We start from the raw sequence: 57671 nt of genomic DNA on the forward strand, positions 1-57671 counted from the left end.
GCCGCTCGGCTACGTGCTCGCCGCCACCGGGCCGCTGGCCGCCGGGGCCCTGCTCGACGCCACCGGCTCCGTGGCCGCGCTGCTGCTGCTCATGGCCGCCAGCGGCGTCGTGCTCACCGTCGCCGGATACCTCGCCGGGCGCAACCGTATCGTCGACGACGAACTCGCCCGCTGAGGCCCACCGGGAGCCGCGGACCCCGGGCGTCGCCGCGCCCGACATGGCAGGATTCCCCCATGAGCATCGGCATCCTGGGGGCGCTGGGGGTCCTGGCGTCCCAGACCCCCACCCGGCCCTCCCGCGCCGTCGCCCGGCCCTCCCGGGTGCGGCGCGTCCGCCACGCCCACATCCCCGTCACCTGGATCGACCAGGACAAGGCCCGCACCGCCACCGTGGTGCACCTGCACGGGGGCTCCTACCTGCGCGGGGAGCAGCCCCGGCACTGGACCTGGCTGGAGGAGCTGGGGCGCCGCGCCGACGTGGCCACCGCGATGGTCCACTACCGGATGCCACCCCGCCATCCCTTCCCGCAGGGTCTGGACGACGTGCTCGCCGTGCTCGACGCGATGGAGCGGGAGAACCTGCTGCCGCCCGGACGCTGGGTGCTCTCCGGCGACGAGGCGGGAGCGGCCCTCGCCCTCGGTGCCGCCCAGACCCTCGCGGACCGCGGCGACCTGCCGCCCGCCCTGCTGCTGCTCGCCGAGCCCTGGGGCGACCTGCGCCGCGCCGACTCCCTGGACTCCGAGCGCCGCCAGGCCGCCCGCATGTACGTCGACGGGCTGCCGCAGGAGGACCCGCGCCTCAGCCCCGCCCTGGCCCCGCCGACCGCTCTGCCCCCGGTGCACCTCAGCGTCGGCGGCCGCTCCCCGCTGCTGCCCGAGGCCCGGGCCGTCGCCTCCCGGATCGAGGAGGGCGGCGGCGAGGTCACCCTGCACGAGGAGGCCGCCGGCGGCGAGGACTTCCCCGTGGTCGCGCCCGACGCCACCGCGCAGCGCGTCTGGCGCTCCCAGATCGCGGCCGTCCGCGCCGCCGTCGGCCAGGACCGGGAGACCTCGGTCGGCGCCTGAGGGCTCGTGAGCGCCTCCCCGGCGCTCTCCAGGCTCGGCGCGCGCTCGCCCGCGGGGGCCTGCGATGATCCACCCGGGCTGCACGGATTCGCCCGTGCGCAGGGATGATCGGCGACACGGCGGTCCCGGTCGTGCCGCTAGCATGTGCCCATGACCGGTGCCGAGCACGCACAGGAGGAGAGCCTCCCCGTGGAGGCGAACTCCGCCGCCCTCAACCAGCTGGCCCGCCTGTTCGAGGACCTCACCCCCGCCGGCACGCTGCGCGTGATCCTGCAGCAGATCCCCCTGCGCGAGGATGACCGCGAGGCCGGCGTGCACGAGGTGCTCGAAGCCGTCGCCGACGTCGGCGGGAACCTGGTGGTGATCCCGCTGCGGGAGCAGGTGCGCGGCCACGCCGAGCACTCCCGCACGCTCGACCTGGCTCTCTCCCGGCTGCGGGCGGACCTCGTGACCGTCGGTGCGCCGACCGCCGAGACCCTCGAGCTCTGGATCGACGCCGACGGGGAGCGGCGTGTGCTCGTCACCCGCGGCCTCGCCCTGACTCCGCAGCAGCTGTGCGAGCTGCCGTCCCCCGAAGCCCTGCACGACGGGGCACACCACGTCACCTACGACGCCCCGGCGCTCGACGAGCTGCGCGACCGGATGCGGCCTCCCGGCCCCGGGCCGATGGGCCGCGCCGTCGACTGGTTCCGCGGCCTCTGGAACAGCTGAGCTCGCGACCGTCTGCGGCTCAGCCCGCGCGCGCGGCCGCCTGGCGCATCCCGGCGGCGCACGCCCCGGGCAGGCGCAGGCCCATCGCCGCCGCGAGGCTCACCCCGAGGTCTGCCCAGCTCCCCTCGGCGCCGTCCGGGAGGCCGGCCCCGAGGGCGCGGACCAGGGTCGTCGCCTGCGGGTCGGCCACGGCGAGCGGCCCCGCCGAGTAGGGGTCGTCGCCCTCCACCAGCGGGCGGTGTGCGACGGGCAGGTCGAAGCGGGTGCCCGGGGCCCCGTCGAGCACCGCGATCACGTCGGTGCCGGCCGTGGCTCCGGCACCGTCCTCGACCGGGCGGAGGGTGATCTCTCGTCGCTCGGTGAGGGGCCGCAGCGCATCCACGGCGAGCCGCCGCACGGCCTCTCCCTCGCCGCGGCGCACGTGGAGGGCACCGTGCGGTCCGTCGGGCCAGACCACCGCGCGGTAGTCGGCCAGGCGCGGCCCGTCGGTGCGGATCAGGGAGCGGGCGGCGAGCAGGGCGTTGGGGTGGGCCAGCAGCGTGGTGGGGACCAGGGGCCTCCCGGGCACCAGCAGCAGGCGGTCCTGCGGTCCCGGATCCAGCGCCGCCAGGATCCGCTCCAGCGCGCCGGCGAGGTCCTCCCGGGCACGCCGCACCGCGGTCGAACCGGCGGGCGCCTCCCGGCGGGCACGGCCCAGCCCGGTCAGGTGCACGGCCGTCAGCGCCGGCGGCTCCGGGCCGGTCAGCAGGGCGGCGGCGATCTCGGCGACCAGGTCGTCGGGGGCGATCCGGGAGAGCTGCACCCCGGCCTGCCGGCGCGGGGCGAGGTGCTCGCGCATCATCCGCGGCGAGGAGGTGGCCTCGGCCATGGCCCAGCGGGTGCCGTAGCGGCGCAGATCCTCCACCAGCGGCAGGTTCCAGCTCAGCGCGCTGCCGGCGGTGGCGGGCCACTGCAGGGCGGCGACGGGCAGGCCCGCGGCCTCGGCGGCCTCGAACAGGGTGGGCACCCGCAGCGCGGTCGCGTCCCAGGCGGCCGGGCCGTCCTGCTCACGGGGGCGGAAGGGGAGCTGCGTGGGCACCCCGGTGTGGGCGACGGTGGTGCCGGTGACCAGGCCGGTGAGGCTCGGCGCGGGCTCGGAAGGACCGCCGGGCAGGATCCGCAGGGTGGCCGGCAAGCTCCCGAGCGTCGCGCGTAGCGCCGGGTGGAGGCCCGTGACCAGGGCGCGGTGCTCGGCCTCGTCCAGGCCGTCGACGGCCAGCAGCAGGGTGCGTGGGGGCATCCCGGCCTCCTTCCCTCCGGCTCCGGGACGACCGTCACGCTAGGGGCGGGCGGTGGCCGCGGCGGGGTGGGGCGGTGAGCATCCGGACACCGCCCGGTGAACACGCGATGGCCGCGCCCGGCGGCCGGACGCCGTCCGGGGGACCCCAGGGGACGGTCCCCGCCCCTGTGACCGGGGCGACACCCCGCGCTGATCGGCGGATATGCTGGCCCGGCTATGGCAGACGTGATCGTGGGACGCTTCGCTCTGATCGACCTCATCGCCAAGGGGGGATCCGGGTCGGTCTGGCGCGCCTGGGACGCGAAGGCGCAGCAGGTGTGCGCGGCGAAGGTGCTGCGTCAGCGCGATTCCGCGGACCTGATGCGCTTCGTGCGGGAGAAAGGCGTGAGCTTCGATCACCCGCACCTGCTGACGCCCTACGGCTGGGGCGCCGAGGACGAGCACGTGGTGATCGCGATGCCCCTGGTCAGCGGCGGCACCGTGGAGTCGGTGGTCAAGCGCCACGGCAAGCTCGCCGAACCGGCCGTGGTGGTGATCCTGGACCAGCTGCTCAGCGGGCTCGCCCACGTCCACGCCGAGGGCTGGATCCACCGCGACGTGAAGCCCGCCAACATCATGTTCGAGCCGCGGGGCGCGGCCCGGCCCCACACCCGCCTGGCCGACTTCGGCATCGCCGTGCACGAGACCGACGTGCGCTTCACCCACGTCGGCATGGTCAACGGCACCCCCGGCTACATGGCGCCGGAGCTGTTCTCGATGGCCGAGCCGGTGCCCTCCCACGACCTCTACGCCGCCGGGGTGGTGGCGATGGTGGCGCTGAACGGCCCGCTGAAGCTGCACGACGGCGCCTTCCGCCCCGACGAGCTGGCCCACCACCTGCGCGGGGTCACCCCGAAGTTCTCGGCGGTGATCCGGAAGCTGGTGGCCGCCCAGCCGGAGGAGCGCTACCAGGACGCCGAGAGCGTGCGCCGCGACCTGCCGCGCGTGCCGGAGGGCTACCCCCTCACCCATGCCGATGGCGCCTTGCTGACCCTGTCGGACACCCTGCCCCCGCTGCCCGAGAACGCCCCTGGTGCCAAGCGGCCGGAGCGCCCCGCCGGGGAGCAGGCCGGCGCGATGGAGGCGATCCGCGCTGGTGAGGTGCAGCGCGGCTACGCCCCCACCTCCGCGATCCCGCAGGTCCCGAACGCTCCCGGACCGGGCACCGCCGGGTCCCCGGCGGTCACCTCGGCCACCTCCTCGGGCAGTCCCGGCACGGGTCCCCGTGCCGCGGGCGCCCCGCAGCCCTCCTGGGGCGGCGCGCCTTCCCCGACGACGAGCACCGGCTCGCCCGGCGCCCGCCCCGCGGCCCGCGGCGGCTTCCCCTGGGCGGCGGCGGGCATCGGCGGCGGCGCGGCGGTGGTGCTGGGCTCCGCGGTGGCCGTGGCCGTGGTGATGCTGATGGGCTGAGCCGCCCGTGCTCAGCGGGCGCGGGGCGTCACGTCCAGGCCCTGGATGCGGGCCTCGCGGCGCGGGTCCATCAGCAGGTCGATCTGCACGCCGGCCTCGAGGCCGGCGGCCGGCGCCAGGTGCCAGCGCAGCTGGGCGGGGCTGAGCACCTGCGCCTGCTCCGGGGCGACCCTGGTCAGGTTCTCCCGGGTGAGGCCCGCCCCGGCCAGGGCGGTGTCGAGGCGGCGCAGCCGCTCCTCGCGGGAGGTGTCCAGGTCCATGTTGTCGGCGAACCAGGCCCCGGGGACCTCCGCGGCGGCCGGGTCGCCGCGCAGCCAGGCCAGGGCCGCCTCCGCCGCCTGCAGGGTGCGGGGATCGGCCACCTCGGCGCGGGGTGCCAGCAGCCCGGGGACCTGTTCGCGCAGCAGGCGCAGGGCCTGCATGGACAGCGCCGTGGCGGGGGCGTACTTGGAGTTGGCGAGCGCCACGACGCCCACGCCGCTGTCGCGGTGCCACACCATGTAGGAGCCGTAGCCGGGGTAGCCGCCCGAGTGGGAGACGACGTCGCCGAGGTCGGGGAAGCGCTCGACGACCAGGCCGAAGCCGTAGCCCCGCACCCGGTCGAAGCCGGGGGAGCGGCCCCCGGCGTCCGGAGGCAGCGGCGGGGTGCGCTGGATGCGGTGGATCTGCTGCATCTCGCGCCGCGCGGCCGCCGGCAGCAGCGCCCCGTGCGGGTCCTGGGCGGGCGTCTCGGCGGCGGCGAGGAAGCGCACCCAGCGGGCCACGTCGGCGGTGGTGGAGAACAGACCGGCCATCGCTCCGTACACGCCGGGGGAGTCCAGCGGGACTGTCTCGAAGCGGGTGGCGTCCTCCCGGTCGGCGAGGCGGTGCCCGGTGGCCAGGCGCTGCCGGTCGATATCCTCGGCGGCGAAGCCGGTGTCCGTCATGCCGAGTGGCTCCAGGAAGCGGCGGCGGATCTCCTCGCGGTAGTCCGAGCCGGTGACCTCGTCGATCACCCGTCCCAGCAGGGCGTAGCCGGTGTTGGAGTACTCGAATCCGCTGTCCACGGGGTGCACCCGGCCGAGGCCCTGCCGCAGCAGCTCCGCGAAGGCCTCCCGGGTCATGGCCTCCTGCCGGTCGCCCCAGGGGTTGTCGGTGACCAGGCCGCTGCTCATCGTCAGCAGGTGGCGCAGGGTCACCTCCGCCTCCCCGGCCTCGCGGGCGAAGGCACCGGCGGCCTCGGGCAGCTGCGCGGCGACGGGATCGTCCAGCCGCAGGGCGCCCTCCTCGCGCAGCGCCAGCACGGTGGCGGCGGTGAAGGACTTGGTCATCGAGGCGATGCGGGAGACGGTGCCGGGGTCCATCGGGGCGGAGCCGGGGGCCGGGGCGCCGTCCACGAGGTGCCGGTGCCCGGCCGCGCCGGCGGCCAGCAGGGTCTCGCCGTGGGCGTGACCGCCGACGACGGCCCAGGTGATCCCGGCCGTGCGGTGCTCGGCCACGGCGGCGGCGAAGAGCTCGGTGAGGGCGGCGAAGGTCTCCGCGGGCAGCGGGGAGGTCGCGGGGGCAGGATCGGTCACGGGGTCACTCTCGCTCGGGGGTGGGGGAGGAAGGATCCGCGGCGGCGAAGAAGGCGGCGAGCAGAGCGGCGGCCTCCTCGCCGACGACGGCGGCCAGCGGCGCCGGGTCCAGCTTGGTGGGGTCCACCTCGCCGCTCTCGGGGCGCCGCGGAGTCTCGTCCGGCGTCACCGTCCCGGCCGCGGCATCCTCGGCCTCGGCCTCGGGGGGCGGCGCGGCGGCGGGGACCAGCTCGGCCAGGTCCACCCCGCGCAGGCTCAGCAGCTGCAGGGGCTGCTCGTCGACGGCCTCGACCAGCACGTAGGCCAGCGCCGCGACGTGGCGGCAGGGGCCCGGCCAGTCCAGGCAGGTGCAGTCGTGGGAGAGCTCGGCGGCGCCGCGGGGCAGGAGGGACAGCTCGGCGCGGGCCAGCTCCCGCTCGAACTCCTCGGGGTACTCCCCGGCGCTGAAGCGGGCAGGAAGCTCCGGGCGGGCGCGGGCGATCCGCAGGAAGGCCTCGTGGTCCGCGGCGGCGAAGGCGGGCAGGTCCAGACGCGCCTCGTGCACGTCGCCGCGGGCGTCCAGCACGGCTCCGCGCACCACGCCGGTGTCCAGGTCGATCCACTGCACCTTCCCCGAGCGGGCATCGGCCTTGCCGCCGCTCGCGCGGCCGACGCCCAGGATCGCCTCCAGGGCGCCGCGCAGGGCGACCGCCCACCAGGAGGACCCGATCGCGCCGCGGCGGGAGCGCAGGGTGATGCTCATGCCTGGTCCCCGATCGCCGTGGGGTCCAGGGCCAGCAGGGAGCGCAGCGAGGAGTCGTCGAGGTCCGCCAGCCAGTCCTCCCCGGGGGCGATGGTGAGGTCGGCGAGCTCCTGCTTCTCCTGCAGCACGGTGTCGATGCGCTCCTCCACGGTGCCGGCGCTGACCAGCTTGTGCACCATCACGTCGCGGCGCTGGCCGATGCGGAAGGCGCGGTCGGTGGCCTGGTTCTCCACCGCCGGGTTCCACCAGCGGTCCAGGTGGACGACGTGGTTGGCGGCGGTGAGGGTGAGTCCGGTGCCGCCCGCGCGCAGGCTCAGCAGCATCAGCCCGGGCTCCTCGGGGCGGGCCTGGAAGTCGGCCACCATCGCGTCCCGCTCGGGCTTGGCGACGCCGCCGTGCAGGAAGGGCACGGGCAGGCCGAAGCGCTCGGCCCAGTGCGGCACCAGCAGGTGCCCGAAGGTCGTGAACTGGGTGAACAGCAGCACCTTGCCGCCCTCGGCGAAGGCCGTCTCCAGCAGGTCGTCCACCAGCTCCAGCTTCCCGGAGCGGTGGGCGCCGTCCCGCAGCAGCGCGGAGCCGTCGCCGAGGTAATGGGCGGGATGGTTGCAGACCTGCTTGAGGCGGGTGATCGTCGAGACCACCATGCTGCGGCGCTGGTTCTCCTCGGCGCCGTCGACGGAGGCCATCAGCTCGTCGACCAGGGCCTCGTACAGCCCGGCCTGCTCGGGGGTCAGGTTCACCACCCGCGTCAGCTCGGTCTTCTCCGGCAGGTCCGCGACGATGGAGCGGTCCGTCTTCACCCGGCGCAGCACGAAGAAGCTGGTCACGTACTTCAGGCGGGACAGGGCGCCGGTGTCGCCCTCCTGCTCGACGGGCTCGGCGATGCGGCTGCGGAACTCCGCGGCGGTGCCCAGCAGGCCCGGGTTGGCGATCTCCATCAGGGAGTGCAGGTCCCCGAGCCGGTTCTCGACGGGGGTGCCGGTCAGGGCCAGCCGGTGCGTGGCCCGCAGGGATCGCGCGGCCTTCGCGACCTGCGTGTCCGGGGTCTTGAGGTACTGGGCCTCGTCGGCCACCAGACGATGCCAGGGCACGCGGGTCAGCAGCGGCAGGTCCCGGGCGAGTAGGGCGTAGGTCGTGATCACGAGGTCGTGCCCGGCGGCGAGGTCCGCGAAACCCGCGTCCCGGCGGCGGCCCGCCCCGTGGTGGACGTGCACCCGCAGGTGGGGGGCGAAGCGGGCGGCCTCCCGCTGCCAGGCCCCGACCACGGACATCGGGCAGACCAGCAGGGTGGGCCCGACCCCCGTGTTCGCGGTCGTCTCGGGCCGCTCCCGTTCCCGGCACAGCAGCGCCAGCACCTGCATGGTCTTTCCCAGCCCCATGTCGTCGGCGAGGATCCCGCCGAGGCCCAGCTCGGCGAGCGCCCACATCCAGTCCAGGCCCTGCTGCTGGTAGGGGCGCAGGGTGGCCCGCAGACCGGCGGGGCTGCTGCCGGGGGCGGCGCCCGGGCCGCCGGGCAGCAGCCGGGCCAGGCCCTCGCCGCCGCCCATCCGGGAGACGGTCTCGGTGGCCAGCGCCAGGTCCGCGGCCTCGGGGGAGAGCAGCAGGGCGAACACCTCGGCCCAGCTCGCCCGGCCGCTGATCTCCGCCGGTATGGCGCTGTCCTCGCTGCCGCTTTCGCCGGCCCCGGAGTCCGTGTCCGGGGTTTCGGCCTGCGGCGTGTCGGTCCCGGCCGTCCCGACCGCGGTCGCCCCCTGCGCGGGCGGTGCCGGACGTCGCACCCCGGTGAAGCGGTCCAGGAAGCGTTCGGCGGCGCGCAGGGTCTGCGGGTCCAGTCGCACCCACTGCCCGCGCAGCCGCACGATCTCCGACTGGGTCTCGCGGATCTGGGCGATCTCGTCCTCGGTGAGCTCCACGTCGCCGACGGCCACCCGCCAGCGGAAGCTCGCCATCGCCGCGAGGCCCACCCCGCCGCCGGTCTTCTGCTGCTCGCCCTCACCCTCGGCGGCCTGGGGGCGGACGGTGGTGCGCTGGGTGGTCCACTCGCGCGGCAGCATCACGGTCACCCCGGCCCGCTCCAGCGCTCCCGCATCCTCCGCGAGCAGGCGGCTGACCTGCAGCGTCGTCAGCATCCAGTCGACGCCGGTGGCCTCCACGGCGGCCTCGCGTACCACGGGGGCCAGGCGCAGCACGGCCCCGGCGGCCTCGGCGGCACCGGCCGGGGTGAGGTCGCCGACGGCGCGCAACGCGTCGACGGGATGGACGGTGCCGTCCTCCTCGCGCAGGCAGGACTGCAGCAGCCAGCCGGTGGTGCCGGGCTCGGGCTGGTGCAGCCGCAGCAGCAGTTCGTCGTCGGTGGCGGCCAGGGCCACCGCGCGGCCGGAGTCGCGGAAGGCGTCCAGGGCTTCCTCGAGGCGACGCCGGCCGGGCAGGTCCAGCTCCAGCTCGCCGTCCCCCGCCAGGGCTTCGAGCACCCCGTGCGGGTCCTCGGCCGGCCGGCCGGAGCGGAAGTCGGTCAGCGCGGCGCGGGAGCGGGCGTCGACCAGGGCGTGCAGGATCGCGGGCCGATCGGGGTCGGGTCCGGACCAGGTCAGGGTGGTGCGCTCGAAGCGCTCGGCCACCCCGATACGCAGCCGCCTCCGGGCCACCAGCTCCCGTGCCTGCTCGTCGAGCACCACGGCGGCCAGCAGGTCCGGCATCGCCACCAGTCCCGGGTCGAGCCGCACCGGGGTGCCGGCGGCGGCGAGCTCCGCCAGCCGCGCGGCGGTCTCCTCCCCGAAGCGGGCGGCGAGCAGCCCCGCGCAGGCCTCGACCAGGTCGGTCAGCGCCTCGGGGGCCAGCGGTGCGGCGGGCACCCGCCGGTCGGCGGCGCCGGCGCGGCCGGGCAGGCGGATGCGGTGGCGCAGCTGGGACGGCAGCTCGCCCAGCACGGCGGCGAGCGCCGGCGGCGCGTCCTGCCGCAGGCCCGTCAGCTCGGCGGCCGCCCGGGAGCGGCCCTCGGCCACCTGCTCCCGCACCCACAGGGCGGGGCCGAGGTCGTCGTCGACGACCAGGTGCAGGGAGCGGGCGGGCATGGTCTCCAGGGTAGGGGCGGGCCCCGACGGACGAGCCCCGACGGGGCCGGTCGCGGCGGGGGCAGGACGGTCAGAGCCCGTCGACGATCTCCGCGGTCGCGTCGAGCCAGGCCTGCCTGGTCTCCTTGGAGACGCGGGAGAAGTCCAGGTGGGAGCCGTCGACGAACTGCTTCTCGAAGGGCACCTCCACGACCGCGCGGGTGTGGGAGCCGAAGTGGGTGAGCAGCCGCTCGCGCAGCCGCGGGTCCACCTTCGACTTCGCCGAGTGGGAGAGCACGGTGACGGCGTGGTCCACCTGGGTGCCCAGGCCCGTGGCGCGCAGCTCGTCGATCATCCAGGCGGCCGCGTTGAAGGTGTCCTCGCGGATGGTGGAGACGATCACGAGCTGGTCGGCGTGGCGCACGGCGGCCAGCCAGTTGGAGGCGCGCACGTTGTTGCCGGTGTCGATGACCTTGAGCCGGTAGACCCGGGAGAGCGTCTCGTCGAGCTCGGCGAAGGCGTGCTCGTCGATCGAGGCCATCGACCCGGCGTCCTCGTCGGAGGCGAGGATGTCGAATCGCATCTCGCCCTGGGGGCGGACGTAGGCGTCGAGGTCCGCGGCGCTGGTGGAGCCGGCCCGCAGCTGCTCGATGTCGTGCAGCAGGTCCACGGCGGTGCGGTGGTTGTCGCCGGGCACGCCGCGCCAGCCGAGGGTGCCCCGGGTCTCGTTGTTGTCCCAGGCCAGCACGTTGCCGCCGCGGACGGTGCCGAGGGTCGCGGCGATCATCAGCGAGGCGGTGGTCTTGTGGGCGCCGCCCTTGAGGTTCACCACGGCGATGTTCCGCGGTCCGTCCAGCGAGCGGCGGATGCGCTCGAGGCGCCGGTTCGCCTCGCGCTCGGCGCGGCCGGGGCGGGGGGAGACGGCGCCGCCGGTGAGCTTGGTCAGGGCGCCGCGCCAGCCGCGGGTGGCGCGGGCGCGGTGGGAGCGGGCGGTGGAGGACTGCAGGTCCTGCAGGGTGGGCCGCGCCGGGGCGGCGGCGTCCGCGGCCCGCCCGGGGGTGGGCTCCGCGACCGGCTCGGGGGTGGGGAGGGCTTCGCCGGGTTCCTCCCGTGGGGCCGGGTCCAGGCCGGGGCCGGCGTCCGCGGTCCCGGTCGGGGACCAGGCCGCCGCTGCCTGCTCCCCGTCCTCCCGGTGATGGGTCGGCACGGGGCCGGTGGGGTCCGGGGACTCGGCGGGCGCGGTCGCGGGCAGCTCGGGGGAGGAGGGCGCGGCCGCGGGGGTCTCCTCCTCCGGGGACGGCGAGGAGAGCGGGTCGGTCTCGGCGGCGCCGGCGACGCTCGGCGGGCCGGCGGGGGCGGCGGCGCGACGACGGTGGCCGCCGCGGCGGGGACCGGAGTCGGCGGGTGCCGCCGCCGGGGTCTCGGGCTCCGGCTCAGGGGTCGGGGCGGGCGGCGTGGGTCCGTACAGCGGGCGGTCGTCGGCCGCGCGGCCACTGATCCGGCCGGAGGGCTCCACGCGCAGGTGGTGGTGCACGTCGGGCTCGACGATGACGACGTCCAGGGGGCCCTCGGCCTCCCGGGCGGCGGCGATCATGACGTCCTTGACCTGCGCCCGGATCGCGGGCAGGTCGTCCCCGCGGAGGTCGAGCGTCCCTGCGGCGAGGTGCACGGTCGCCGTGGTGTCGGAGGTGATGCGCGCCTGCGCGATCATCGCGGGCTCCCTTCCCTGGTCGTGACGTCGGAGCGGCCCGCGGGCAGGCAGGGACCCCGGGCCGCTCCACTGTACGGGCGTGGGAGGGTCCGGTCCCTGTCCGGAGGCCCTGGCGTGGACAATGCCGCACCGGACGGGGCCCGGACGTCCCCGATGTCCGGTTCCTGCGTGGCCGCCGCGCCGGGAGGCCGGTCGTGCCCGACCCGGGGTCCTCACTAGGCTGGAGCCATGGCCGACGCCTCCGCCCCGCCCACGCCGTCCGTCTCGCTCGTCATGGAGCCGGCCGTCCCCGGCGCCGACGAGGACGCCGCCGGGTCGCTCGGCTCCGCAGCCGTCCTCGTGGACGGGGCGGGGCTGTCGGCCTCGTTGCGCGCCGGCTGTGCGCACTCCGTCGCCTGGTACTCGCACCTGCTCGCGGCCCGCCTGCTGGGCGCGCTGCAGGATCCCGCGCTGTCGCTCCGGGGGGCGCTGCGGCTCGCGATCGCCGAGGTGGCCGCGGCGCACGGCCCCGACTGCCGTCTGGAGGACGGGAGCCCCTCGGCCACGGTGGTGGCCGTGCGCTGGGGCGCGGAGCGTCTCGAGCACCTGGTGCTGGCCGACTCCTCCCTGCTGTTGGACCACGCCGACGGGCGGGTGGAGCGCCGCACGGACCCCCGGGTGGACGAGGTGGTCGCCGCCCACCGCACGGTCGCCGCCGTCGAGGCCCGGCGCAACGCCCCCGGAGGTTTCTGGGTGGCCCGGCACGAGCCGGCCGCGGCGGAGGAGGCCCGGGTGGGCTCGGTGCCGCTGACCGGGCTGCGAGCCGTGCACCTGGTCTCCGACGGGGTGACGCGGGCCGTGGACCTGCTGGGGCTGCACCGCGAGGAGGGGCTGGCGTGGGCGCTGCGGGAGCAGCCCCGGGCGCTGCTGGCGGCCATCCGGGAGGGCGAGCGCGCCCTGCCCCCCGAGCGCCGGCCCCGGAAGGTCCACGACGACGCGACGGCGCTCACGGTGCGCTGGGACTGACCGCAGCGGGTCGACGTCGCGCACCGGCTCCCGGGACCCACGGGACACGCCGAGGACACGCCGGGCGACGGTCCGGTCGGGACCACGGCCCCGACGTGCGATACGCCACTGACCGGGGACGGCCGCACTGCGGGGCGCATCTCCTGCATGAGCATGCGTGCGGCGTGAAGTGTGCACGCCAGCGCCCGGTTCCGATCCCGTAACCGGGGGCGTGCCGGTCTGATCACAATTTCAACGGAAGCGGCATTCTTGGACGCGACCTGCACGGATGGCCCGAGGTGCCGCGTTTACACCGGCAACGAAGGGGCATAGACTCTTTCCGCGACCCCGGAGTAGTGTCATGTCGGCCCTCGCGGCACGGAGCACCGCCCCGGCGATCGCAGCGATGACAACTCCATAGATGTGCCGTTCCCCAGACCCCCCTCAGGGGAGCGGCCGGACGGGCACTATGCCAGGTTCCCCCACCTGTGGCAGCCCGTCCCGCCTGTTCGCCCGCACCCACCCCTGACGGACGACAGGCTTGACGAGCGGTCCGTGAGCCCCCGAGCAATCGGTTGAGAGCTCCGGGCCGCTCGTCGCGTCCCGGGCCGGTCGCCGCGCGACCGGCCCGGTGACGAGGGGATCTCCTCCGGCGGGTCAGCCGAGGATCGACACGTCGCTGCCCGGGTCCAGGCGGTACCCGGCGCCCCGCACCGTCGAGATGAGCCGACGGTAGCGGGCCAGCTTGCTGCGCACCCGGCGCACGTGCACGTCCACGGTGCGCTCACCGGTCTCGGCCGGGGACTCCGACCACACCGACTCCATGAGCTGCTCGCGGGAGACGGTGCTGCGCGCGTGGCGGGCGAGGTGGGCCAGCAGCTCGAACTCCTTGTAGGTGAAGTCGACGTCGGCGCCGTCGATCCGCACCCGCCGGCCGTAGAGGTCGATCACCAGGGCGCTGTCCGCCCCGGCGGCCGAGGGGCTGGCGGGGCTCACCGCGGTCGCGGCCAGTGCGCGGCGGCGGGCGGCCTCGATGTCCCGTCGGGCCGGGGAGTTGGGGGAGACGACGCCGGTGCGTCGCGGTCGCAGCGGACTCACCGGGGCGGAGGCCTGCGCCCGCGGCGGCAGGGAGCGGGCGGAGCCCGGGGTGGTCGCGCGGAAGGCCTGCGGGCTGGAGACGGCCACGGCGGTGCGGCCCTGGCGGCTGACGGCCCGGCGCTGGGCGTGGGTGCGCAGCTCGTCGGCGATGAGGGCGGCCTCGACGTCGCCGGTGCCCGGGGGCAGGGTGACGGTGAGCGTGATGGTCACGCCTTCCTCGGCGGCGGAACGGGGGACGGCCCGCAGGGCGGGGCCTCCGGCGCGGGCGGTGGCGGATCGGGCGGTGGTGGGGCGATCGAGGGTGATGGTCATGATGCGGACTCTCCGAGGGGCGGCGCCTGCGGCGCGGCGGGTGGTGGGCCCGGGATCCCTGGTGATCGACGCCCGTGGGCGGATCGGGGGTGTGCTCCCGGTGGCACCTGGAGCCCGCGCCTTCCGGCCGGCTCCTGTCAGCCGACCCCGGAGGATTCTCGAGCGCTCAGAGGCTCGGCTGACGGCGCATCATGCGCATCATCATCATCATCGAGGACATCATGGAGCGGACCACCCGGTGGGCGGTCTCGCGGCGCACGATGATCGACGGCATGGCAGGAAGCATGCCGCGCGCCGCCGCCCGCGGCAAGCGGCTGTTCACATTCCGGGACGACGGCGCGGACGGAGTCATCCTGACCTGCGCTGCCCGGCGCGGCACGGATCGTGGCCGAGTGTGACCGCCGGCGTCGCGAGAGCCCTGCCCGCCCTCCCTGCCGGACGCATGAACGCCCGCCCACCGGCCGGGGCCGGGGAGCGGGCGCGTGAGCATCGGCCGGGGTGGAGTCAGCGCTGCTGGTAGGAGAGGCAGTCGGCGGCGTCGTCGCCTGCCCCCATGCGCACCGAGCTGGCGGTGCACTCGAGGTCCTGGTTGAAGGCGCAGTCGGCGCGCTGGCAGGCGCCGACCTGGGTGACGACCTTGGACAGGCCGCCCTTCACGTCCAGGGGGATGAAGGTGGCGCAGCTGGCGTCCTGCGCGACGGTCACCGCGAAGGCGTTGCAGGCCTCGTGGTGGTTGTACGAGCACCCGGTGACGGTGCACTCGGAGACGCGGGGCATGTCGACGGCGGTCATGGGGTCCTCCTCGGGTCGGGAGCCCCGAACAATGGGGCCGAACACCTCGAGTATGAACTCCTTTTCACATTCCTGCCAGCAAGGAATGGCACGCCTATTCGCTTTAGAAAACACTCTTATTTTCTATGTGTCGATGTTCTCGAAAACCCCGTGCACGGTTATTCGTCGCGATGAGTGGTCCGTGCAGGTGGGGGGTGCGGGGTGCTCAGCGGCGGCGCAGCACCAGCAGCGAATCCTCGAGCATTCCTGTACGGCCGTCGGGCGCGTTCGCGGGGCGCTCCCGCTGCTCGGCCACGACCACCGTGAAGCGCCCGGGGTCCAGGTCGAGCTGCGCTGCCTCTTCGGCGGCGGAGAGCATCCGTGCGGCGTGGTCGTGGTGGCCGGAGGCCCAGGGCGGCGGGGCCGCGTGGGAGAGGACCACCAGGTGCCCGCCCGGGGCCAGCGCTCCCGCGGCGCGGCGCAGGATCTCCACGCGCTGCAGGGCGACCTCGGAGTGGAAGAAAGAGGCGGTCACCAGGTCGACGCCGCCGGGCTCCGGCTCCCAGGTCTCCAGGTCGCGGGCCTCGAAGCGGGCGCTGCCGCGGGCGGCCGCGGCGTCGGTCCCGGCAACTCCTTCGGCGCCGCTTTCCGTGGGGGCGAGCCCGCGGGCGGCGGCCTCGGTGCGGGCGCGCTCGATCGCGCGGGTGGAGAAATCCTGGCCGGTGGCCTGCCATCCCTGCTCGGCGAGCCACAGCACGTCACCGCCCTCTCAGCAGCCCTGGTCGAGGCTGCGGCCGGGGGTCAGCTGGGCGACGGCCGCAGCGAGGGTCGCGTTGACCTTCCCGGACCACACCGGGGCGCTGTAGCGCTCCTCCCAGTGGGTGCGTGGGTCCTGCGCTGCCACCTCGGGGCTCCCGGGGTCCCCGTGGGCGTGCTGGTGCGGGTCCGTCACCGCGGTCAGTCGACCACGCCGAAGAGGCGGTCGCCGGCGTCGCCGAGGCCGGGCACGATGTACCCCTTCTCGTTGAGCTCCTGGTCGATCGAGGCGGTCACGACGGTCAGGTCGATCGCCGGGTCGAGCTGCTCCTCCAGGGCCTTCAGACCTTCGGGGGCGGCCAGCAGGGTCACGCAGGTGATGTCCTTGGCGCCCCGCTCGTGCAGGTACTCGCAGGAGGCGATCAGGGTGTGGCCGGTGGCCAGCATCGGGTCCAGCACGAAGCACTGGCGGCCGGAGAGGTCGTCGGGCAGGCGGTTCGCGTAGGTGGTGACCTCGAGGGTCTCGTCGTTGCGGACCATGCCCAGGAAGCCCACCTCGGCGGTGGGCAGCAGGCGGGTGAGCCCGTCGAGCATGCCGAGGCCGGCGCGGAGGATCGGCACCACCATCGGCTTGGGATTGGAGAGCTTGGTGCCGGTCATCTCGGTCACGGGGGTCTCGATCTGCACGGGTGCGACGGCCACGTTCCGGGTGGCCTCGTAGGCCAGCAGCGTGACCAGCTCGTCCGCCAGCTGGCGGAACACCGAGGAGTGGGTGCTGCGCTCACGCAGGACCGTGAGCTTGTGGGCGACGAGCGGGTGGTCGATCTCGAGGACGCGCATGGGGCGAATCTACCGGACGACGGCCGCTCCTCGGCCCGGGTCCGGCTCAGCGGTCGGCGGGCAGGGGCACCCAGGGGTCGGGCTGGTGGGTGATGCGGTTGCGCAGGTCACGGCGGAAGATCTCGATGACCCACATCCACAGGGCGTGCCCGAAGAACTCGGAGACGTGCTCCGCGAACGGCTGGTTCCAGGGGGCGGGCACCACGCCCATCGCCGGCATGATCACCACGTGGAAGGCGAACCACACCACGATGCCGAACACGGCGCCCTGGGCGATCGTGATCAGCGGGGTGACCTCGGCGATCTCGCAGTAGATGATCGCGAAGGCGACGGCGAAGCCGACATGGATGATGAAGGAGACGTAGGGCAGCTCGTGGCCGCGACGAGGCCCGCGATGATGCCGACGAGGAGGGCGACGCCGTAGCGCCGACGGGTGGGATCGGTGGTCCTCATGGGCATGAACCCAGGGCAGCTCCCGGCCGCGACCTGGGATCATGGTCCCGTGACCACCTACGTCTTCTACACCGCCGCCTCCCTGGACGGCTACCTGGCCGATGAGCACGACGGCCTGGACTGGCTGCTGTCCCAGCCGATGAGCACCGGAGGGCTCCTGGACTACGAGCGCTTCGTCGCCGGGGTCGGAGCCGTGGTGCTCGGGCGCAGCACCTACGACTGGCTCGCCGACCAGGGCGAGGTCGGGCCGGGCCGCTGGCCCTACGAGCAGCCCAGCTTCCTGTTCACCCACCGTGGGATCGAGCCGCCGGTCGAGCACCTGCGGGTGCTGGAAGGGGACCCCGCCGCGCACCGGGCCGCCCTGGAGGAGGCTGCGGGGGAGGGGGAGGTGTGGATCCTCGGCGGCGGGGACCTCGCCACCGCCTTCGCCCGTGCCGGGATGCTGGACCGGCTCGACCTGACCTACGCCCCGGTCACCCTCGGCGCCGGGAAGCCCCTGTCCACCGCCGGACTGGACATGGAGCTCATCGAGACCGGCCGCTCCGGTCCCTTCCTCGAGGCGCGCTACGCGGTGCACGGCCTGCGGGAGCAGGGATGAGCGCCGCGGATCCCGAGGCTCCGGGTACCGGGTCCCCTCCGGCCGATGGGGCGCTGACCGATGACGAGCTGATGGGTCTCGCGCTCGCCGAGGCCCGCGCCGCTGCCGCGCGGGAACCGGCCGACGTGCCGATCGGCGCCGTGGTCGTCGCGGCCGACGGCACGGTGCTGGCCGCGGCCGGGAACCGCCGGGAGGCGGAGGAGGACCCCACCGCCCACGCCGAGGTGCTGGCCCTGCGCGAGGCCGCCCGCGTCACCGGGCGCTGGAACCTCTCCGGCGCCACCCTGGTGGTCACCCTGGAGCCCTGCACCATGTGCGCCGGGGCGATCGTGCTCTCCCGCGTGCGGCGCCTCGTGGTCGGCGCCCCCGACCCGAAGGCCGGCGCCGCCGGCTCCCTGTTCGACCTGGTCCGCGAGCCGCGCCTGAACCACCGCGTGGAGCTGACCAGCGGGGTGCGGGAGCAGGAGTGCGGGGACCTGCTGCGCGACTTCTTCCGCGCCCGGAGGCGGCGCTGAAGGGCGGTCTAGGAGAAGATGGAAGGCTGGCGATGGACAGCAGGAGGACAGGTCTCGTCAGGTGTTGTCATCGCTTTCGGGCCCGGATGCTCTTCTTCGGAGGGACCTCGAGTTCTGGAACCGCCCGCAGCATGAACTGATCGAAGTGCGGGACGGTGAAGGCCGCGTAACCGTGATGCGGCGTGTAGAGCAGGCCCATGTCGATGAGCTCCGCTCGCGTCGGGCCCAGCTGCGTGGATTCCCGGTCGAGAAGCACAGCCACATCGGCGGCCTTGTGCGGCTCGGGCCCTAGCTCTGCCATCGCGCGCAGGTACGCCGTCTGGAGGTCGGTCGCGCGATCAAGTCGAACGCGGAAGAAGGAGCTGTCGAGTTTCGCCTGGTAGTGGTCGACGGCGTCCTCCACATCCTTTCGGGTGATCGGCGAGGATGATGCGACGCCCCAGGCTGCCCAGCCGAGCTCCTGGATGAAGTACGGGTATCCGCTCGTGACCTGATGGGCCAGAGCCAACGCCTCCTCTTCGTAGTCGGCATCCTCCAAGATGGCTGGTTCGCGGAGCGCGAGAAGGGAGTCGTCAGAGTCGAGGTTTCCGATGGTGGGGAAGGTGAAGAGTCGCTCGGCGTAGGACTTCGCGTCGCCGGCAAGCTCGGCGACCTGCGGAAGTCCGGCCCCGACGAGGATGAGTGGCAGCGATCGTTGGACCGTCTTGTGCAGGGCCATGATGACGGCTTCGAGCTGGCGGGAGCTGAGGAACTGCACCTCATCGAGCAGGATGACCACGCCTTTTCCGTGGTCCTTGGCGGCAGCCCCGAGCGCTAGGAAGACATCGGTGAGATCCATGGCCAGGTCGCCGTGATCGGCAAGCCCTTCAATGGAGTCGACGTTCAGTCCCGCCCGGAAGGTCCCCATCTGGTCCACGGAGAGCGTGAAGGAGGAAATCGCTGCTGCGGCCACCCGGAAGCGCTCCGTCCATCGTGCGCGCGGAGCCAGATCGAAGAGGATGGTCCGCAAGCTGAGAGCGAGCTGGCGTCGAAAATCCTGGTCGTCGTGGCGGGACACCTCATGGTCCAGCACGCTCCAGTCCTGGGCGAGCGCCGTGTCACGGAACTTCCCGAGAAGAACCGTCTTGCCGACGCCCCGAAGCCCGGTGATGATCATCGAGCGCGCGGACCTTCCGCGAGCGACTCGCTGGAGGAGCGTCTCGAATGACGCGAGCTGGTCGTCTCGTCCCGCCAGGACGTCCGGTTTGGCGCCGGCGTTGGGGGTGTAGGGGTTCCTGATGGGGTCCATCGCGCACCTTAGAGACCTTAGGGAGCTTTATCTTGATCTCCTAAAGTACCCTAAAGGTCCTAAGGGAAGGTGTCTGGTCAGGGGCGCAGGCGTGTCGGGTCAGGCGGTGTAGAGCGCCCGGAAGTGTTCGGCCTGGCCGGGGTAGTAGTCCGGCTCGAAGGCGATCGCGGCGACGTCCCCGCCGGTCTCGGCGGCCACCAGGCGGTCCAGGTAGAACTCCCAGCCGGGGCCGATCATCGAGGCGGCCTCGCCGTCGTCCACCCGCTGCAGCAGGGTGATCGCCGAACCCTCGGCGGTCTCCTCGACCCGCAGCTCCATCCGCCAGGCGTCCTCGCCGACGACGGTCTCGACGACCAGGCGGTGGCGCGACTCGACGGCGATCACGCGGGCGGGGGAGGAGGGGTCGCCCTCCTCGGCGGTCATGGTCACGGTGATCTCGCCGGAGGCGGCGTTCCCGCTCCAGGGGCCGAACCAGCGGGCGGTGCGGTCCGGGTCGGTGATCGCCGCCCAGGTCTCCGCGGCCGGCTGGGGCAGCTCGCGGCGCAGGGCCAGGCGGCCGTCCTCGGCGAGGGTTCCGGTGGGTCGGGCGGTCATGGGGTCCTCCTGGTGCGGCTGAGCGGGGTGGGTGTGCTGAGCGGAGCCGTGTCGGTGGGGTCCTGGTGTCCGCCCTCGCAACGGGCAGACGCCGTCGGGAGGGCGCCGTGTCAGCAGCTCCGATGCACTCCGGACGTCCCACCCAGGAGAAATGTCAGACGGCGCCGGTCAGGGCAGGTCGTCCGCGGGGGTGAACCCCTCGGGATGCTCCCGGGCGCGGCGGTGCGCGGCCTGGATCTCCGGGTCCTCGAGCAGGGCGGTGAGCTCCGCCTCCGTCACGCTGCGCACGGGATCCATGCGGAAGCTGCCTCCGCCCAGCGTAGTGCGTTCGGGCCCCAGTGCCGAGATGCCCACATGCGCCGTCGTCCACGGGGGAGGGCCCTCGCCGTCGGGGCACGTAGCCCACGGTCCGGGGAGGGGCCTGAGATACGGCCAGCTGACGGCGATGGGACGGCGGCACTGGCGCGCGACGCGACGGTGATCGTCGCCAGCATCAGCTCGATCGAGGAGCTGCGTCGACGGATGGCTCGACGCGACGTCCGATGAGACGGCGGCGGGCGGGGCGTGACGGCCCGCACAGCTCCCCCGGGCGGTGCTGTGAAGATTGTTTCTCCCTGTGAACATCCCTGCGGGCAGGGGTGCCCCCGATGGTTCACTGCCGGGGTGATCACCCTCGAAGACCTCCGCAAGGTCTTCCCCGCTCCGGGCGGGGGAGACCCCGTCGTCGCGCTCGACGGCATCGACCTGCATCTGGATCCCGGACGGATCCACGGCATCGTCGGCCGCTCCGGCGCCGGCAAGTCCACCCTGATCCGCTGCCTCACCGGCCTGGAGAAGCCCAGCTCCGGCAAGGTCCAGGTGGACGGCACCGACGTGGCCGCCCTCGACGGGGCCGCCCTGCGCGCCGCCCGGCGCAACATCGGCATGGTGTTCCAGCACGCCAACCTGCTGGACTCCCGCACCGCAGCCCAGAACATCGGCCACCCGCTCGAGATCGCCGGGGTGCCCCGCGCCGAGCGCGAGAAGCGCGTCGCCGAACTGGTGGAGATCGTCGGCCTCTCCGGCCGCGAGCACAACTACCCCGCCCAGCTCTCCGGCGGACAGGTGCAGCGCGTCGGCATCGCCCGCGGCCTGGCCGCCGAGCCGAAGGTGCTGCTGTGCGACGAGCCCACCAGTGCCCTGGACGGCGCCACCACCGCCCAGATCCTGCGCCTGCTGCAGGACCTGCGCGAGCGCCTCGGCATCACCGTCGTCATCATCACCCACGAGATGGCGGTGGTCCGCGAGGTCTGCGACACCGTCACCCTGCTGCAGGACGGCCGGATCGCCCAGACCGGCGACCTGGTGGACGTCGCCGCCGACCCGCACGGTCCGCTCTCCGCCGAGCTGATCCCGCTGCCCCCGGCCCCCACGGGCCTGGACGCCGTGATCGTGAACTGCGACTACGGCGACTCCACCAGAATCCGCACCAGCGAGGACCTCTCGCGCCTGGCCGAGCGCCACGGCGCCGAGGCCACCCTGGTCGCAGGCACCATCGAGACCATCGGCGGCCGCCAGGTGGGGCGCGTGCAGATCGCGCTGCGCAACGACTCCGGCCGCCCCATCAGCCCGGAGGGCCTGGCCGCGTACCTGCGCGAGCTGGAGACCGCCGGCGTCGTCGCCCAGGAGGTCAGCGCCTGATGGAGTGGCTGGACAACCCCGTCTTCACCACCTGGGACTCGAACACGAGCCTGTGGTCGAACACCCTGATCACCCTCTACATGACCCTCGGTACGATGCTGTTCACCGCGGTGATCGGCATCCCGCTGGGCCTGCTGCTGTACGAGACCGCCCGCTCCAGCAGCCCCGCCGCGCGCTGGGTGAACCGCATCGTCGGCTTCGTCGTCAACGTCGGCCGCTCCTTCCCCTTCATCATCCTGATCATCGCGCTGATCCCCGTCACCCGCTTCGTGGTGGGCCGCGTGACCGGCCCGAACGCCGCGATGTTCGCCCTGGCGATCTCCGCGATCCCCTTCCTGGCGCGGCTGATCGAGATCAACCTGCGGGAGATCTCCGCCGGGAAGATCGAGGCGGTCTCGATGATGGGCGCCAGCCGCTGGCAGATCATCCGCCAGGTGCTGCTGCCCGAGGCGCTGCCCGGCATCATCGGCTCGCTGACCACCACCGCCATCGCCGTCATCGGCTACACCGCGATGGCCGGCACGGTCGGCGGCAAGGGCCTCGGCGACCTCGCCATCCGCAACGGCTACCAGAGCTACGACAACGTGGTCATGGTCGCCACCGTCGCCGTGCTGGTGGTCATCGTGATCGCCGTGCAGGCCATCGGCTCGGCCCTGGCCAGCGCCGTCGACCACCGCGCCGCCACCGTCTGACCCCCCTGGCGGACGCGACCCCGCGTCCGCCCCCCTCATCCGCGACATCCCCGAACCCCCGAGGAGAACCCCATGAGCACCTTCACCCGCCGCACCACGCTCGCCGCCACCGGCGCCGGCGTCGCCGCCCTCGCCCTGTCCGCCTGCGGTGCCGGCGGCACCGAAGGCCCCCAGGAGGAGGACGGCGTCACCACCATCCGCATCGGCGCCTCCCCGGCCCCGCACGGCGAGATCCTCGCCTTCGTGCAGGAGAACCTCGCCGCCGACGCCGGCCTCGCGCTCGAGATCACCGAGTACACCGACTACCAGATCCCCAACCAGGCGCTGGCCGACGGCGACCTCGACGCGAACTTCTACCAGACCCCCGCCTTCCTCGCCGACCAGGAGGAGGAGAAGGGCTACGAGTTCTTCGGCTTCGAGGGCGTGCACGTCGAGCCGATGGGCGTCTACTCCGAGTCGATCACCAGCCTGGACGAGCTGGCCGACGGCGACACCATCGCCATCGCCAACGACCCCACCAACCGCGGCCGCGGCCTGGCCGTGCTCGCCGCGAACGACGTGATCGTGCTGGACCCGGAGGTGGCGGAGAACGCCCACACCCCGGCCGATGTCACCGAGAACCCGCTGAACCTCGAGTTCACCGAGCTCGAGGCCGCGCAGATCGCCCGCTCCCTCGGCGACTTCGCCGCCGGCGTGGTCAACGGCAACTACGCCCTCGAGGCGGGCCTGGCCCCCTCCGAGGACGCCATCGTGATCGAGGCCGGCGAGGACAACCCCAACGCCAACATGATGGTGGTGCGCGACGCCGACCAGGAGAACGAGGCCCTGGTCGCCCTGGACGGCCTGCTGCACAGCGACGAGGTCCGCACCTTCATCGAGGACACCTACACCGACGGCTCGGTGATCCCCGCCTTCTGAGCGGATCCCGCCGACGGCGCGACGCGGCCGGTGCCCTGCCTGTGCAGGGTGCCGGCCGCGTCCGCGTGCGGGTGATCGGGGCTCAGGCCTCGGCGGGTGTGCGCTCCGCGGGGGCCGCGTCCCGCGTCAGCACCCCGGACAGCAGGGGGAACAGCAGCACCGTGAGCGCACCACCGGCGACCATCACGCTGGACTGCTGCTCGGTGAGCAGCTCCGCCTCCACCGCGATCTCGGTGACGGCGACGATGATCGGCAGCCCCGCCGAGGCGTAGAGGCCCAGCGCGATCCGCTCCTTCATGGTCTCCAGGCCCGAGCCGGTGTCGGTGAACTGCTCCCGCAGGAACACCGGCAGGCCACGGACCAGCAGGATCGTGACCACGAAGGCCGCCAGGGCCCCGAGCTCGGTGGAGACGGTGCCGACGTCGATCGCCATCCCGCTGGTCACGAAGAAGACGGGGATCAGGAAGCTGAAGCCGAGCACCTGCACCTTCCCCACGAACTCCTCGTCGCCGTGGAGCATCAGTCGGCCGATCAGCATGCCCGCCATGAAGGCGCCGAGGGTCATGTCCAGGTCCAGCAGCCCCGAGAGCGTCATCAGGGTGATGAGGATCAGCATGCTCAGCCGCATGGTGGTCTGCATGGAGGTGTTGACCCCGGCCTCGATCGCGCCGCCGAGGGCGGGGATCCTCCGGAACAGGCGCACGGGCAGGGCGACCAGCAGGGCCGCGGCGATCGCGAAGCCGATCAGCACCAGGGCGCTGGCCCAGGTGGCCTTCGAGGACAGCAGCAGCGCCATCGCGATGATGGGCCCGAGCTCGCCGAGGGCGCCGTGGACCAGCGTGGCCGAGCCGAGCCGGGTGCCGGTGGCGCCGGCATCCTGCATCATCGGCAGCAGGGTGCCCAGTGCCGTCGAGGTCGAGGCGATGCCCAGCACGATCGCGGCCCGGGGGTTCCCCTGCACGATCATCAACCCGGCGCCGATGCCCAGCGCCAGGCAGAGCATCCAGGTCGTCGCCGCGCTGCGCCCCTGGCGGCTGCGCATCGCCGCGGGGTCGATCTCGAGCCCGGCCAGCAGGAACAGCAGCCCCAGTCCGATCTCCCGGACCAGGGTGATGCCCTGGGTCTGCACGGCCAGGCCCAGGCCGTCGGGACCGATCACGGCGCCGAGCACCAGCAGCCAGACCACGTCGGGCACCTTCTTGCGGGTCAGGCTCGCCAGCAGGGGCGCCGCCATCGCGGCCAGGGCGATCCACCAGACCGAGATGAGGTCGCCGAGCACCGTGTGTTCCATGCGCACCAGGCTACGGGCCGAGCTGCCCGCCCCGGCATCGGTCCGGGTCGGGGAGATCAGAGTCGAGGCTGGTCAGGAGCGCAGCGCGGTGGCGTCGAGCTGGTCCAGCAGCCAGGCCAGCTCCTCGGCCCGCTGCTCGAACTTCCGGTAACGGCCGGAGCGGCCGCCGTGCCCGGCGACCATCTCGCAGCGGAACAGGATGGGCCGCTCAGCCTGGTCGGAGGTGACGGTCTCCCGCAGCCGGGCCACCCACTTGGCGGGCTCCACGAAGAACACGCGGGTGTCGTTCAGCGAGGTCGCCGCGAAGACCGCCGGGTACTCGACGGCGCGGACGTTCTCGTAGGGGCTGTAGGTGCGCATGTAGCGGTACACCTCCTCGCTGGCCACCGGGTTGCCCCACTCCTCCCACTCGCCGACGGTCAGCGGCAGGGAGGGATCCAGGATGGTGGTCAACGCGTCCACGAAGGGCACCCCGGCGAGCATCGCCCGGAACCGCTCGGGGGCCAGGTTCGCGACGGCCCCCATCAGCAGGCCGCCCGCGCTGCGGCCCTCGGCGGCCAACCGCGCCGGGTCCACCCGGCCGGAGGTGACGAGGTGGTCGGCGGCTGCCACGAAGTCGGTGAAGGTGTTCCTCTTGTGCAGCAGCTTGCCCTGCTCGTACCAGGCGCGGCCCATCTCCCCGCCGCCGCGGACATGGGCGATGGCGAGCACGAGGCCGCGGTCCAGCAGGGAGAGCCGGGAGGCGACGAAGGAGGGGTCCACGGAGATCTCGTAGGAGCCGTAGCCGTACAGGTACCCGGGCGCGGTGCCGTCCCGGGGCACGTCCCGCCGCGCCACCACGGAGATCGGCACCGCGGTGCCGTCCGCGGCGCGGGCCCACTCCCGGTGCTCCTCGTACAGCTCCGGGTCGTAGCCGGGCACCGGGGTGCGGCGCAGCACCGTGTCCTCACCGGTGGTGAGGTCCCGCTCGGCGACCGTGTCCGGGGTGAGCATGCTGCCCAGGCGGTAGCGCAGGGTGGGCGTCTCCCAGCGCGGGTTCGCGTCCAGCTCCACGGCGTCGAGCTCGCCGCCGTGGCTCACGTCCGCGGCGGCCGCGACGTCCAGCGAGCCGTCCGCCCGGCGCGGCAGCACCCGCACCGCGGCCAGGCCCCCGCTGCGCAGCTCCAGGGCGACGGCCGCGGCGAAGGCCTCGACCCCGAGCAGCCGCTCGCCCTCGCCGGCCTCCAGCAGCGGGTGCCAGGAGCCGGGATCCTCCAGGGACGCCTCGGCCAGGGCGAATCCCTCGACCCCGTCGTTGTGCACGATCAGCAGGCGGTCCCCGGCGTGCTCCACCGTGTAGTCCACGCCCTCGCGGCGGCCGCCGGCCGGGCGCAGCGGGCCGGTGGGCTCGTGCAGGTCCAGCAGCCAGGCCTCCGCGGTGGTGGTGGAGCCCGACTGCACCACCAGGGTGGAGCCGTCGCGGGAGCGCTCGAACCAGACGGTGAAGCGCTCGTCGGGCTCCTCCAGCACCAGCACGTCCTCCGCGGAGGGGGAGCCGATCCGGTGCCGCCAGATCTGGTGCTGCCGCCAGGCGTCGTCCACCCGGGCGTAGAACAGGTGCTGCCGGTCCGCGGAGAAGGCCAGGCCGTAGCCGGCGCCGGTGACGGCCTCGTCGATCACGGTGCCGGTGCCCAGCTCGGTGACGCGGAGGGTGAAGCGCTCGTCGCCGCTGAGGTCGACGGCGTGGGCCAGCAGGTCGTGCGCGGGGGAGAGGGCCATCCCGCCGAGCTGGTAGAACTCGGCGCCCGCGGCCTCGGCCTGTGCGTCCAACACCATCTCCTCCCCGGGCAGCCATGCCTCCGGATCGACCTCCGGCACGCCACCGGCGCCGCGCGGCAGCTCGGGACCCTCGGGGACGCGGGTGAAGGCCGGGTAGTCGTGCCCGGCGGTGGTGCGGGTCAGGTACCACCAGTCGCCGCGGCGCAGCGGGACGGACAGGTCCGTCTCCAGGGTGTGGCCGACGAACTCGGCGACCAGGGTTCCGCGCAGGTCCGCGAGGTGTGCCGTGCGCGCCTCGGCGTAGGCGTTCTCCGCCTCCAGGTGCGCGCGGACCTCCGGGTCCTCCTTGTCGCGCAGCCACTCGTAGGGGTCGACCACCTCCTCGCCGTGGGCACGACGCACGGTGGGGCGGTGCGCGGGGCGGGGTGCGGCGGGGAGGGAGCTCGAGGTCGAGGTGGCGGAGGTCATGGCCTCGAGCCTATCCGGCCTGCTCGCGGCGTCGCGGACCCGCCCGCAGGCACATCCCGCGGGGACCTCGGTTTCCCTCCGACGGCCCGTCGAACGATCCCGGACGGCCCGGGAGGACACGAACCGATCACGACTCCTCGGTCACCCGCAGGGCGGACGTACAGTAAGAATCGCCCCCCGTCCCGGTGACGCATGGGGCACGGCTCGGTCAAGGCTCCGCCAGGGCGGAGCTCGGCACCGATGCCTGCACGCCTCGGGGCCTCGTGCCCCGGCTCCGGCACGCCGTCTCCCCCTGGCGGCGGCCGTGGACCGTCCGCCCGGCGGGCCCCGTGCCCTTCCTCCCGATCACCGGCCGGCCCTCACCGTTCCCCCTACCACCGTTCCCCCTACCGGGCCCCTCGGCGCGCCCCGGGCCGCACCCTCGACGGCGCGTGCCCCTGCGCTCCGCGCTGCCCGGGCGCCGACGCACGCCCGGGTCGCGCCCGGGCCCACCACCATCAGCGGATCCTCCGGTCCGCAGCCGAGCAGGATGTCGAGCAGAAGAGGTATGACGATGCGTGCTCACGCACGACGACGGCACGAGCCGCCGCGACCCACCGCACCGGGCGGGATGGTCACCTGGGACATGGATCTGGAGGAGCTGGCCCGTCACCTGGCGGCCCTGAGCGGCCGCACCGCCCCGGTCCCCGACCTGGCCCCCGTGGCCGAGCTGGTGGAGGGCAAGCGGGTGCTGGTCTCCGGCGCGGGCGGCTCCATCGGGTCCGAGCTCACCCGGCAGCTCCACGGCCTCGGACCCGCCCAGCTGCTGATGCTGGACCGCGACGAGTCGGCCCTGCAGCGGCTCCAGCTCGGGCTCGACGGCCACGGCCTCCTGCAGACCCCGGACACGGTGCTGGCGGACATCCGCGACGCCCGCGGGGTGGACCGGGTGATCGCCGAGCACCGTCCCCACCTGGTGTTCCACGCGGCGGCGCTCAAGCACCTGCCGCTGCTGCAGGCCAACCCCCACGAGGCCTGGCAGACCAACGTCCACGGCACCCGCCACCTGCTGGAGGCCGCCGAGCGCCACGGCGTGGAGCGCTTCGTGAACATCTCGACCGACAAGGCCGCGGATCCGGTCAATGTGCTCGGCCGCTCCAAGCGGCTGGCCGAGGCGCTCACGGCCCACGTGGCGGCACGCAGCGGGCTGCCCTACGTCTCGGTGCGCTTCGGGAACGTGCTGGCCTCCCGGGGATCCGTGGTCCCGACCTTCGTGCAGCAGGTGCGGCGCGGCGGTCCGCTCACCGTCACCCACCCCGAGGTCACGCGCTACGTGATGACCATCGCCCAGGCGTGCCAGCTGGTCCTCTCGGCCGTGGTGGGCGGTCGCCCGGGGGAGACCCTGGTGCTGGACATGGGCGACCCGGTGCGGGTCGCGGACATCGCCGCCGCCATCGCCGAGCTGGCGGGCGTGCCCTGCCCGATCGTCTACACCGGGCTGCGGGCGGGGGAGAAGCTGCACGAGGACCTGTTCTGCGCCTCCGAGGAGGACGAGCGGGCCGTCAGCGGGGGGCTCACCGCCGTGCGCTGCCCCGCTCTGGACCCGGCCGGGCTGCCCGGCATCGCCGACCGCGGTCCCGCGACACGGGAGCTGCTGCTGGGGGAGGGCGACCCGGTCGCGCGGATCCCGGCACCGGCCTCCGCGGCGGTGGCGGAGCTCGCCGGCTGAGACCCCTGCCCTCTGCCTTCCGACCCCGGCCCCGAGCGTCCTCCTGGCGGACACGGTCGGGGCCCGTCGGCATGCCCGGCGCCGCCGGGCGGACGCTCAGGGGGAGACGGTCGGCGGGGTGGCCGGCGGGCGCTCCTCGCCGCCGGAGGGGTCGATGCCGGCCAGGGCCACGTCCAGCAGCTCGGGGGCCAGCCGCAGGTGCTGGCCGAAGGTGGCGTCGATGTCGGTGACCACGGGGGAGCCGTCCGAGGCCAGCATGATCTCGACCGTGGAGGGGCCGGTGAGCCCCACGGCGCGGATCGCGGCGAGGGCCCGGCGCTCGATCTCCGGCGCCTCCAGGCGGGAGGCCGACTCGGGGATGCCGGTGGGAGCGGGAGGCCCCCAGGGACGGTCCTGGCCGGAGGGATCGCGCACGACGGCCGCGAGACGCCCGGAGCGGCCCTGGACGGGCCGATGGGCCATCACCCGGTAGTGGTCCCCGGGGAGGGTCTCCCGGAGGATCCAGTCGTCGTCGATCGCCTCCCAGTTCTCGGAGTCGGTGTCGGCGATGAGCAACGCGGAGCGGGTGTTCCGCTTGGAGCGCGGGGAGGCCACGAAGGGGCCGCCGAAGAGCTCGAGCGCCTCGCGGACGTCGGCCACGTCGCCGGGCAGCGCGAAGCGGGGGACGCGCACGTCGCGGCTGTGGAGGTAGGAGAGGGCGAAGAGCCGGTCGGAGACCAGCGCCACCGGGCCTGCGCCGGCGATCATCACGGAGGCGCCGAGCCCCTCGAGCAGGGTGCGGGCGGCCGAGAGCTCGGCCACCTCGGCGGGCAGGGTCGGGATCACCAGGTCGGCGTGGGACTCCGCGACCAGGCGGGCGAGGGCGGGCACGCTGCCCATGCTGTGATGGCCGGTGGCGTCGTGGTGCCCGTCGCGGACGGGCCCCAGGGGGCGGGAGCGCGGCGTGTCCACCCCGATCACGTGGTGTCCGCGCTGGGTGAGCAGCGCGACCACGATCGCCCCGGCGGCACGGTCGGCGCCGGTGACCACGGTCGTGGGCGTGGGGTCCTCCTCCGCCTCGTGCGAGCGCGGCGGCGGCTCGGGCTGGCTCATGGCATTCGTACCTCTCAGTGTCCCTCGCTCCCGGACCCGGGATGCCCCCGGAGGTCCGTCCTGCAACCGGCACGAGGCGGGGAGGGCGGGCTCCGCAGCGTCCCCTCGTCCGGTTGCATCCCCCCAACCAGTTGAAAATGGTACTGATGAGAAGACTACGACGGGATTCGGACGAACGGTGCAGGTTCGGGGTGTCGTGGTGCTGTTCCCGGATGATGTGGAAGCGCTCTCTCCTGTTCCGGGAGCTGCAGGTGGGCGCAGCGGCGGACGACGGGGGCCGACCTCGCCGCGACGGCGGTCGCGGGCTTCGCGGGGGTTGCCAAAGGCGCGATCCAGGGGTATGAATCGGGTCATATCGGGCATGGTCCCGTGGCATGGATCCCTCTGGCAAGGGTGTCGGGGGGCATGTCGTGATCCTGGATCGGAGGAGCGGATGGCCGGAGCGCACGGGGCGGCAGCGTGTCCAGGTCCGTACGAGAGGTTCGGAGCCGGGCTTCGGGCGGATTGAGACGATGTGGCACAGATCGCGTGTCGTGTCCCACGTCGTGGGGGTCGCCTGCGGCGATGCGCCGGGCGTGTCACTCCGACAAAAAGTCGGAAAAGCTTCTCTGACCTGCGTCTCCGAGGGGCCTTGCATTGGGTGACGGGACTCCGGTCCCGATAACGTCCCGGTAACGCGGAGCGGGTGGACCGCTCTTGCGCCGCTTCTTCCTGCCCGTTTAGGGTTAAACCGCTCCGTGTCGGGATTGCCCGGCATCGGACAGATGCACGAGACACCCGCCTTCCCGGCAGGGGGGACGCAGTCCGGTTCCGACCTCGAGTCGCCCAGCCGGAGTCCATGTCGGGGAACGGTGTCCTGTGATTGCAGAGGAGAGCCGTCGACCCCGGTCCCGGCACCATGACCTGCTGGCCACGATGCCTGTGCGCACCATTGCACCCGGCCCCCGCTCACGCGGTAGCGCTGTCGTCCCGATCTTCGCGCACGCCGCTTTCATCGTGCCTACCTCCGTAGGTCCGTTCGTCGAACCCTGATCGGCCCGGGCCCTGCCTTCCTTCCCTGATCCCCCGACGCGGCCGTGCCTCGTCGCCACGATGCTCCCTGCCCGAAAGGAGGGACCGTGTCCACCATCGCCCCAGATCTCACCGTCGACCCGGTCACCGAAGCGGCCTCCGCCCCGACCGTCGCCTCCGCCGCCCCGATCACGGCACGGACCCGACCGGGCCCTCCCCCTCGGATCGCGCCCGCCACCGGCCGGACCCTCCGAAGGGCGCTCGCCGCCCTTCCCGCCCTCCCGGTCGTGGCTCTCGCCGCCGGCGTCGCTCTGGCCCTGCTCGCGGGACGGACCGTTCCCCAGGGGCTGCTCTGGGTGCTGGTACTGCTGGCGGTCACCGTGCTCGCCACCGGCGCCGCCCGGCGGCGCCTCGCCGAAGCCCTGGTGCCGCCGCGGACGATCATCATCAGCCCCTCGGCCGAGGTCGGCCGGCACCACGGCGCCTCCCGCGCTCGGGTCCGCGGATTCGCTCCCGAGGTGCTGGCCGACGTGGACTTCGTGGCCAGCGCCGTGCGGCTGGACCTGCATCGGCTCGGTGCCGACCGGGTGGAGCTGCAGGCCGGGATCCCGGAGGACACCGTGCGCGCCCTGAACTGGGAGCTGCGCCGTGACGGCGTGGACCTCCTCGTCCACCAGGACGCCGATGCCGAGCGCCCCTCCCGTGCCCGTCTCCTCGTGACGGACCTGGGCCCCGGCCTGGTCCTGGCCTCACCGCGACCCGCCCCTCTCGTCCGTACGCTCAAGCGTGCAGCGGACGCGGCCGGCTCGGCGCTGCTGCTGCTCGTCCTCTCGCCGGTCCTGCTGGTCGTCGCCGCGCTGATCCGGCTCGACGACGGCGGGCCCGTGCTCTGCCGCCAGGAGCGCATCGGCCTGGACGGGGATCCGTTCCGGATCCTCACCTTCCGCTGTCGCGCCGCGGGCACCGAGACGCTCTCGAACCGACTCGGTCCCCGCCTGCACCGCAGTGGCCTCGACCGACTCCCGCAGCTGCTCAATGTTCTGCGGGGCTCGATGAGCCTGGTCGGCCCCCGGCCGCGGCGCCCCGAGGAGACGACCCCCCGGGAGACCCGGTTCTCCCACCTCTTCGGCGTGCGTCCCGGAATGACCGGCCCGTGGATGCTCAGCGCCGTCCGTCGCCCGAGCCCGGAGGACGCCCGCGATCGCGACGACTCCTACGTCGACACCTGGACCCCCTGGAAGGACCTGATGATCCTGCTGCGCAGCCTTCCTGCCGCGGCTACCGGAAAGGGGGCCCGGCGATGAAGGTCCTCCATCTCATCCATGGCACCGCTGTCGGCGGTGTCGAGACTGCGGCCGCTCACCTGCAGGCGACACTCCGCGGCTCCGCGCGACCGGTGGCGACCGAGGCCCCCGAGGAGCAGAAGGCGGAGGAGATCGACTACCGGGTGGCTGCCCTCGAAGCCTCGCCGCCCGAGGACGCGGCCCTGGAGGCCGATGTGGTGGGCAGCGGGGTCAACTCGCCGCGCTCGGCGGTGCGGATCCTCGCACTGATCCGACGCCATCGTCCGGACGTGCTGGTCACCTCCCTGTGGCGCTCGATGGCGCTCGGGTACCTGGCCCGCCTGGTGGGCTGGCGCGGCACCTGGGCGATCTGGGTGCACAACTCCCGCTTCACCAACCCCGTGGACCGCCTGGTGCACCGGTGGACCCTGCCCCGGGCCGACCTCATCCTGTGCGACTCGATCGCCGCGCGCGAGGAGCTCGTCGATCCGATGCTGTGCGACCTCGGGGCGGAGACTCCGACGGTCCTGGTCCGGCCCGATGCCCCTGCGCTGCTGAGCGGGCCCCGGGAGCGACCCGTCGCCGAGGAGCCTCTGCACCTGGTGAGCTGGGGCCGCATCGCCCCGCAGAAGCGACTCGATCGCGCCCTGGACCTGCTCGCCGAGCTCGACGCGAGACGTCCTGCCGGTGCCCGCCTCACCCTGGTGGGCCCCGACGGAGGCTCGCTCGGAGCCCTGCGCGAGGAGATCACGGCCCGGGGGCTCACCGATCGGGTCCGGATCTTCGGGACGATGGATCGCGAGGGACTGGCCGAGGTGGTCGCGACGTCGGACGTCTTCGTCCTCACCTCCGCCTTCGAGGGGTACGGGATGAGCGCCCATGAGGCCCTCGCCGCCGGCTTCGTCAGCGTTCTCTCGCCGGTCGGCGACCTGGCCGCCGACACCCATGACGGCCGGGACACCCTGCACTTCTGCGGGGACGCGGTCCGCGCCGTCGACCGTCTGCTGGCCCTGGAGGCGGACCCGGCGGCTTGGAGCGCCCTGGCCCGCCGTGCCCGTGAGGTGCGCACCACCTCCATGACCGGTGACTTCGTCCGGGCCTGCCGTTCGGCCCGGACCAGCGCCCCCGACCGGTCCCGGGTGGCCGCATGACGCCGGACGACATGACCGCGCTCTCCGGGCCGTCGCGCGGACGGAACGGGGAACGCCCCGCTCCGCGCGGTCTGCGGGGACGGGAGAACCAGCTCGTGCTGGTCCTGATCGCCGGGGTGTCCCTGATGGCGTCGCTCGTGGCCCGTGACTACCTGCCCAGCCAGTTCCTGCTCGACGACGGTCACCTGCAGCAGTCCATGGACCGGGGACACTGGGCCCCGGACGCCGCCTCCTTCCAGACCGTCGCGTCGGCCTACCGGGCCCTGGGGCTCGCGGACGCCGCACCGATCGCCGCCCTGATCGGCATGGCCCTGTTCGTCGTGGCGGTGATGGCCGCGGTGCGCTGGGACCGCATCCCGGAGCTCACCAGCTTCGACCTGCTGCTCGCGGGCGCCGTGTTCCTTCCCGGCCTCGCCTACCTCGCGCAGTACAACAAGGAGCTCGCCACGCTGCTCGTGGTGATCGTGGTGGTGCTCCTGCCCGTCGGCCGGACAGCCGCGAGGGTCGGCGGCGTCGAGGTCACGATCCTGGCGCTGCTCACGGCCTACGGCGCCGCCGTTCGCCCGTACTGGCTGATCATCGCCGCGCTCTACGCGGCCTGGAGGTGGCTGCTTCCCCGCACGTCGCATCCTCTCGCCCTGATCGGCCTGCCGGTCCTCGCCTATGCGGTGCTCCAGCCGGCCTTCCGGGCGGTCTTCGACCACGGACTGCAGGGCCAGCGCGACTGGGCCAACAACGAACGCGCCGGCGAGGTGGAGGTGAACTCCCTCATCACCTCGATCGCGCCCGAGGCCGCGGGGGCGCTCGGCGTCCTGGCCGCGCTGGGGATGGTCGCGCTGATGGTGATCCCGGTGGACCTGCTGTCCTCCGGCTCCCCGTTCCACGTCCTGAGCGGCCTGGCCTTCACCGTGATCTGGCTGGTCGTCCTGGTCCCGGTGGTCCGCGGCCGATTCGTCGAGCAGTCCGCCGGGCCGGACGCGCCGGATCGCACCGACCGGATACGCGGCACCCGGGCCGCGGCCCTGCTGCTGTCCTTCCTGATGGTGCAGGCCCTGTTCGAGCCCGACTACGGCTCCGCCCTGAAGCACCTGACCCCGATGCTGCCGCTGGTCCTCATGGTCCATCTGGCCCGAAGGAGGAACGTATGAGCACCACCACCCGTGCGCGGGAGTCCCGTGCCCTCGCCCCCGGCGATCCGGCATCGCGTCCGACCCGGATCCTGCACGTCACCGATGCCGCCTTCTCCGGCGTGCTCTCCGCGGTGAGCACGATCGCCCGCGCCCAGGGGGAGAGGGAGGACCTGGCCGTGGAGCTGGCCTACGTGCCCCGTCCGAGCTCCCCCTCGCCGCAGCAGATCCAGGAGATGGTCGGGTCGGCCGTGCGGGTCCGCCGTCTCGCCGCCAGCACCCGGTGGGCCATGCCCGCCCTCACCGTGGGACTGGCCTCGCTGCTGCTCCGCGACCGGCCCGATGTGCTGCAGCTGCATTCGTCCCGGACCGGGATGATCGGCCGGGCCCTCGCCCTGGTCACCGGCAATCGCGACCGCACCGTCTACTCCCCCCACTGCTTCGCCTTCGACCGCTCGGACCTGGGCAGGAGGTCCCGCCGGATGTTCCTCGCCCTCGAGCGCCTGGGCACCGTGATGGGTCCGCGCCTGGTGCTGGTCTCCGACACGGAGCAGACGTTGGCCCGGGCGAGCCTGCCGGGTGCCCGCACCGCGGTGCTGAGCAACCGCGTGGACGCCCGCGCGCTCGGTGAGATCGTCGCCGCCGCGGCTCCTCCCGCGGGGCCGGACCGACCGCTGCGGGTCGTCCACGTCGGGCGGATCGCCGCGCAGAAGCGCCCGGCCGACTTCGCGGCGATCGTCCGTGCCTGGGCGGACCCCGCCACCCGTCCCGCCGGCGCTCCCGAGATCCAGGCGAGGTGGCTCGGGGACGGCGACCGCGACCTGCTCGGTCCGGGCATCGAGGTCAGCGGATGGCTGGACCGCCAGCAGCTGCACGCGGAGTTGGCGCGCGCCGACCTGGTGCTGTTCACCACCGCGGGGGAGGGGCTGCCCGTCGCCGTCCTCGAGGCCCAGGCGCTCGGCATCCCCGTGCTCGCCCATGACGTCACCGGCATGGCGGACGTCGTCGTCGACGGCGTCACCGGGCGGCTGTGCCCGGATTCCGAGACCCTCGCCGCCGCCCTCGTCGAGCTCACCCTCGACCCGGATCTCCGTCACCGCTACGGCGCGGCCGCTCGGAACCACGTCCGGGCGCACTTCGACCTGCACGACCTCGCGGCGGATTCCCTCGCCGCGTACCAGCGGATCGGCGTCGATCTGCCGGCCCCCGCGCCCGAGCGGCCGGTCGGCAACGCCACCGCCCCAGGACCATCGACCGAAAGGGGTACCGCATGACCACGCAGCGACTCTGGGAGACGATCCGCACCAGGTGGTGGTGGCTTGCCGCCGGCCTGGTGGCCGGGCTCGCCCTGGGGGCACTCGCCCTCGTCGTCCTCCCGCAGACCTACCGCTCCGAGGCGGCCATCCTGGTGGAGGTCGCTCCCGCGGACGACGCCGGTTCGCTCGACGTGGCCACGTACGTCGATGAGCGCCTGCCCACCTACGTCGACCTGGGGTTCGGTGACGCCACGCTCGAGGACATGCGGACCGAGCTCGGTGAGGACCTCTCCCGTCAGCAGCTCGAGAGCCGGGTCACCTACGTGCCCACGGACGGCTCTCTCGTGATCGCGATCGAGGGGACGGGCTCCAGCGCAGAGAACGCCCAGGCCATGGCCGATGCCGGTGCCGTCGCGCTCGGCACCGCGATCAGCGACACCTCCACGGACACCGTGGAGGTCTCCACCGAGCCGGTGCAGTCCGCGACCCTGCCCTCCCGTCCGGAGACCCCTGATCCGCAGATCTTGTTGCCTGCCGGGGCGGTGCTCGGTCTGCTGGTCGCCTTCCTCGCCGCGCTGGTCAACGGGCCCCGGCACCGCGCGGTCGTCCGGAACGGGCACCGCTCATGATGGCCAACCTCTTCGGACGTCGACGGGAGGCCCAGACCGTCCCGACCTCGGGCCCGACCGTCACCTGGGGCATGGACATGCGCCTGCTCGCCCGGGAGCTCGCCGCCCTGAGCGGCTCCCTCCGTCCCGCGCCCGACCCCGGGGTCGCCGCGGAGCTGATCACCGGACGCCGGGTGCTCATCACCGGCGCCGGCGGATCCATCGGTTCCGAGCTCACCCGGCAGGTGCGCGGTCTCGCCCCCTCGCGGCTGCTGATGCTCGACCGCGACGAGTCCGCGCTGCAGGAGTTGCAGCTCGGTCTGGACGGCAGCGGCCTGCTGGACACCCCGGAGACCTTGCTGCGCGATATCCGGGACGCCGAGGGGGTGGACGAGGTGTTCGCCGAGTTCCGCCCCCAGGTGGTCCTCCACGCGGCCGCGCTCAAGCACCTGCCGCTGCTGCAGCGGTACCCGCGCGAGGCGTGGATGACGAACGTCCACGGGACCCGCAACGTGCTGGACTCCGCGGTGCGGTACGACGCCGAGCACGTCGTGAACGTCTCCACGGACAAGGCCGCCGACCCGCAGAACGTGCTGGGTCGGTCGAAGCGGCTGGCCGAGGCGCTGACCGCCCATGCAGCGGCCGAGACCGGGAGGCCCTACGTCTCGGTGCGCTTCGGCAACGTGCTCGGCTCCCGCGGCTCCGTCGTCCCGACCTTCGTGGACCAGGTGCGCCGTGGCGGCCCGCTCACCGTCACCCACCCCGAGGTCACCCGTTTCGTGATGACCATCCCCGAGGCGTGCTCGCTGGTTCTCACCGCTGCAGCCCTCGGGAACTCTGGGGAGACCCTCATCCTGGACATGGGGGCCCCGGTGCGGATGGTCGACATCGCCACCACCATCGCCGACCTCGCCGGGGTGTCCTGCCCCATCGTCTACACGGGGCTGCGACCGGGGGAGAAGCTGCACGAGGACCTCCACTCCGTCGGTGAGAGCGGCGATCGGACCGAGCACGCCGGCATCATGCGTGTGCACTGCCCGCCCCTGGACCCGGCCGCCCTGCCGGGGCCGGAGGACTGGGGTCGGTCCACCCGCGAGCTGCTGCTGGGTGAGGGGCCCCACGAGCTGCTCCCGGACGTCCTCGCGGAGCTCCCGATCAGCTCGTCCCCGGCGGTCGTCGGCGACGAACAGGCGGTGAACTGACGTGGTCATGCGCATCCCCCTGTCCGTGCCCACCGTCGGCGACCGCGAGAAGACCTACGTCGCCGAGGCCATCGAGGGCGGCTGGATCGCCCCCGTCGGCCCCGAGATCGGCGTCTTCGAGGCGGCGATCGCCCGCCGCGCCGGGCGTCAGCGCGCCGTGGCCGTCTCCAGCGGCACCGCGGCGCTGCACCTGATGCTGGTCACCGCCGGCATCGGCCCCGGTGACCGCGTGGCCTGCCCCACCCTCACCTTCGTCGCCTCCATCAACGCGATCACCCAGGCCGGGGCCACCCCGGTGCTGGTGGACTGCGACACCACCGGCAACCTCGACCCCGAGCTGCTGGCCGAGCTGATGGAGGAGCAGGAGAAGGCCGGCACCCCGATCACCGCGGTGCTGCCGGTGGACCTGTACGGCAAGATCGCCGACCACGCCCGCATCGCCGCGATCGCCGACCGGCACGGGGCGCAGGTGCTGGTCGACGCCGCCGAGTCGATGGGCTCCGTCCGCGAGGGCCGGCCCGCCGGCTCCCACGGCCGTGCGGCCGCCTTCTCCTTCAACGGCAACAAGATCGTCACCGCCTCCTCCGGCGGGGCGGTCGTCACCGACGACGAGGAGTTCGCGGACCGGGTGCTCCACCTGTCCACCCAGGCCCGCGAGCCCGTGCCGCACTACCTGCACCGCGAGCCGGGCTACAACTACCGGCTCTCGAACCTGCTGGCCGCCCTCGGGCGCGCGCAGATGGAGCAGCTCGACGGCTTCCTCGCCGCCCGCCGTGCCCATCGGCGCCGCTACCGCGAGCTGTGCGAGCGGGTGCCGGGGCTGCGGATCATGGGCGGGGACGACGCCGGCGACAACTGCTGGCTGACCGTCCTCGAGGTCGATCCGGACCTGCACGTGCACGGCACCAGCGAGGACCACGCCGGGCAGGACCTGGCCGGCGGCTCGCTCTCGGCGACCGTGGAGCGGCTGGGCCGTCTGCTGGCGGTGAAGGGCATCGAGACCCGCCGCCTGTTCACCCCGCTGCACACCCAGCCGATCTGCGCCGACCACGACAGGTATCCGCGTCTGGTGCGCGGCGTGGCCCAGCGCATGTTCGAGCACACCCTGGTGGTGCCCAGCTCCCCTGCCTCGAACCCGCGGCAGGTCCAGGAGGTCTGTCGGCACATCGAGGGGGCGCTGGCCCCGCGCAAGCGCCCCGCGGCGGTGTCCCGATGAGCCGCCGCGCCCTGGTCGTCGCCCCGCACCCGGACGACGAGGTGCTGGGTGCCGGCGCCACCATCGCCCGCCTCGCCGACGCCGGCTGGGAGGTCACCGTCGTGGCGGCCTGCGCCGACCTGCCGCCGCTGTACCCATCGGAGATCGCCCCGCAGGTGGAGGCCGAGGCCCGCGCCGCGCACGCCGTGCTCGGGGTGGCGGACTCCCGCTTCCTGGACCTGCCCTCGGTGGAGGTCTCCCGCGGCTCGGTGGCGGCGCTGAACGGCCCCCTGCAGCGGGTGATGGACGAGCTGGAGCCGCAGCTCGCCCTGATCCCCTTCCCGGACCGGCACGTCGACCACCGGGTCGTCTTCGACGCCTCGATGGTGGTCACCCGCCCCATCGGCTCCGGGGCAGCGCTGCAGATGGTGGCGATGTACGAGACGGTCTCGGAGACCTTCTGGAACGCGCCGGGGGCGGAGCCCGCCTTCGTGCCGAGCTGGACGGTCGACGCCACCGACACTCTCGAGCGCAAGGTCGAGGCCTTCGGCTGCTTCGCCAGTCAGCTGCAGGCCGATCCCGGCGCCCGATCCCTGCACGCCCTGCGGGCGCTCGCCGGGTTCCGGGGCTCCCAGGTGGGCCTGGCCCACGCCGAGTCCTTCCAGATCGTCCGGGCCACCGGCCTGGAGGGCCTGCTGAGCAGGGGAGGGATCGGGACCTGATGAGTGCGCGCAGTATCCGGCCCGGGAGGGCGGCCGGCACGAAGCCCTCCCTCCGGCCGGATCGGCGCGGCGAACGACGGGCGAGGACATGAGCACGATCCCCCGGGTGAGCGTGATCGTTCCCTGCTACGAGAACGGCACCGCCCTGACCAGGGCGCTCGGCTCCCTCCTCGCCCAGACCGTGGAAGACATCGAGATCATCGTGATCGACGACGGATCCGTGCACGACCCCGTGCACGACGTCCCCGTCGATCCACGAATCGTGGTGGAGCGGTTCCCCGTCTCTCGGGGCCACGCCACCGTGACCAACCACGGGATCACCCTGGCCAGAGCGCCCTGGGTGACCTTCGTGGACGCTGACGACGTCGTGGAGGCACGCTATGTGGAGCAGATGCTCGAGGCGGGAACCGGTGCTGGTGCCGATCTCGTGCTCACGCCGATCCTTGCGGTACGGGAGGGCCAGGAGCTGGGTCCATTACGGTTCCCTGCGCAGGAGGGGCTGAGCGGACCCCGGGAGACCTTCCTGCAGTGGGCGAGGGGCACGCTGGCGCTCGGCCAGCACGTGCTGCTGCGCGATCCGCTGCCGGAGGCCGAGCCCGGCTTCCCCTTCAGCGGCCAGGTGCTACCGCTGCGGCACCTGGTGCGCTCCCGGGTGGTGGTGAGCGTGCGCGAACCCCTGTACCGGGCCACGGTGCCCGGCCCCGCCACCCCCGACACCCTGCGGCCCACGGTCTGGGAGCTGACCCAGATGCCGCGGATCCTGTCCGGCACCGTCACCGCCCTGTTCGAGCCCGAGCAGGCGCGGGCGGTGCAGCAGGAGGTCGAGGCGCACGTGGTCACGCAGATGCTGCACCGGGCGGCCGCGGAGCCCCGGGACACCGTGCTGCGACGCGAGGTGTACGCCTGGTGCCGGGAACGGATGAGCCTGGGGGGCGTGGCGATGCTGCTGCGGCACGGCCAGACGGCGACCGCCGCCTCCTGGGGCCTCGCGCTGTTCAGCCGGCACCTGCACTCCGTGGCCTACCGCATCCACGACCACCGCAAGGAGGAGCGGGCCGCCCGCCTGCGAGGACGCCTCACCGCCCGGCCCGTCTGAGGGCCCCCGAGGGCGACGCGCGGACGGACCGCGCGCGACCTTGCGGTTGACGCCACGTCAGGCGCCATCCTGGACCGTGCCCGGCACGACACGAGACCAGGAGACCCGATGGCACCCGGAGACGACCCCACGGGTCCCCAACGGGAATGGTCGATGCCGGAATGGTCGATCCGGCAGCTCACCGCCGCGACCGGGACCACCAGCCGCACCCTGCGCCTGCAGCGCATCCTGCTGCTGCGGGAGCTCGGGATGGCGCAGGCGGAGATCCGGGAGGTGCTGGACGCCGAGCCCGCAGACCATGCCCGGCCCTGCGTGCCCACCTGCGCCGTCTCGAGGACGAGCGGGAGCGCCTGGCGCGGATGAGCCGGGCGGTCCGGGCGACCATCGACCGCCTCGAGCACCAGGAGGACATCATGACGTCGGCGATCTTCGACGGATTCGACCACACCGCCCACCGCGAGGAGACGGCCCGACGCTGGGGGAAGCAGGCCGAGCAGGCCTCCACCGCCTGGTGGGAGCGCCTCGACGAGCCCGACCGACGCCGCTTCCGGAGCGAGCTGCCCGCCATCGTGGCGGCGGTCGACGCCGCCACCGCGCAGGGCCGGCCCGCGGACTCCCCGGAGGTGTTGGAGGCGATCGCTCGTCTCCATCGCTGGGTCGCCGAGGCCTGGGGAGGCACCGCGCCCGGGGCCGAGGCCTTCCGCGGGCTCGGCGAGGTGTACGTCGCCGATCCCCGCTTCCGCGCCTCCTTCCGGTACGAGGGCCGGGACCTCGCCCCCGTGGTGCGGGAGGGGATGGAGGTCTATGCGCAGGAGCGGCTGACCTGATCCCGTCTGCTCCCCTGTGGCGGGTCGGACGTGACCCCGCTCGCCCCGCGGGTCCGCGCATTTGATGGGCTCGGGCGGCGCCGCGTAGGATGTTCGGCGGTAGCGTGTCCGAGCGGCCGAAGGTGCATCACTCGAAATGATGTGTACGGTAACCCCGTACCGCGGGTTCAAATCCCGCCGCTACCGCTCCTGACCTGGGGTTCCACCCCCGGATCGACGAAGGGCCCCGGCGAACGCCGGGGCCCTTCGTCGTGCCTGCTGCGGCGCGCGGCTCAGAGGTCCTCGTCGAGATTCTTCTCCAGCAGCGCCGCGAGCTCGTCGACGGCCGCCTCGGCGCCCTCACCCTCGGCCCGCAGGATCACCTCGTCGTCATGGTCCGCGCCGAGGGTGAGCAGCATGAGGATGCTCTTGGCGGGCACCGGCGCCCCCGCGCCGGGCTTCTCGATGCTCACCGCGATCGGCAGCTCGGAGGCAGCCTGGGAGAACACCGCGGCCGGGCGCGCGTGCAGCCCGCTGGTGCTCGCGATGCGCACTGTTCGTTCCGCCATCCGCCATGCCTTTCCTCGGTGGGACCCCCCAGCGTAGCCGGGGTGTCCGGGGACCGGAACGCCAGGTGTCCCGCGCGGGACGAAACGGACCAAGCGGTCGCCGGGATCGGGCGGTATCAGCTGGCGCGGAGCGTCCGCAGCAGCACCCGGGCGCCGAAGCGCACCGCGTCCACCGGCACCCGCTCGTCGACCCCGTGGAACAGCGGCGCGAAGTCGAGGTCCGTCGGCAGCTGCAGCGGCACGAAGCCGTAGCCGGTGATGCCGAGCTGGGAGAGCGGCTTGTTGTCGGTGCCGGCGCTCAGGCAGTAGGGGAGGACGTGGGCGCCCGGGTCCTCCGCCTCGATCGCCTCCCGCATCGCCTCGACCAGGGGACCGGTGCGGGGGGCGTCGGTGGAGACGCCGTGGTGCTCGATGATCACCTCGACGTGCTCCCCGGTGAGCTCGTCCAGCAGCGCCAGCAGCTCTTCGTCGTGGCCGGGCAGGAAGCGGCAGTCGATGCCGGCCTCCGCCACCTGCGGGATCACGTTCACCTTGTAGCCGGCCTCGAGCATGGTGAGGTTCGCCGAGTCCCGCAGGGTGCCCGCGACGAACTGCCGGGCCCCGCCCAGCAGCGGCAGGAAGGAGGCGAGGTCGTCCTCGTCCCAGCCGGTGCCGGTGATCTCGGTGACCCCGTCGAACAGGGCACGGACGCTCGCCACGATCTCCTGCGGGAACTCGTGGGCGTCGATCGCGGCGATCGCACGGGCCAGGCGCACGATCGCGTTCTCGTCGTTGGGCACCGAGCCATGCCCGGCCCGGCCGGTGGCCCGGAGCTTCCCCCAGGCCAGGCCCTTCTCGGCGGTCTGCAGCAGGTAGGCGCGGACGTCCTGGCCGCTGGCGGCCTCGGGCAGGGTGATCGAGTAGCCGCCGACCTCGCTGATCGCCTCGGTGTAGCCGGCGAACAGCTCCGGGTGGTGCTCCGCGAGCCATTTCGCACCCCAGACGGAGGCGTTCTCCTCGTCGGCGAAGAAGGCCACCAGCAGGTTCCGCGGCGGCCGCTGCCCGTTGCGGGCCAGGTGCCGCACCAGCGCCAGCATCATCCCCACCATGTCCTTCATGTCCACGGCGCCGCGACCGTAGATCATGCCGTCGCGGATCTCCCCGCCGAAGGGGTCCACCGACCAGTCCTCGGCGCGGGCCGGCACCACGTCCAGGTGGCCGTGCAGGATCAGCCCGCCGCGCTCCCGGTCCTCCCCGGGCAGGGTGACCAGCACGCTGACGCGGCCCGGGCCGGACTCATGGGTGCTCGGCGCCAGGCCCACCTCCTCGAGCCGCGCCACCACGTAGGCGGCGGCCTCCGCCTCGCCCTTCCCCCAGGTGGCCGGGTCGTTCCCCCCGAAGTTCGTGGTGTCGATGCGGATCAGCTCGCGGGTGAAGCGCACCGCCTCGTCCTGCAGCAGGGCCAGCTCTTCGGCGCTGGGCTCGGCGATCGGCACGGGGGACCTCCCGGGGTCGGGGACGACGCGGACGGCCCCCACGGTACGCGGGGGTGACCCCCGGGAGGGGCGGGTGGTCACCCCCGTAGCCCCTCCGGACCGCCACATCAATGATCGGAACAAAGATCGATGACCCTTCAGAAATCCATTCTTCAATCAGGAAAGGTGGGGGTGGTCGCTTGACACCGGTACCCGTCATCGCAATACTCTGAGCAGTATCACCGATTTCTCCTGCGCACCATTAGTGCCCCGACCGGAAGTAGGTAGTCCCTGGCGTCGAGACGTCCGAACGGCAACGTCTCGCGCCGCCTCCGGGTCCCACGAAAAGCGTCCCCACCATGGATATTGTGAATATCCCGGGTGTCGTCTGCGGTGGTTCCCCGATCCTCAGTCGGTTCTCGCAGTAGGTGCAGGTGTGGTTGTGGTGGCTTCCGTCTTACCCTTGACGATTTCTCAGTCCGGCATGTACTTCGAATGTCTGACGAGGGGTGGTCCCGATTATCACGTGGTGCTTTCGGCGCGGACGGAATCCTTGGATCCCGGGCGGCTCCGGGCCGCGCTGGCGCGGATCGTCCGGGAGCAGCCGGCCCTCCGGAGCTCGGTCCATGAGGCCGAGGGCGGCCCGGAGTTCCATGTGCACGAGGACGTCGAGATCCCCATCCGTTCCTTCCGGGGCCTCGACCCGTCGGAACGCGAGGCGGCCTTCCGGGAGGCAGAGGATGCCTCGTTCCTCATGGACCGCCCTCCCCTGATGCGGGTGCTCCATCTGATGGGGGAGGCGCAGGGCGACCTCCTCGTCCTGGTCTGCCATCATCTCGTGGTCGACGGCACCTCCATCGCACTCCTGCTCGCGCGCCTCCTCGAGCTCGCCGCCGACCCCGACGGGGACCCCGCGGAGGAGGGATCGGACGGCCCCACGGCGGACGGCGCCGACGAGGACGCCGGGTGGGCCGCCTACCAGCACCTCCGAGCACCCTCCACGGTCTCCCCGGCCGCTGCGCGTGATGCCTGGCGCGAGGAGCTTCCCGGCATGGTCCCGCCGGAGCTGTCCCACGTGCTGCGCCCGCCGCGTCCGGGCGCCCCTGCCGCCCAGCTGCGACGGGCCGTCCCCGACGCTCTGCGCGAGCAGCTCGGGGAGACCGCCCGGCGGATCGAGGCCTCCGAGTTCGCCCTTCAATGCACCGCCGTCGGCATCGTCCTCGGGCGCATGGCCGATCAGCAGGACCTCACCGTCTCCACGGTCCTCTCGGACCGTCCCGAGAAGGAGATGTCCGCCAGCATCGGCTGCTTCGTGGCCCTGGCCCCGGTCCGGTTCCGTCTCGACCCCTCGCGCGAGATCATTCCGCTGATCCGCGAGATCGGGGGCGGCATCTTCCGGGACGTGCTGCGCGCCGAGTCACCCTTCGCTGCGGCGATGCTCGGCGATCCCGTGCTCCAGGGGATCAGCGGAATCACGATCATCCAGGATCATGACGAGCAGGTCCCGCCCGGTCTGGTGGGCCTGGACACGACGCGGGCGGCGCCTTTCCCTGGCACGCTCTCGATCGTGTTCCGGACGCTCGGGGCGAGCTGCGAGATCGTCGTGCAGCACCACGAGGGCAGCGCCGATCCCGCATCGCTGGAGATCTTCCTGGACCGCCTGCTGTCGGTGCTCGAGCAGCTGGCCGGGCAGGAGGCGACCACCCTGGCAGAGATCGACACCGCCGGAACGGGGCCCGTCATCGGGTCCGCCGGCGACCGGGTCCCCTGGGAGCCTCGCCACCTGGGCACCTGGTTCCTGGAGCGCACCCTCCGTGCCGGACAGGAGGTGGTCTGGGAGGACCGGGATCATGCGGTCTCGGGCGCCTGGGCGCACGACGCAGCGGTCGCCGTGCAGCAGGCGGTGCTCGCGGCCCCCGAGCAGGAGCGGACACCGGTGGCGATCCACCTCCCGCGCGGACTGCCGTACGCCGCCGCGGTCTTCGGGGTGCTCCTGAGCGATGCCCCTTACGTCCCGCTGGCCGTCACCGACCCGCCGGCCCGTACCCTCGAGCTGCTGCGGGAGTGCGGCGCCGGCATCCTGATCACCGACCGCGGACGGGTGCCGGACCTCCCCGCGGGGATCACCCGCGTGGACTGGCAGGACCTGCCCGTCGGCCTCGAGGAGGATCCCCGACGCGAGGACCCCCGCCTCGAGGCGGGGGTGGGCGGCGGCTCGCCCGAGGACGTCGCTTACATCGAGTTCACCTCCGGCACCTCGGGCGCCCCCAAGGGCGTGGTCATCACCCACCGTTCCGTCTGCAATCTGGCGCTCGACCTGGAGCGCCGCTTCCCGCTGGCTGAGCAGGATGTGTACCTCCTGCGCACCGCGATCTCCTTCGACATCATCGGGACCGAACTCTTCGGGTGGCTCGCCGGGCGGGGCAGACTGGCGGTCCTCGCCGAGGGGGAGCAGGCCGATCCGCTCGCGGTGCTCGACGCCGTCCACCGGCATCGGGTGACGCACCTGAACACCTCGCCCTCGCTGCTCGCGGGCCTGGTGCGCGCGGCCGGGACGGACGAACGTCGCGCTCAGCTGCGTGGGCTGCGGTACCTCTTCAGCGGCGGGGAAGCGCTGCCGAGCTCCCTCGGAGCCGAGACCCGACGACTGCTGCCCGACGTCGGACTGTGGAACATGTACGGACCCACCGAGGCCACCATGTGGTGCAGCACGGGCCCCGTCGACGCCGCGGAGACGGCGAAGATCGCCCCGGTGGGCACGCCGCTGAACGACTACCGGCTCCTCGTCCTGGACGCCGGGGACCGCGCCTGCGGGGTCGAGGAGGCCGGACAGATCTGCGTGGCCGGACCCGGCCTCGCCGTGGGCTATCTCGACCGGCCCGACCTCACCGCGGAGCGCTTCACCGACGGTCCCCGGGAGTCCGGCCCCGGAACAGAGGACGTCGCCCGGATCTACCGCACCGGCGACCGCGGACATCTCCGCCCGGACGGCCAGTTCCAGTTCCACCGGAGGATGGATCAGCAGGTCCAGGTCGGGGGCATCCGGGTCGAGCTGGAGGAGGTGGAGGCCGCTCTGCGCGCGGTGCCCGGCGTCCAGGACGCGGCCGCCGCCCTGGACGCGCGGGGCACCGCCGGGATCCTCGGTGTCCTGGTCACCGAGCCGGGGATCGATCCCCATGCAGTCCGCGCGGCCGTGGCGGAGCAGCTCCCTCCCGCCGCCGTGCCATCCCGGCTGGTCTCCGTGCCCGAGGTGCCGCTGTCCGCCGCCGGCAAGACCGATCGGACACAGGTCCTGGCACTCGTGTCCGCGGCCCCCGGGCCGGCGGCGCGCGAGGAGCGTCCGGGGGGCCGGGACCGCTCCGCCCGTGTCCGGCAGTGCTGGGAGCGGGTGCTGGGGCTCCCCGTCCCCTCCGACACGGCCACCTTCTTCGATCTCGGCGGCACCTCCCTCGGGCTCATGGACCTGCAGGCCGTCATCGCCTCCGCCTACGGGAGGGAGGTGCGGGTGACCGAGCTGATGGCTCGTCCCACCGTCGCCGAGCAGGCGGACTGGCTGGAGGAGGGCGACGCCCCCCGGCCGTCCCCGGCGCCCGACGGGACCGCCGTGCAGGCCGAGGACATCGCGATCATCGGACTCGCCGTCGAGGTCCCCGGCGCCCGCGATCGTCGTAAGCTCTGGGAGCTGCTGCGCGAGGGGCACTCCACCCTGCACCGCTACAGCGAGGAGGACCTGCGCAGGCTCGGCGTCCCGGAGGCGCTGCGGAGGTCGCCGCGCTATGTCCCGGTCGCGGGGATCCTGGAGGACTCCGACGGGCTCGACGGCGCCCCCTTCGGGCTCTCCCCCGCGGAGGTCGCAGCCACCTCCCCCCAGCTCCGCCTGCTCTACCGACTGCTCTGGCACGGCTGCGAAGACGCCGCGCTCGACCCCACCCGGCTGCCCTCCCGGACCGGGGTCTTCGTCGGCGGCAGCGACGACTTCGACTGGTATCGCGAGGCGCTCGACCCCGACCGTCCCTTCGGCGCGCGCTACGAGCGCTTCACCCTGGCGACCAACCACTTCCTCGCCACCAGGCTCGCCTTTCGCTTCGACCTGCGGGGCCCCGCGCTGTCGGCCCTCGCCGGCTGCTCGACCTCGCTGCTCACGGTGCACCTGGCGGCGCAGTCGCTGCAGGCGGGGGAGTGCGACCTCGCCCTTGCCGGAGGCGTCACCGTGGAGCCGTCCCAGCGCCTGGGGTACCTGCACGAGGACGGGATGATGCTCTCCGCCGACGGGCGGTGCCGCCCCTTCGACGACGCCGCCTCCGGGACCGTCTTCTCCGACGGCGGCGGACTCGTGGTCCTCAAGCGGCTCGGCGACGCCCTGCGGGACGGAGACCGCATCTCCTCGATCATCCGCGGCTCCGCCGTGGGCAACGACGGCCGGGCCAAGCAGTCCTTCACCGCGCCCAGCGAGGACGGTCAGGTCGAGACCATCGCCGCCGCCTACCGTCGCAGCGGGATCGACCCGGCCGACGTCACCCTGCTCGAGGCCCACGGCACCGGCACCCGGCTCGGGGACCCGATCGAGGTGGCCGCCCTGCAGCGCGTGTTCGCCGCCGCACCCGAGGGTGCGATCTCCCTGTCCTCCGTGAAGGGGGCCGTGGGGCACACCGACACGGCCGCCGGCGTGGTCTCCCTCTGCGCGGCGAGCCTCGCCCTCGAGCACCGCTTCCAGCCGGGCACCTGCCACCTCGAGAATCCCAACCGACTGCTGGACCTCGCCGGGTCGCCGCTGGTCCTGCACGCCGACGGGCGGGAATGGCCCGGTGAGCGTCCCCGCCTCGCCGGGGTGAACTCCTTCGGCGTGGGAGGGACCAACGTGCACATGATCCTGGAGGAGGCGCCGCCGCGCCCGGCCCCGTCCGGGTCCGTCCCCGTGCTGCTGCGATTCGCGGCCGCGAGCCGGCTCGCGGTGGAGCGGACGGCCGAGGCGGTCACGACGGCGCTGGCCCGGGAGCCGGAGCTGTCGCCGCTGGATGCCGCGGCGACCCTCGCCGCGCGGAGCCCCGAGCTGGACGTCCGCGGGGCGGTGGCCTGGATGGGGGATGGCTCCGAGCCACGGCTACTCCCGGTGCGGCGGACGCCCGAGGTCACGGGCCCCACGGCGCTGCTGTTCTCGGGTCAGGGCAACCAGCATCCCGGGATGGGGAGCTGGCTCGCGGGCGGGCGCTCCCTCCCCGCACGGCGCTTCGCCGAGGAGCTCGCGGAGGTTCTCGGACACCTGGAGGTCGCGGAACGGGCGGATCTCGAGCGCACGATGTCGGGCGCCGGCGGCCCCCTGGACCGGACCGATCACGCCCAGCTGGCGCTGTTCAGCACCCAGTACGCGGCGGCCCGGGCCGTGATGTCCCTCGGTGTCGAGCCCGATGTCCTGCTGGGGCACAGCATCGGCGAGCTCACCGCGGCCGCCCTGGCCGGGGTGTGGACGCTGCCGGACGCCCTGCATCTGGTGCGCAGGCGGGGTCGACTGATGCAGGAGCAGCCGCCCGGGGTGATGATCGCGGTGCCGTCCGCGGCCGGGGCCGTGCGCGAGGCCGTGGCGGAGACCCCCGGCGCCTGGGTGGCCCTGGAGAACGCTCCCGAGCGGACCGTGATCGGGCTGGACGCCGAGGTCGCCGACGACGTCGAGCGCGCCCTCGGAGCGGCAGGCCTGATGGGTATCCGCCTGCGCACCTCCCACGCCTTCCACACCCCGATGATGACGTCGGCGGCCGAGGCCTTCGCGGAGGAGGTCGCCCGGGTCCCCCGCGAGGAGCCCAGGATCCCGATCATCGCGAACCGGCGCGGACGGATCGCCCGACCCGGCGAGCTCACCGATCCCCAGGCCTGGGCCGAGCAGATCGCACGGCCCGTGCTGTTCTCGGAGTGCCTGGGGGCGCTCGGGCGTCTCCACCCCGCGCAGGTGATCGAGAGCGGCCCGGGGACCTCCCTGCTCTCCTTCGTGCGGACTGTGGACGCGCTGGAGGGGACCGGGGTGCAGACCTCGCTGCTCCCGGGCGCATCCGCCGGGTCCGGCATCGAGGAGAGCATGATGTGCGCGCTCGGCGAGCTCTGGACCGCCGGTCTCGAGGTGCGCACCGAGGAGCCCGGAGAGGGGCGGCGCACCTCCCTGCCCGGATATGTGTTCGATCCGGCTCCCGCGGAGCCCGCGGCCGCCGCCGCGCTCCCCGCCGCGGCCGTCGAGCCGACGGACGACGCGGGTCCCACCGTCGTCGCGGCCGCAGCGCTGCCCGCGGAGGCCGCGGTGCTGGCCGCGGTGACGGCGGTCCTCGGACACGAGCAGGTCGATCCCGAGACCACCTTCCTCGCCCTGGGCGGCGACTCGCTGAAGGCGACCGCCCTGGTCGCCCACCTCGAGAGCGAGCACGGGCTGCGGGCGGAGGTGGCCCAGGTGCTCTCGGCCCCGTCCCTGCGCGAGCTCGCGGTCCGATGCGACCTCGACGCCGCGCCCCGGCCCGGCCTGCCCCCGGCCCCGCGCGGCGAGGACCATCCGCTCAGCAGCGCCCAGCTGCGGATGTACCTCGCCGCCCGGCTCGATCCGGACTCCCCCCTCTACAACATGCTCTCGGCGACCCGCCTGGCCGGGACCCCCGACGTGGGCAGGCTCCGGGCGGCGATGCGACGCCTGGTCGCCCGGCACGAGCCCCTGCGCACCCGCTTCGACCGCCGCGGGGGAGAGGTCCGCCAGGTCGTGGTCCCTGCCGCAGAGTGCCCCGACCCGGAGCTCGACCTGGTCAGAGGGGACGTCAGCACCTCGGAGGAGGTGGCCGCCCGGGCACGGGAGTTCCTGCGGCCCTTCGACCTCGGACGAGCCCCCCTGCTGCGCGGCCGGATCGTCGACGGGGGCCCCGCCGGCGCCGTGCTGCTGATCGACGTCCACCACATCGTCGCCGACGGCACGGCCGTCGAAGTGCTGGCGCGGGACCTCGGCTCCCTGTGGGACGGGGACCTCCGACCGCTCGACGTGCAGTTCGTGGACCACGTCGAGCAGGAGCAGAGGCACCGGGACGCCGAGCGGGAGCAGCGGGAGCTCGCGGAGGTGGTGGCGACCCTCGAGGGGTACCGCCGTCGCGAGGCCCTGCCGCTGACGAGGACGCGCGACGGGCGGCCGCGCACCGCTGAACGGGTGACCCTGAGCGTGGACCCGGAGCTGCTGCCCGGGATCCGCTCGCTCGCCGTCGAGCACGAGGCCACCGTCCCGATGGTGATGCTCGCGGCCTGGAGCGCGGCCCTCGCCCGGGTGGGGGACCTCGAGGACCTCGTCATCGGGACCACGGCGACCGGACGGGACCGCCCCGGGACCGGCGAGATGGTGGGTATGTTCGTCAACCTGCTGCCGATCAGGCTGCGGCCGCGGTCCGGGAGGAGCTTCCGTGGACTGCTGGAGGAGACCCGCGAGGGGATGATCGCCGCCCTCGCCCATCAGCAGGTGCCCTTCGACGCCGTGGTCGGGGCCCTCGCCCCGCCCCGCGCGGACGGCGCGAACCCGCTCACCGAGGTCTCCTTCGACTTTCACAACATCGAGGAGCACGACCTCCAGCTGGGCGATCTGCGCGGGGAGCAGGTCGAGCTGCCCCCCTTCGCCGTCGGCATGGACCTCGTGATCACCGGGACGCAACGCGAGGGGACCCTCGGCTTCGACCTCGACATCGCAGCGGACCTGGTGGACCGCGAGACCGTGGCCGGTCTCGCCGCGGCCTTCCACGGCCTCCTCCGCGGCGTCCTCGCGGACCCGGACGTGCCTCTGGGGGAGTGCCCGCTGCTCGGTCCCGAGGACCTCGCGATGATCCGCGCACAGGCAAGCGGCCCGTGGACGGAGCCGATCAGCGAGACCGTCCACCGGGCCGCCCTCGAAGACCTCGAGGCGACGGCGCTGATCGAGCCGGACGGCACCTCGGTGACCCGCGGACGCCTCGACCGGGTCGTGGCCTCCCTCGCCGCCCGGCTGCGCGCGTCCGGTCTCCGCCGCGGCGACCCGGTGGTGCTGTGGGGCGAGCGCGACGGCGCCCTGATCGCCGGAATGCTGGCGGCGCTGCGGGCGGGCGGTTGCTACCTGCCGCTGGACCCCTCGGCGCCCGCCGCTCGCCGGGACCTCGTCCTCGCCGACCTTGGACCCCGGTGGGCGATCGCCCCGGCGGAGGCGCCGCTGCAGACCGTCGAGCACCGGTTCGGGACGGAGGGGATCCGGCGGGCGCTGCGGGGTGAGGAACCCCTGCCGGTTCCGTCGCCGGGCCCGGACGAGACCCCACAGGAGGAGGATCCCGCCTACCTGATCTACACCTCCGGATCGACGGGGACCCCCAAGGGGGTGCGGGTGGCCCACCGCGGGGTCTCGAACCTGCTGGCCGACCACCATCGTCGGGAGCTCTTCCGGTCCGGGGACGTCATCGTCTCGTTGGCCGAGCCGACCTTCGACATCTTCCTCAGCGAGAGCCTGATCCCGCTGGCGGAAGGGGCGGCGGTCCACCTCTGCCCCTCCGACGAGAGCCGTGACGCGGCGGCGATCGCCGCCCGGATCCAGCGGCACGGGGCCACCCATCTCCAGGTCCCGGTCAGCAAGCTGACGGCCCTGTGCGGCAGCCGGCCCTTCCGCGAGCGTCTGTCCGCGCTGCGCACCGTGATCGTCGGCGGCGAGCACGTGCCCCCCGCCCTAGTGGAGACCGTGCGGGGAACGGCAGGGGCGCGCCTGCTGAACATGTACGGCCCCACGGAGTGCACCGTCACCTCGAGCATCAAGGAGCTCGAGGTCGGGCGGGAGATCACCATCGGGACCCCCGTCGACGGCGCGGCGACCGTGATCGTGGACGAGGAGGGACGCCTGCTGCCCCCGGGGCTGCCCGGCGAGATCGTCGTGCTCGGTCGCCCGGTGTCCCTGGGATACACCCACGCCCCCGACACCGTTCGCGCGGCCTTCGACCCTCTGCCGGAGCTGCCCGGGATGGCGGCCTATCGCACGGGCGACCTGGGGCGCATCGGGGCGGGCGATGGTGAGCTCCGCATCGGCGGGCGCCGCGACCATCAGGTCAAGCACCAGGGCAACCGCATCGAGCTAGGGGAGATCGAGAAGACCGCCGCCGCGATTCCGGGGATCGAGCTGGCCGTGGCCCTGCTCGAGGAGGACCGGTTGGTGCTGGTGGTCTCCCCGCCCGGACCAGCGGCCGATCCCGGGACGCTGCGGCAGGCCCTCGCCGAGCGGCTGCCGGCTCCCATGCTGCCCCAGCAGGTGCTGGCGCTCGAGGAGATCCCCCTGGGGGCGACGGGCAAGGCCGACCGCACCGCGATCGCCGCTCGTCTGCGCGACGCGGGCGGACCCGGGCAGACCCGTCCCGAGCCTGGAGCGGAGGCCGGGGCGGGGTCGGCCCCCGCGGCCCGCACCGTGGGTGAGCTCGAGACGCTGATCCGCGGGCTCTGGGAGGCGGAGCTCGGGGCCCGGCCCGAGCCCCGGGACGGGTTCTTCGATCTCGGGGGTACCTCCCTCGGCCTGATGAACATCGGCAACCGGCTCGCCGACGCCCTCGGCGAGGACGTGCCCCTGGCCGCTCTGTTCGACCACCCCACGCCGCGGACGCTCGCCGCTTCCCTCGCCGCCCCGGACCCGTCCCCTGCTGCGGTCCGGCCCGTCCGCACCGGGCTCGGCGGCGAGGAGCCGCTGCTGGGCACGGCGGACCTGGAGGCCATCGAGGGCCTCGAGGTCCCGGGGTCCTCGGAGCCGGTCGACGCGGAGGGAGCCGACGGTCGGGTGGCCGTCATCGGCATCGCGCTGCGGGTGCCGGGCGCCGCGACGGCCGCCGCGCACTGGGACGCCCGCGAGCAGGGAACGGTCGGCGTCCGTCGCTTCTCCGAGGAGGAGCTCATCGAGGCCGGGGTTCCCGCCCAGGACCGAAAGGACCCCCGTTACGTGCCCGTGCGCGGCTGGATCGCCGCGGACACCTTCGACCACGCCCACTTCGGCTACTCCGTCCAGCAGGCCGAGGCCCTGGACCCGCAGGTCCGGCTGCTGCACGAGCTGGCCTGGGATGCCTTCGAGGACGCCGCCGTGGTGCCCGGTGCCCGGACCGGACGGACCGGGGTGTTCGTGGGGACGGGCACCAACCTCGCCTGGACCCTCGGCTCCCTCGCGGCGACGGCAGATCCGGTCGGCGTCTTCGCCTCCCTCACGGCCACGGAGAAGGACTTCGTCGCCACCCGGATCGCCCACCGGATGGACCTGACCGGCCCCGCGATGACCGTCCAGACGGCGTGCTCCACCTCGCTGGTGGCGGTCCATGAGGCGGTGCGTGCGCTGCGGGCCGGGGAGTGCGAGACCGCCTTGGCCGGAGGGGCGGCTCTGAACTTCCCCCGTCGCGAGGGGTACCCCTGGCGGGAGGGCATGATCTTCAGTCGGCGCGGGGCCTGCCGTCCGTTCTCCCGGGATGCCGACGGCACTGTCCCCGGCCAGGGAGGAGCACTGGTCCTGCTCAAGCCGCTCGATGCGGCTCTCGCCGCGGGGGACCACGTCTACGCGGTGATCGCCGGCAGCGCGGTGAATAACGACGGCGGGGAGAAGGTCGGGTACACCGCGCCGGGGGCGCGCGGGCAGCGCAGAGTGATGCGCGATGCCCTGGCGGACGCCGGCGTCGACCCGGCCGAGGTCGGGTACGTCGAGACCCACGGCACCGGCACTCCCCTCGGCGATCCGCTCGAGTTCGGCGCCCTCGCCGAGGTCTACGGCGGAGCGACGGGACCCGCGCTGGGCGCGGTGAAGGCGAGCCTCGGGCATCTCGACGCCGCCGCGGGCGTGGTGGGGCTCATCGGCGCCATCGGTGCTCTGCACCGCGAGACCGTGTGGCCGCTGGCGGCCCTTGGGGACCCCCACCCCGCCCTGCCCGCGGACACCGGTCTGCGCCTGCCCACCGCTCTCGAGCGCCGGCCCGGCGGGCTCAGCCATGCCGCCGTGAGCTCCTTCGGGATCGGAGGGACCAATGCGCATGTGGTGCTCGCAAGGGCACCCCGGTCCCCGCGGTCCGTCCCGCGCGCCGGGCATCCGCGGGCCCTCCTGGTCAGCGGCAGCGAGGCCCGCGCCTGCCGCGCCCGTCAGGAGCAGGCAACCGCGCTGCTGACGGATCCCGGCATCGAGCCGGCGGACCTCGCCGTGACCCTCGCCGTGGGGCGCGCGCCCCTCGCCAGCCGGGCTGTCACAGTGATCACCCCCGGCCAGGACCCTCTCTGGTGGACCGCCGAGGATCCCGCACCGGTGGTGCCAGCCGCCGACCGGTCCGGACTGTCCTGGCCCGGAGCCGAGCCGGACGCCGGACCGCTCGCGGTGCGCCTGGACACCCTGCTGGACGAGCTCCTCGGAGCCTGCGACGCGGGGGCCCGGGAGCGAATCCGGGCGGCCCTCGGCGCGGGCACCCCGGCGGACCGGCCCGAGGGGCGCCTGGCCCAGGTGATCCTGCGTGCCGCGCTGCTGCGCCTGCTGCCCTCCGGAGCCCTGGACGCGGGAGCACGGACGACGACGCTGCTGGGCCCGGCCCGAGACCTGGCCGCCGGCACCCGCACCTTGCGGCAGGTGGTCGACGCCCTCCGCGAGACGCCCCCCGCCTCGTCGGAGGCGGCCCCGGAACCTCGCGCCGAGGGCCCCGTGCGCCCGGTGGCCCCCGCCCTGGACGAGCGGTCGCTGCTGGAGGTGCTCGCCGGGCAATGGGTCCGCGGGGTCCCCCTCGAGGATCCCACCCTGCTGAGCGGCGACGGACGGCGGATCCCGCTGCCCGGCTACCCCTTCGCCCCCGTCAGCCTGCGTGCCGACATCCATCCCCGCGAGCTGCAGCGGCTCGTCGACGGGGAGGCCACCGCGCCCGCGCCACCGCCGGGCTCCGCGGACGATCGCCGACCCGCATCGGCCCCGACCGAACCGGCCGCCCCGGGGGCCGCGGAGGACGATGCCGCGATCACTCGGCTGCGAGAGGCCTGGACGACGGTCCTGGGCGGAGACGCCCCCGGGGCGGAGGACGACTTCCTGCGCGCCGGCGGGGACTCCCTGACCGCCGTGCGGATGTGCACCCTGCTGGAGGACGGCGTCGGCCTCGACGCGGCGGACGTGCTGGGGAGCCCCCGCTTCACGGATCTCGCCGCGCTGCTGGGAGCACGACGGCAGGAGCCCGCCGCCACGGAGGAGGGACGCCGCACGGAGGAGAGCCCCGGCACGGCGTCGGACGCGTCCCCCGAGGACGGTGCCGTCATGTGGCCCGCCTCCCCGGCCCAGCGCCGCATGTACGCCTCCTCGATGCTGCTGGACGATCCGCGCGCATTCGACCTGCGACTCGAGCATCTCGTCCACGGCCCCCTCGACCCCGAGCGCCTGGCCGGGGCCGTCGAGGCGCTGATGCGGCGGCACGATCAGCTGCGCGCGGACTTCCAGCTGGACGCCCACGGCACGCTCACCCAGCGCATCCACTCGGAGCCGGGTCCCGGACTGGTGATCCGGCCCTTCGACCCGGAGGTCGTGGACCGCTTCGCGCCGGGCCCCGCCTTCGACCTCGGACGGGCACCCCTGTTCCGCGCGAGCTGGATCCCCGGGGGCCCCGGAACCGGTCTGCTGCGTCTCGAGATCCACCACCTGATCGGCGATCAGGCCTCCCTGGAGGTCCTCGGCGAAGAACTGGTCGCTCTCTATGCGGGGCAGGATCCGGGGCCCGCGCCGCTGCCCTACACCCGGTACGCCCGTGCGCTTGAGGAGCCGGACGGGGTCCGGCGGCGCGCCGAGGCGGCCCGGAGGGTCGCCGAGAGAGTCCGCGGGGTGCCGCCGCTGGAGCTGCGCGCGGACGGCGATCCCGCCCAAGTCGGCCTCTGCACCCGGCAGCTGGGCACGGGCGTCGAGGAGATCGCCGCGCGGGCCGCGCAGGAGGGCACCACCCCCTTCGCGGTGCTGCTCGCGGCGGCCACCGCCGTCCTCGCCGAGGGCCATCGTGAGGACGTCCTCGTCGGCACCGCCGTCTCCGGCCGCACCGTGCCCGGCACCGACCGCACCGTGGGGATGTTCGTCTCCCTCGCCCCCCTGCGCCTGACAGCGGCGGACGGGGCCAGCGGACGCGAGGCGCTGGCCGCGGCCGCCGCGCTGGGACGCGACCTGATGCGGGATGCCGAGGCGCCGATCGAAGATGTGGCCGCCGAGCTCGGACTGCGCGCCGACTCCGCCACCAGCCCCCTGTTCGACGTGGTCGTCAACGTGGTGGAGGTGGGCGGGGACGCACGGCTCGGCGAGGCCGAGCTCGAGCCGCTCGCTCCCGCGCGGGACAGCGCGCGCCACGGGGCGACCCTGACCTTCGCGCTCACGGGGAAGGAGGTCGAGGTCGAGATCGAGCACCGCGGCGACGTGCTGAGCGGCGCCGGGGCGCGCCGGATGCTGGCACGGCTGGACGCCGCCCTCGCATCCATAGTCCGCCACCCCGAGGAGCCCCTCGCTCCGGCCGATCCCGAGCCTGTGGCGGAAAACGGCGGCGGGAGCGGGGTGCCGGGAACCCTGGTCGATCACGTCCTGACGGCGGTCGGACGGCACGCCTCGCGGGTGGCCCTCGAGGCGGGTCCGCGCCGCTGGACCTACCGCGAGCTCCTGGACGAGGCCGCGGGCCTCGCGGGGGCGCTCGCCGCGGCCGACATCGGCCCGGGGACCCCCGTGGCCGTGCTGCTCACCCGCGGCCCCGAGCAGATCATCGCCCGCCTCGCCCTGCTTCTGCGCGGCGCCCTCGAGATCCCGTTGGACCGGGCCGCGCCCGCCGGCCGCATCGGAACCCTGATCCGGGAGAGCGGGGCCCGGGCGGTGCTCCTCGACGAGGGAGCGCCCGCCGATGACGTCCCCGGGGGCCTGACCGCGGTGTCCGTCGCCGCACGGGGCCCGGAGGTCGCGACGGCGCGGGTGGAGGCCACGGCGCCGATCCTGATGATCTTCACCTCCGGGACCACCGGGACGCCCAAAGGGACGCTGCTCAGCGGGGCCAACATGCTCACCGCGTGCGTGGACACCGGATACCTGCGGTACCGGCAGGGCCACCGGGTGCTGCAGCTGACGGCGAGCACCTTCGACGCCTCCTACCAGGACCTCTACGGGGGCTTATGCGCCGGAGCGACCCTGGTCATGGGGGGGACCGAGGTGTCCCGGGACCCCCGTGAGCTGGCCCGCTTCCTCCGGGAGGAGCGGATCGACGCGGGCCTGCTCATCACGCCGGTCTTCCACGCCCTGATGGAGGAGGACCCGGCGGCCGTCGCCGCGATGAGCGTGCTCCACGTCGGCGGCGAGGCCCTTGGCACCTCCGCCGCGAGAGCTGCCGTCGACCGGATGGGACCGGGGCGGCTGGTCAACCTCTACGGTCCCACCGAGACCGCGGTCGCCGCGACCTACCACCGCCTGGATTCCTGCCCCGGGGCAGGACGGGTGCCCATCGGCCGTGCCGCGCGGCATCGGCTGCTCCGCGTCGTCGACCTCGAGGGTCGTGACCTCCCGCCCGGCGAGCCCGGCGAGCTCTGGATCGGCGGACACGGGGTGGCCCTCGGCTATCACGGGCGGGAGGACCTCACCGCCGAGCGCTTCCCCGTCCGCGACGGAGAGCGGTACTACCGCAGCGGGGACCGCGTCGTCCTCGAGGACGACGGGAACCTGGTCTTCGTCGATCGCTTCGACCGGCAGATCAAGCATGCGGGGCATCGCATCGAGCTCGCCGAGATCGAGTACGCGATGGAGACCTGCACCGGCGTCGAGAGCGCCGTGGTCGTGGTGACCTCGGCGGAGGGGGCGAGCACC

43 protein-coding genes and 1 tRNA gene (2 of these 44 cut by a window edge) are annotated in these 57671 nt (G+C 73.9%); 25 read left to right on the forward strand and 19 right to left on the reverse strand.

Features of this window, described 5'->3' with window-relative positions; genetic code table 11:
* The 3 genes from OM98_RS04775 to OM98_RS04785 all read left to right on the forward strand — a co-directional run.
* Positions 1 to 175, forward strand: partial view of an MFS transporter gene (locus tag OM98_RS04775; RefSeq protein ID WP_010533445.1) — the 3' portion only. Its footprint begins 1082 nt before the window's first position; the window shows 175 of its 1257 coding nt (coding positions 1083–1257); its start codon lies beyond the left edge, outside the window; its stop codon occupies positions 173 to 175.
* Positions 176 to 234: 59 nt separating this feature from the next.
* The gene (locus tag OM98_RS04780) at positions 235 to 1065 is read left to right on the forward strand and encodes an alpha/beta hydrolase fold domain-containing protein (RefSeq protein ID WP_010533446.1); all 831 of its coding nucleotides are present in this window, start codon (positions 235 to 237) and stop codon (positions 1063 to 1065) included.
* A 150-nt stretch (positions 1066 to 1215) separates the two neighbouring features.
* Entirely contained in the window at positions 1216 to 1776 is a 561-nt protein-coding gene (locus OM98_RS04785) for a hypothetical protein (protein WP_010533447.1), read from the forward strand.
* Positions 1777 to 1795: 19 nt separating this feature from the next.
* Here the strand turns inward: OM98_RS04785 and OM98_RS04790 are convergent, their stop codons facing one another.
* Positions 1796 to 3055 (reverse strand): alkaline phosphatase family protein, encoded by a 1260-nt coding sequence (locus tag OM98_RS04790; protein WP_010533448.1) that lies wholly within the window; start codon positions 3053 to 3055, stop codon positions 1796 to 1798.
* Positions 3056 to 3271: 216 nt separating this feature from the next.
* On the opposite strand from OM98_RS04790, the gene OM98_RS04795 reads away from it, so the two are divergent.
* On the forward strand, positions 3272 to 4504 hold the full coding sequence (locus tag OM98_RS04795) for a serine/threonine protein kinase (RefSeq protein WP_010533449.1): 1233 nt from the start codon (positions 3272 to 3274) through the stop codon (positions 4502 to 4504).
* 11 nt (positions 4505 to 4515) lie between these two features.
* On the opposite strand, the gene OM98_RS04800 is transcribed toward OM98_RS04795, so the two are convergent.
* From OM98_RS04800 to OM98_RS04815, 4 genes are all read right to left on the reverse strand, one after another.
* The gene (locus OM98_RS04800; RefSeq protein WP_010533450.1) at positions 4516 to 6060 is read right to left on the reverse strand and encodes a serine hydrolase domain-containing protein; all 1545 of its coding nucleotides are present in this window, start codon (positions 6058 to 6060) and stop codon (positions 4516 to 4518) included.
* Between the two features lie 4 nt (positions 6061 to 6064).
* On the reverse strand, positions 6065 to 6802 hold the full coding sequence (locus OM98_RS04805) for an SWIM zinc finger family protein (protein WP_010533451.1): 738 nt from the start codon (positions 6800 to 6802) through the stop codon (positions 6065 to 6067).
* Positions 6799 to 9873, reverse strand: a complete 3075-nt coding sequence (locus OM98_RS04810) for a DEAD/DEAH box helicase (RefSeq protein ID WP_010533452.1) — start codon at positions 9871 to 9873, stop codon at positions 6799 to 6801. The genes OM98_RS04805 and OM98_RS04810 overlap by 4 nt, the downstream gene beginning before the upstream one ends.
* A 70-nt stretch (positions 9874 to 9943) precedes the next feature.
* A complete protein-coding gene (locus OM98_RS04815) occupies positions 9944 to 11563 on the reverse strand; it encodes a chromosome partitioning protein (protein ID WP_010533453.1) in 1620 nt (539 codons plus the stop codon).
* A 228-nt stretch (positions 11564 to 11791) separates the two neighbouring features.
* Here OM98_RS04815 and OM98_RS04820 point away from each other — a divergent pair, with 228 nt between their 5' ends.
* Positions 11792 to 12568, forward strand: a complete 777-nt coding sequence (locus tag OM98_RS04820; RefSeq protein ID WP_010533454.1) for a protein phosphatase 2C domain-containing protein — start codon at positions 11792 to 11794, stop codon at positions 12566 to 12568.
* Positions 12569 to 13204: 636 nt separating this feature from the next.
* Here the strand turns inward: OM98_RS04820 and OM98_RS04825 are convergent.
* Entirely contained in the window at positions 13205 to 13957 is a 753-nt protein-coding gene (locus OM98_RS04825; protein WP_010533455.1) for a winged helix-turn-helix domain-containing protein, read from the reverse strand.
* A 191-nt stretch (positions 13958 to 14148) separates the two neighbouring features.
* Between OM98_RS04825 and OM98_RS15475 the strand changes: the two genes are divergently transcribed.
* The gene (locus tag OM98_RS15475) at positions 14149 to 14355 is read left to right on the forward strand and encodes a hypothetical protein (protein WP_010533456.1); all 207 of its coding nucleotides are present in this window, start codon (positions 14149 to 14151) and stop codon (positions 14353 to 14355) included.
* Positions 14356 to 14461: 106 nt separating this feature from the next.
* Here the strand turns inward: OM98_RS15475 and OM98_RS04830 are convergent, their stop codons facing one another.
* The 5 genes from OM98_RS04830 to OM98_RS14480 form a co-directional block, all read right to left on the reverse strand.
* Positions 14462 to 14749, reverse strand: coding sequence for a DUF1540 domain-containing protein (locus tag OM98_RS04830; RefSeq protein WP_010533457.1), 288 nt, complete (start codon positions 14747 to 14749; stop codon positions 14462 to 14464).
* A 205-nt stretch (positions 14750 to 14954) separates the two neighbouring features.
* Positions 14955 to 15485, reverse strand: a complete 531-nt coding sequence (locus OM98_RS14475; protein ID WP_245528716.1) for a class I SAM-dependent methyltransferase — start codon at positions 15483 to 15485, stop codon at positions 14955 to 14957.
* A 12-nt stretch (positions 15486 to 15497) separates the two neighbouring features.
* Positions 15498 to 15680: a hypothetical protein gene (locus tag OM98_RS16130; protein ID WP_245528717.1), complete on the reverse strand. Its 183-nt coding sequence runs from the start codon at positions 15678 to 15680 to the stop codon at positions 15498 to 15500.
* Positions 15681 to 15685: 5 nt separating this feature from the next.
* On the reverse strand, positions 15686 to 16324 hold the full coding sequence (gene upp / locus OM98_RS04840; RefSeq protein WP_010533458.1) for a uracil phosphoribosyltransferase: 639 nt from the start codon (positions 16322 to 16324) through the stop codon (positions 15686 to 15688).
* Positions 16325 to 16370: 46 nt separating this feature from the next.
* Positions 16371 to 16820, reverse strand: coding sequence for a DUF1440 domain-containing protein (locus OM98_RS14480; protein WP_010533459.1), 450 nt, complete (start codon positions 16818 to 16820; stop codon positions 16371 to 16373).
* A 6-nt stretch (positions 16821 to 16826) separates the two neighbouring features.
* Between OM98_RS14480 and OM98_RS04850 the strand changes: the two genes are divergently transcribed.
* Both OM98_RS04850 and tadA read left to right on the forward strand, forming a co-directional pair.
* Entirely contained in the window at positions 16827 to 17375 is a 549-nt protein-coding gene (locus OM98_RS04850) for a dihydrofolate reductase family protein (protein WP_010533460.1), read from the forward strand.
* 71 nt (positions 17376 to 17446) lie between these two features.
* On the forward strand, positions 17447 to 17890 hold the full coding sequence (gene tadA / locus OM98_RS04855) for a tRNA adenosine(34) deaminase TadA (protein WP_010533461.1): 444 nt from the start codon (positions 17447 to 17449) through the stop codon (positions 17888 to 17890).
* A gap of 67 nt (positions 17891 to 17957) precedes the next feature.
* Here tadA and OM98_RS04860 read toward each other — a convergent pair whose 3' ends face one another.
* From OM98_RS04860 to OM98_RS16345, 3 genes are all read right to left on the reverse strand, one after another.
* Positions 17958 to 19178 (reverse strand): ATP-binding protein, encoded by a 1221-nt coding sequence (locus tag OM98_RS04860; protein ID WP_010533462.1) that lies wholly within the window; start codon positions 19176 to 19178, stop codon positions 17958 to 17960.
* Between the two features lie 99 nt (positions 19179 to 19277).
* Positions 19278 to 19772 carry an SRPBCC domain-containing protein gene (locus tag OM98_RS04865; RefSeq protein ID WP_010533463.1) on the reverse strand — a complete coding sequence of 165 codons (495 nt, stop codon included), beginning with the start codon at positions 19770 to 19772 and terminating at the stop codon, positions 19278 to 19280.
* A 168-nt stretch (positions 19773 to 19940) separates the two neighbouring features.
* Positions 19941 to 20069, reverse strand: a complete 129-nt coding sequence (locus OM98_RS16345; protein WP_280990797.1) for a hypothetical protein — start codon at positions 20067 to 20069, stop codon at positions 19941 to 19943.
* A 366-nt stretch (positions 20070 to 20435) separates the two neighbouring features.
* Here OM98_RS16345 and OM98_RS04870 point away from each other — a divergent pair, with 366 nt between their 5' ends.
* The 3 genes from OM98_RS04870 to OM98_RS04880 all read left to right on the forward strand — a co-directional run bounded on the left by OM98_RS04870 (position 20436) and on the right by OM98_RS04880 (position 23062).
* Positions 20436 to 21452 carry a methionine ABC transporter ATP-binding protein gene (locus OM98_RS04870; protein ID WP_010533464.1) on the forward strand — a complete coding sequence of 339 codons (1017 nt, stop codon included), beginning with the start codon at positions 20436 to 20438 and terminating at the stop codon, positions 21450 to 21452.
* Positions 21452 to 22144, forward strand: coding sequence for a methionine ABC transporter permease (locus tag OM98_RS04875; RefSeq protein ID WP_010533465.1), 693 nt, complete (start codon positions 21452 to 21454; stop codon positions 22142 to 22144). The genes OM98_RS04870 and OM98_RS04875 overlap by 1 nt, the downstream gene beginning before the upstream one ends.
* A gap of 72 nt (positions 22145 to 22216) precedes the next feature.
* Positions 22217 to 23062 (forward strand): MetQ/NlpA family ABC transporter substrate-binding protein, encoded by an 846-nt coding sequence (locus OM98_RS04880; protein WP_010533466.1) that lies wholly within the window; start codon positions 22217 to 22219, stop codon positions 23060 to 23062.
* Between the two features lie 82 nt (positions 23063 to 23144).
* Here the strand turns inward: OM98_RS04880 and OM98_RS04885 are convergent, their stop codons facing one another.
* Together OM98_RS04885 and OM98_RS14750 are read right to left on the reverse strand one after the other, a co-directional pair.
* Positions 23145 to 24353, reverse strand: a complete 1209-nt coding sequence (locus OM98_RS04885; protein WP_033194811.1) for a cation:proton antiporter — start codon at positions 24351 to 24353, stop codon at positions 23145 to 23147.
* Between the two features lie 72 nt (positions 24354 to 24425).
* Positions 24426 to 26579, reverse strand: a complete 2154-nt coding sequence (locus OM98_RS14750) for a S9 family peptidase (protein ID WP_010533468.1) — start codon at positions 26577 to 26579, stop codon at positions 24426 to 24428.
* 553 nt (positions 26580 to 27132) lie between these two features.
* On the opposite strand from OM98_RS14750, the gene OM98_RS04895 reads away from it, so the two are divergent.
* Entirely contained in the window at positions 27133 to 28287 is a 1155-nt protein-coding gene (locus OM98_RS04895; RefSeq protein WP_245528718.1) for a polysaccharide biosynthesis protein, read from the forward strand.
* 96 nt (positions 28288 to 28383) lie between these two features.
* Here OM98_RS04895 and OM98_RS04900 read toward each other — a convergent pair whose 3' ends face one another.
* Complete coding sequence (locus OM98_RS04900; RefSeq protein ID WP_010533470.1) at positions 28384 to 29379, reverse strand: ATP-grasp domain-containing protein; 996 nt, start codon at positions 29377 to 29379, stop codon at positions 28384 to 28386.
* A 1118-nt stretch (positions 29380 to 30497) separates the two neighbouring features.
* Here OM98_RS04900 and OM98_RS14755 point away from each other — a divergent pair.
* The 12 genes from OM98_RS14755 to OM98_RS04955 all read left to right on the forward strand — a co-directional run bounded on the left by OM98_RS14755 (position 30498) and on the right by OM98_RS04955 (position 41043).
* On the forward strand, positions 30498 to 31694 hold the full coding sequence (locus tag OM98_RS14755; protein ID WP_010533471.1) for a sugar transferase: 1197 nt from the start codon (positions 30498 to 30500) through the stop codon (positions 31692 to 31694).
* Positions 31691 to 32824: a glycosyltransferase family 4 protein gene (locus OM98_RS14760; protein WP_010533472.1), complete on the forward strand. Its 1134-nt coding sequence runs from the start codon at positions 31691 to 31693 to the stop codon at positions 32822 to 32824. The genes OM98_RS14755 and OM98_RS14760 overlap by 4 nt, the downstream gene beginning before the upstream one ends.
* Positions 32821 to 33972, forward strand: a complete 1152-nt coding sequence (locus OM98_RS04915; RefSeq protein ID WP_033194812.1) for a hypothetical protein — start codon at positions 32821 to 32823, stop codon at positions 33970 to 33972. The genes OM98_RS14760 and OM98_RS04915 overlap by 4 nt, the downstream gene beginning before the upstream one ends.
* Positions 33969 to 35225 carry a glycosyltransferase gene (locus OM98_RS04920; protein WP_010533474.1) on the forward strand — a complete coding sequence of 419 codons (1257 nt, stop codon included), beginning with the start codon at positions 33969 to 33971 and terminating at the stop codon, positions 35223 to 35225. Before OM98_RS04915 ends, OM98_RS04920 begins: the two co-directional genes overlap by 4 nt.
* Entirely contained in the window at positions 35222 to 35836 is a 615-nt protein-coding gene (locus tag OM98_RS04925) for a YveK family protein (RefSeq protein ID WP_010533475.1), read from the forward strand. The genes OM98_RS04920 and OM98_RS04925 overlap by 4 nt, the downstream gene beginning before the upstream one ends.
* The gene (locus OM98_RS04930; RefSeq protein ID WP_010533476.1) at positions 35833 to 37017 is read left to right on the forward strand and encodes a polysaccharide biosynthesis protein; all 1185 of its coding nucleotides are present in this window, start codon (positions 35833 to 35835) and stop codon (positions 37015 to 37017) included. The genes OM98_RS04925 and OM98_RS04930 overlap by 4 nt, the downstream gene beginning before the upstream one ends.
* Before the next feature lie 7 nt (positions 37018 to 37024).
* Complete coding sequence (locus tag OM98_RS04935) at positions 37025 to 38233, forward strand: DegT/DnrJ/EryC1/StrS family aminotransferase (RefSeq protein WP_010533477.1); 1209 nt, start codon at positions 37025 to 37027, stop codon at positions 38231 to 38233.
* Entirely contained in the window at positions 38230 to 38934 is a 705-nt protein-coding gene (locus OM98_RS04940) for a PIG-L deacetylase family protein (protein ID WP_010533478.1), read from the forward strand. Before OM98_RS04935 ends, OM98_RS04940 begins: the two co-directional genes overlap by 4 nt.
* 88 nt (positions 38935 to 39022) lie before the next feature.
* Positions 39023 to 40030, forward strand: a complete 1008-nt coding sequence (locus tag OM98_RS14765) for a glycosyltransferase family 2 protein (RefSeq protein ID WP_010533479.1) — start codon at positions 39023 to 39025, stop codon at positions 40028 to 40030.
* A gap of 108 nt (positions 40031 to 40138) precedes the next feature.
* Positions 40139 to 40393 carry a MerR family DNA-binding protein gene (locus OM98_RS15480; protein ID WP_139017574.1) on the forward strand — a complete coding sequence of 85 codons (255 nt, stop codon included), beginning with the start codon at positions 40139 to 40141 and terminating at the stop codon, positions 40391 to 40393.
* Entirely contained in the window at positions 40390 to 40857 is a 468-nt protein-coding gene (locus tag OM98_RS14485) for a TipAS antibiotic-recognition domain-containing protein (protein ID WP_010533481.1), read from the forward strand. Before OM98_RS15480 ends, OM98_RS14485 begins: the two co-directional genes overlap by 4 nt.
* A gap of 98 nt (positions 40858 to 40955) precedes the next feature.
* Positions 40956 to 41043: transfer RNA gene (locus OM98_RS04955), tRNA-Ser, on the forward strand.
* 86 nt (positions 41044 to 41129) lie between these two features.
* On the opposite strand, the gene OM98_RS04960 is transcribed toward OM98_RS04955, so the two are convergent.
* Positions 41130 to 41405, reverse strand: coding sequence for an HPr family phosphocarrier protein (locus OM98_RS04960; protein ID WP_029362695.1), 276 nt, complete (start codon positions 41403 to 41405; stop codon positions 41130 to 41132).
* Positions 41406 to 41521: 116 nt separating this feature from the next.
* Entirely contained in the window at positions 41522 to 42880 is a 1359-nt protein-coding gene (locus OM98_RS04965; RefSeq protein ID WP_010533483.1) for a M20/M25/M40 family metallo-hydrolase, read from the reverse strand.
* 424 nt (positions 42881 to 43304) lie between these two features.
* Between OM98_RS04965 and OM98_RS15485 the strand changes: the two genes are divergently transcribed.
* Positions 43305 to 57671: the 5' portion of a non-ribosomal peptide synthetase/type I polyketide synthase gene (locus tag OM98_RS15485; RefSeq protein WP_280990798.1), read on the forward strand. 1701 nt of this gene lie beyond the right edge of the window; 14367 of the gene's 16068 nt are visible here — the first part of the coding sequence; the start codon lies at positions 43305 to 43307; the stop codon falls past the right edge of the window.

This window comes from Brachybacterium squillarum M-6-3, from assembly GCF_000225825.1.
Classification (GTDB): Bacteria; Actinomycetota; Actinomycetes; order Actinomycetales; family Dermabacteraceae; genus Brachybacterium; species Brachybacterium squillarum.

Excerpts from the sequence above, each read along its gene's own strand:
- OM98_RS04820 (WP_010533454.1), top strand. The coding sequence starts at position 11,792 with ATGGCCGACGCCTCCGCCCCGCCCACGCCGTCCGTCTCGCTCGTCATG.
- OM98_RS04830 (WP_010533457.1), bottom strand. The coding sequence starts at position 14,749 with ATGACCGCCGTCGACATGCCCCGCGTCTCCGAGTGCACCGTCACCGGG.
- OM98_RS16345 (WP_280990797.1), bottom strand. The coding sequence starts at position 20,069 with ATGGATCCCGTGCGCAGCGTGACGGAGGCGGAGCTCACCGCCCTGCTC.
- OM98_RS04960 (WP_029362695.1), bottom strand. The coding sequence starts at position 41,405 with ATGGCGGAACGAACAGTGCGCATCGCGAGCACCAGCGGGCTGCACGCG.
- OM98_RS04885 (WP_033194811.1), bottom strand. The coding sequence starts at position 24,353 with ATGGAACACACGGTGCTCGGCGACCTCATCTCGGTCTGGTGGATCGCC.
- OM98_RS04805 (WP_010533451.1), bottom strand. The coding sequence starts at position 6,802 with ATGAGCATCACCCTGCGCTCCCGCCGCGGCGCGATCGGGTCCTCCTGG.
- OM98_RS04785 (WP_010533447.1), top strand. The coding sequence starts at position 1,216 with ATGACCGGTGCCGAGCACGCACAGGAGGAGAGCCTCCCCGTGGAGGCG.
- OM98_RS04790 (WP_010533448.1), bottom strand. The coding sequence starts at position 3,055 with ATGCCCCCACGCACCCTGCTGCTGGCCGTCGACGGCCTGGACGAGGCC.
- OM98_RS04875 (WP_010533465.1), top strand. The coding sequence starts at position 21,452 with ATGGAGTGGCTGGACAACCCCGTCTTCACCACCTGGGACTCGAACACG.
- OM98_RS04900 (WP_010533470.1), bottom strand. The coding sequence starts at position 29,379 with ATGAGCCAGCCCGAGCCGCCGCCGCGCTCGCACGAGGCGGAGGAGGAC.
- OM98_RS04925 (WP_010533475.1), top strand. The coding sequence starts at position 35,222 with ATGACCACGCAGCGACTCTGGGAGACGATCCGCACCAGGTGGTGGTGG.
- OM98_RS04815 (WP_010533453.1), bottom strand. The coding sequence starts at position 11,563 with ATGATCGCGCAGGCGCGCATCACCTCCGACACCACGGCGACCGTGCAC.
- OM98_RS04920 (WP_010533474.1), top strand. The coding sequence starts at position 33,969 with ATGAGCACCACCACCCGTGCGCGGGAGTCCCGTGCCCTCGCCCCCGGC.
- OM98_RS04895 (WP_245528718.1), top strand. The coding sequence starts at position 27,133 with ATGCGTGCTCACGCACGACGACGGCACGAGCCGCCGCGACCCACCGCA.
- OM98_RS04915 (WP_033194812.1), top strand. The coding sequence starts at position 32,821 with ATGACGCCGGACGACATGACCGCGCTCTCCGGGCCGTCGCGCGGACGG.
- OM98_RS14485 (WP_010533481.1), top strand. The coding sequence starts at position 40,390 with ATGAGCCGGGCGGTCCGGGCGACCATCGACCGCCTCGAGCACCAGGAG.
- OM98_RS04780 (WP_010533446.1), top strand. The coding sequence starts at position 235 with ATGAGCATCGGCATCCTGGGGGCGCTGGGGGTCCTGGCGTCCCAGACC.
- OM98_RS04940 (WP_010533478.1), top strand. The coding sequence starts at position 38,230 with ATGAGCCGCCGCGCCCTGGTCGTCGCCCCGCACCCGGACGACGAGGTG.
- OM98_RS04825 (WP_010533455.1), bottom strand. The coding sequence starts at position 13,957 with ATGACCATCACCCTCGATCGCCCCACCACCGCCCGATCCGCCACCGCC.
- OM98_RS04865 (WP_010533463.1), bottom strand. The coding sequence starts at position 19,772 with ATGACCGCCCGACCCACCGGAACCCTCGCCGAGGACGGCCGCCTGGCC.
- OM98_RS04930 (WP_010533476.1), top strand. The coding sequence starts at position 35,833 with ATGATGGCCAACCTCTTCGGACGTCGACGGGAGGCCCAGACCGTCCCG.
- OM98_RS15480 (WP_139017574.1), top strand. The coding sequence starts at position 40,139 with ATGGCACCCGGAGACGACCCCACGGGTCCCCAACGGGAATGGTCGATG.
- OM98_RS15475 (WP_010533456.1), top strand. The coding sequence starts at position 14,149 with ATGCGCATCATCATCATCATCGAGGACATCATGGAGCGGACCACCCGG.
- tadA (WP_010533461.1), top strand. The coding sequence starts at position 17,447 with ATGGGTCTCGCGCTCGCCGAGGCCCGCGCCGCTGCCGCGCGGGAACCG.
- OM98_RS14480 (WP_010533459.1), bottom strand. The coding sequence starts at position 16,820 with ATGATCCCAGGTCGCGGCCGGGAGCTGCCCTGGGTTCATGCCCATGAG.
- OM98_RS04810 (WP_010533452.1), bottom strand. The coding sequence starts at position 9,873 with ATGCCCGCCCGCTCCCTGCACCTGGTCGTCGACGACGACCTCGGCCCC.
- OM98_RS14765 (WP_010533479.1), top strand. The coding sequence starts at position 39,023 with ATGAGCACGATCCCCCGGGTGAGCGTGATCGTTCCCTGCTACGAGAAC.
- upp (WP_010533458.1), bottom strand. The coding sequence starts at position 16,324 with ATGCGCGTCCTCGAGATCGACCACCCGCTCGTCGCCCACAAGCTCACG.
- OM98_RS04935 (WP_010533477.1), top strand. The coding sequence starts at position 37,025 with ATGCGCATCCCCCTGTCCGTGCCCACCGTCGGCGACCGCGAGAAGACC.
- OM98_RS14750 (WP_010533468.1), bottom strand. The coding sequence starts at position 26,579 with ATGACCTCCGCCACCTCGACCTCGAGCTCCCTCCCCGCCGCACCCCGC.
- OM98_RS14760 (WP_010533472.1), top strand. The coding sequence starts at position 31,691 with ATGAAGGTCCTCCATCTCATCCATGGCACCGCTGTCGGCGGTGTCGAG.
- OM98_RS04880 (WP_010533466.1), top strand. The coding sequence starts at position 22,217 with ATGAGCACCTTCACCCGCCGCACCACGCTCGCCGCCACCGGCGCCGGC.
- OM98_RS04860 (WP_010533462.1), bottom strand. The coding sequence starts at position 19,178 with ATGGACCCCATCAGGAACCCCTACACCCCCAACGCCGGCGCCAAACCG.
- OM98_RS04795 (WP_010533449.1), top strand. The coding sequence starts at position 3,272 with ATGGCAGACGTGATCGTGGGACGCTTCGCTCTGATCGACCTCATCGCC.